This is a genomic window from Lachnoclostridium phocaeense (assembly GCF_959599685.1).
Taxonomy (GTDB): Bacteria; Bacillota; Clostridia; order Lachnospirales; family Lachnospiraceae; genus Claveliimonas; species Claveliimonas monacensis.
On record NZ_CAUGIN010000001.1, the window covers coordinates 115,343 to 173,013 of the forward strand.

Here is a 57,671-nt window from a genome sequence, read left to right on the forward strand (position 1 = left end):
GTAGATCTTCGTCCCCTCTCCCTCAAAACACTGGATCACATCTTCAGACACGATCATCTTTCCTGTATCCAGATCATATGTATCTTCCGCGATCTGGTACTGACTGTTGATCAGCATAATACGGCCACTATAAATGCTGGACAGCTGCTCCAGCTCGCCCTCCAGGGCTTCTGTGAGACCTGTGTCCAGATGGCCTCCGGCGCCGATCTGATCGCCAAGGATCGTGCACTGGTTCTGTAGCTGGGCGGTCAGCACATCCACCGCCCTGCTCTCATAACTTTCCAGGATAACAGCTTTCAAGACAATGCAGGGAATGATCCCCACAGCCACAAAAAGAAATATAATGCGAAACTTCAGACTTTTAAAAAAATGATTTCTGAAATATAACCTAACCCCTGAAATAGTAACCAACTCCCCACTTCGTGTACACGTATTTCGGATCACTTGGATGCGTCTCGATCTTCTCCCTGAGCCTCCGGATATGTACATCCACTGTGCGCACATCGCCGGGATACTCATAGCCCCACACAAGGTTCAGGAGATTTTCCCTGCTGTACACTTTATTCGGATGGGTAGCCAAAAGCTCCAGCAGGTCAAACTCTTTGGCAGTCAGATTGATCTCCTTATCCCCGATCACAACCCGGCGGCTCTCGCAGTCGATCCGCATCTCTCCCTTTACGACAACATTCCTGTCTTCCTTCTGCTCTCTCTTCTTTCCTGTGCGCCGAATAATGGCCTTGATCCTTGCCTTAACTTCCAGGATATTAAATGGCTTGGTGATATAGTCGTCTGCCCCGTACTCAAGTCCCAGGATCTTGTCCATGTCCTCTCCCTTGGCGGTCAGCATGATGATAGGGACATCCGAATACTCGCGGATCTGTCTGCACACTTCAAACCCGTCATGCTTGGGCAGCATGACATCCAGAAGGATGATATCGTATGTATTCTCAGCGGCCAGCTTCAGAGCCTCCTCGCCATCGTAGGCACAGTCCACTTCCATGTCGTCCTGCTCCAGACTGAACCGTATCCCCTTTACGATCAGTTTTTCATCATCTACAACCAATACTTTCCAACCCATAATGTCTCCCTCAACTTTTCTAGTCTTCTGTCATCAAACGGTGATCTCATCTTTCAATTTCTCATAGATGCCTTCCTTGATGCCTTCCACATTCATAATGTCCTCCGGCGAGCGAAAGGCCCCCTCTTCCTCCCGGTAGGCAAGAATGGCCTCCGCCCGGGTCTGCCCGATCCCGGTGAGTGTCATCAGCTCTTCCAGGCCAGCCGTGTTCAGGTTCACCTTACCTGCCTCCTGGTCCGAAGCCGTATCCTGCGCCCCTCCCATCGTATCCTGAAGAGCCGCGCCGGTCTGTGCCTCCTCCTCTGTGGGGACATAGATCTTCTGTCCATCCTCCGCCTGCTGCGCCAGATTCAGACTCTCCGGGCTGGCCCCCTCAAGAGTGCCGCCGGCCATCTCGATGGCCTGGTACACCCGGGCGTCTCCGGGCAGTTCGTAGACACCCGGAGCTGCCACCTGGCCGCACACATAGACGAATATAGAGCCGGGCTCCTCCCCGCTCTCCTCCGTATCTTCTTCCTGCGTCTCCCCGGAAAGGTCCTCCTCTTCTGTCTCCCCGGACTCTGCTGTCTCTTCCAAAAAGATCTCCTCTATTCCTGAGGCTTCTTTCTCTTTTTCACATCCACTCAAAAACAATGTCAAAGTTACAATGATCACAACGACCATAACTGGTCTTCTACGCATAATTTTCTCCTTTACAGCCGTGTTCCAGCTGCGGACACCCCTCTTATGCCTAGATAAAGTCATTTTACTATTTCCACTGAAAAATTGCAACTCCAATCAGGGCCAGCGCCATGCCTCCCACCTTCCGCCACTCCAGGGGTTCCTTCTCCACGCCGAAAAGCCCTGCCAGCTCAATGAGATAAGCCACAATAAGCTGTGCCATGACAATAAGGAGCGCCGCCTTGGCAGGACCCAGCTGCTCCATGCTGCGGATCACCGTCCAGGTGATCCCCGCTCCGATGACGCCGCCAAGAAGCATATACTTAGGCTCCACCCGGGCAATGGCGCCAAAGCTGTCTCTGCCCGCAAAAAACCAGACTCCCAGGCAGACAGCGAGGGCCGAGAACTGCACCCAGGCATTGCTCACATACTCTCCTGTTGTCTTGGTCACCTGGGTGTTGAATACACCCTGCACGCTCATAAGGGCGCCTGATAATAGCGCGATAAAAAAACCGGCCATAGAAAATCACTTCCTTCCTTTTGATCAGAAGTTAGTATTTCCCACAGCCGGCCCTTATATTCCGCCAGACTTTTTAAAGTACTTTTTCCAGCTTTTCGATCATCTCATCCACATGCTCTTCTGTGATGATAAGAGGCGGCACCATGCGGAGTACATTTCCACCCGCCGTGATGACTAAAAGTCCCTCTTTCTGGGCCTTCACAACGACCTCTCCCACCGGCACGTTCAGCACCAGGCCCTGCATCAGGCCTTTCCCTCTGCGCATCTCCACAGACTCTTTGCGCTCTGCCAGGGCATCCAGCTGTGCCTCCAGGTAGGCGCCCACCTTCTTCACGTGGTCGCAGATCTTTTCCTTCTCGAAAATGTCCAGCACCGCGCTGACCGCCGCGCACACGAAGGGATTCCCTCCGTAGGTGGTGCCGTGGTCTCCCGGAGCCAGGGATTTTTCAGCCACTTTCTCAGTCATGGCAAAAGCCCCTACCGGGACACCGCCGCCGATGGCTTTGGCCATGGCCATGATGTCCGGCTTTACGCCGTAATCCTGCCAGGCAAACATGGTGCCGGTGCGCCCCATACCGCACTGGATCTCGTCCAGGATGAGGAGCACGTGATTCTCATCACAGAGCTTTCTCACCCCCTGCAGGAATGCCGGGTCAATAGGATAGATGCCTCCCTCTCCCTGGAGAGTCTCCATGATCACCGCGCAGGTATGCTCGTTCATCTGCTCCTTCACGCTGTCCAGATCATTGTAACGGGCAAATTTCACGCCCCCTATCAACGGTTCAAAAGGCGTCCGGTAGGCCTCGTTTCCTGTCACAGCCACTGCGCCCATCGTGCGCCCGTGGAAGGAGTGTTCCATGGCGATAAACTCATAGCGGTCAAAGCCCTCTGTGAAGGCGTACTTTCTTGCCGCCTTCAGGGCACCCTCAATGGCCTCTGTTCCACTGTTTGTAAAGAAGACACGGTCCATCTGAGCCGCCCTGGTCAGCTTCTCGGCTGCCTCCGCCGCCGGCTTGCTGTAGTACAGGTTGGAGGTGTGGAGCAGGGTGTCCACCTGGTTTTTCAGCGCCTCCGTGTACTCTTTATGTCCGTATCCAAGGCCGCACACAGCGATGCCTGCGGCAAAATCCAGGTATTTTTTCCCTTCTGTGTCATACAGGTATACACCCTCGCCTCTCTCCAGAACGATGGGATATCTGTTGTAGGTGTGCAGAAGCGACTGTTCCGCCTCATCGATCCATTTATTTGTCATCGTAAAATCTGCTCCCTTCATCATCTAAGATGGCGGTTCCGATACCTCTGTTGGTGAAGATCTCCAGCAGGAGGCAGTGGGGGATCCTGCCGTCCAGGATATGCACTCTGGAAACGCCGTTTTCAATTGCATCGATACAGTTGTTCAGCTTCGGAAGCATACCGCCTCCGATATAGCCCTCCTCCATCAGCTGTCTGGCCTCGGACACTTTCAGCTCTGAGATCAGCGTCTCCGGATCCCTGGGATCCTTGTACACGCCCTCTATATCTGTCAAAAATGCCAGCTTCTCCGCGTGCATGGCCCTGGCGATGGCGCAGGCCGCGTCGTCCGCGTTGATGTTGTAGGTGTTGTTCTTGTCGTCCAGCCCTACGGGACACACAATGGGAAGGAAATCCTTCTCCAGCAGGTCCCAGAGGATATCCGCGTTCACTTCCTTCACATCTCCCACAAAGCCGATATCCTGCCCGTCAGAGAGCTTCTTTGTCACCCGCAGGAGGCCTCCGTCCTTGCCGCTGATGCCGATGGCCCGGACACCCAGTCCCTCCACGAACTGGACCAGCTCCTTATTGACCTTTCCAAGGACCATCTCCGCCAGCTCCATGGTGGCCTCGTCGGTCACCCGCAGACCGTTCACAAAGCGGGGCTCCATGCCCACCTTGCCCACCCAGCGGCTGATCTCCTTTCCGCCGCCGTGGACGATAATGGGCTTAAATCCCACCAGCTTCAGCAGGGTCACATCCTGGATCACTCTCTCTTTGAGGGTCTCGTCCACCATGGCACTGCCGCCGTACTTCACAACAATAACTTTACGGTTAAACCGCTGGATATAGGGGAGGGCCTCGATGAGCACCTCTGCCTTATCCAGATATTTCTGCATATTGTTATCCATTTTTCTTAACTCCTGTAATCTGCATTGATCTCAATGTACCCGTGAGTCAGGTCACAGCCCCAGGCAGAGGCGCTCTCCTGTCCCATCTTCACGTCCGCGATGGCAGTCACTTCCGGCTCGGAGAGAATTTTTGTGGCCTCCTCCTCGCTGTAGTCCACGGCAGTGCCGTTCTCTATGATCTGGATCTTTCCTGCCTGGCTCTCAAAGAACAGATCCACCTTCTCCGGATCAAACTGGGCGCCGGAGTATCCCATGGCGCAGAGGATCCTTCCCCAGTTTGCATCATGGCCCGCGATGGCTGTCTTGGTCAGGTTGGAGCAGACGATAGCCTTTGCCAGCACCCTGGCCTGCTCTTTGCTCTCGGCTCCGATGACCTTGGCCTCAAAAAGAGCGGTGGCTCCCTCCCCGTCCCCGGCGATCTTCTTTGCCAGGTACTCGTTGATCACGTGGAGAGCTGCCTTAAACTCCTCATATTCCGGCGTGCCGCAGGTGATCTCCTCGTTTTCTGCCATTCCGTTGGCCAAAAGAAGGACCGTGTCATTGGTGGAAGTGTCCCCGTCCACAGAGATCATATTGTATGTATCCGGCACATCCTCGCTCAGGGCGCTCTGGAGCGCTTCCTTTGTGATGACAGCGTCTGTGGTGATGAAAGAGAGCATGGTGCACATGTTGGGGTGGATCATGCCGGAGCCCTTTGCCATGCCGCCGATGGTGACGGTCGTGTCTTTTACCTGGATGGTGACGGCGATCTCCTTCTCCTTTGTATCTGTAGTCATAATGGCCTTTGCCGCCTCTGTCCCTGCTTCAAGGGTGGAAGCTTTCTTCGGGGCCAGCGCCTCGATGCCGGCTTTCAGCTTCTCGATGGGCATCTGTTTCCCAATGACGCCCGTAGAGCCGATGAGCACGCCTTCCGGGTCAATGCCAAGGACCTCCCCGGCCTTGTCCGCTGTGTCTTTGCAGTATCCAAAGCCTTCTGCGCCTGTGCAGGCGTTGGCAATTCCTGAGTTTACAATGACAGCCTGTGATTTCTTTCCACTCTTTACCACCTGCTGGTCCCACTTTACGGGAGCTGCCTTTACTACATTTGTGGTAAAGGTTCCTGCTGTTACGCAGGGCACCTGGCTGTAGATCAGGGCCATATCTGTGCGGTCCTTGTACTTCAGTCCGGCCGCCGCATGGGCTGCCTCAAATCCTTTTGCCGCGGTCACGCCGCCTTCTATTCTCTCCATGTTATCCACCTTCCCCTGAAAATATTTTTATTGCTTTACTGTTCATTGAACGCCGTAATATTGGCGTCATTCAGCACAAAATCATAATAGTTCAGATCTTCTCTCTCTGTCCACCCAATGGTGTTCCAGAAAGCATTTCCAATATCATTTTTTGTAAATGCAATGAGACAGACTTTGTTGATCTGCTCCGCCTTCAGTGCTTCCATGGCCTTCACCACCATGGCTTTCCCTATGCCGTGACGGCGGTAGGCCTCGTCCACACACACGTGATAGAGGCATCCCCGCCTGCCGTCGTGTCCGCACAGAATGCTGCCCACGATCTTTCCGTCCTTTTCCGCCACCACGCTGGTGGTGGGATTTCTCATAAGGAAGCGTTCTACCCCTTCTCTGGAGTCATCAATGCTCCGGATTCCAAATCCCTTGATCTGCTTCCAGAGATGGTACACCTCCTCGTAATCGTCAATGGTCATCTCACGGATTGTCATATCTGGTCACCTCTACGGGAACATGGGCACAAGATCCAGCCCCTCATCCTCCGGCAGTCCGAAGGCAAGGTTCATGTTCTGCACCGCCTGTCCGGCCGCTCCTTTCACAAGATTATCAATGGCTCCCATCATAATGATGCGGCCGGTCCTCTCATCGATCTTAAAGCCGATATCCACGTAATTGCTGCCCTCCACCCACTTAGTCTCGGGGTAGACGCCCTCATCGAGGAGGCGGATGAATTTCTCATCTTTATAATATTTCTCGTACACGGCCTTCACATCCGCATAGGTCACATTCTTTGTCAGCTTTGCGTACTCTGTGGCAAGGATTCCTCGGTTCATGGGCACGAGATGGGGCGTAAAATTCAGCACCACCTGGTGTCCGCAGGCATATCCCAGCTGCTCCTCTATCTCCGGGGTGTGCCTGTGGGAGGCCACGCCGTAAGCCTTCATATTTTCATTGACCTCGCAGAAGAGGTTCGGCACCTTGGCTCCTCTGCCGGCGCCGGATGTACCGGACTTGGCGTCAATGATCAGTGTGTCCATGTCAATGAGTCCTTCTTTTGCAAGAGGATAGGCTGTCAGGATGGAACAAGTGGTATAGCATCCCGGGTTGGCGATCAGCCGGGCATTCTTCACATCCTCCCTGTTGATCTCGCACAGGCCGTAAACGGCCTCTTTTATAAATTCCGGGCTCTTGTGCTCTATGCCGTACCACTTCTCATAGGTAGCCACGTCCTTGATGCGGAAATCCGCGCTCAGGTCGATGATCTTCACCTTGCTTAAGATATCCTCATTTACAAGGGAAGCGCACAGGCCCTGTGGAGTTGCCGTGAATATCACGTCCGCCGCTGCGGCCAGCTCATCCATATTGTCATCCATGCAGACTGCATCCACGATCTGGAACATATTCTGGTACACACTTGCGTACTTCTTATCTATATAACTTCTGGAGCCGTACCACACGATCTCGGCATCCTTATGCCCCATCAGAATGCGGACCAGCTCTGCCCCCGCGTATCCGGTGGAACCGATAATTCCTGCTTTTATCATCTCACGCATATCCTTTCTTATTAAAATAGAATAACACTTGTTAAAGTTTATACCACTTTTCATTCCGTGTAAAGTAGATTGCCGGAACTTTTTACCTGTCACATTTCGGTACTGCATGATTATACATCTCTTATGAATATTATGCAAGTTTTTTCTCCATCCATTTCTATTTTTCTTCGTGCGCCCTTCCTCTGCGCCCCATATATCCGCCTTCATTTCCCTTCTGTTTTCCCCTATTTTTATGCGGTTTTTCTCCGCATTTCAGGATTGCCCGGAAGGACTTTGTATAATATACACTAAAATCAGTTTTTTTGACATTATGCTTGCATAATTATAAAATATAGTGTATAGTAAACTTTGCGATCAAGATTGTTTTAAGTGCCGCCCGGGGCGGCGCAGAAAAAATGAAAATATAGTTCAGGAGGAAGATACAATGAAAGAAAAAGTGGTACTTGCCTATTCAGGCGGACTTGACACAACAGCCGTTATCCCGTGGCTGAAGGAGACATTCGGATACGACGTCATCTGCTGCTGCGTAAACTGCGGACAGGGAGAAGAGCTGGACGGTCTCGAGGAGAGGGCAAAAATGTCCGGCGCTTCCAAATTATATATAGAAGATATCGTGGATGATTTCTGCGACAATTACATCGTTCCCTGCGTGCAGGCTCACGCAGTATATGAGAACAAATACCTGATCGGTACAGCTATGGCCCGCCCGGCCATCACAAAGCGTCTCGTTGAGATCGCAAGGAAAGAGGGAGCTGTCGCAATCTGCCACGGCGCAACAGGTAAGGGCAATGACCAGATCCGCTTTGAGCTTGCCATCAAAGCGCTGGCTCCGGATATCAAGATCATCGCTCCATGGCGTATGACAGACCTGTGGACCATGCAGTCCAGGGAAGACGAGATCGAGTACTGCCGCCAGCACGGCATTGATCTTCCTTTTGATGCAAAGCACAGCTACAGCCGTGACCGCAACCTGTGGCACATCAGCCACGAGGGTCTGGAGCTGGAGGATCCAGCCAATGAGCCCAACTATGACGATCTTCTGGTCCTCACCGTGACTCCCGAGCAGGCACCGGACGAGCCGGAGTATGTGACCATGACATTCGAAAAAGGTATTCCCAAGAGCATCAACGGCGTGGAGATGAAAGTCTCTGACATCATCCGTAAGCTGAATGAACTGGGCGGCAAGCACGGCATCGGCATCATTGACATCGTAGAGAACCGTGTCGTAGGCATGAAATCCAGGGGCGTCTATGAGACTCCTGGCGGAACCATCCTCTACGAGGCTCACCAGCAGCTGGAGGAGCTGGTTCTGGACCGCGCCACATCTGAGGTGAAAAAGGAGATGGCCGACAAGCTTTCCCAGGTTGTGTACGAGGGCAAATGGTTCACACCTCTGCGGGAGGCCATCCAGGCATTTGTGGAGAGCACTCAGGAGTATGTGACCGGCGAAGTGAAATTCAAGCTCTACAAGGGCAATATCATCAAGGCCGGCACCACCTCTCCCTACTCACTGTACAGCGAGTCACTGGCAAGCTTCACAACAGGCGACATGTATGACCACCATGACGCCGACGGCTTCATCACCCTGTTCGGACTGCCACTGAAGGTCCGCGCTATGAAGATGCAGGAGATGAAAAAAGAGAACGAGAGCAAATAGTAAAAGGTAAAAGGGGACGTAATACTCCTCAAAAGTATTACGTCCCAAATTCATTTAACTGGTGTGTAATTGTGTCAATCCGAAATCAACTTATTTCACAAATTACAGTCATATCATATTTTATCTGTCAAAAAAAGCAAGAGCTTTTCCTCATAATAGTGGAGAAGCTCTTGCTTTTCAATTCTCATATCTGTAATGGCCGACAACTTCGCCAAGCGCATGTGACACAATTACACACCAGTTGGTTCAAATCCGGACGTAACACTTTTGAAAGATATTACGTCCCCACTTTCTTGTTTTTCAACCCGGACCGTTTCCAGAGCCAAAGGCCTGACAGCACAACAAACAGCGCCCCGCCGATCAACTCAATTTCATAAATGATGTTCTCACTTGTAGTTCCCATCACTGGCAGCGCAGAGCACACGATAGCCACTCCACAGATCACCAGCTCTGAGTATCCGAGAAAACAGCCCCACTTTTTATTTCTTGTCATCTGGTAAAGTTCCGGCTTATCTTCTTTCTCTCTCTTGATCTTAATGTACGCCGCAAACAAGAGCACGTACGGGAACAGGGAGGTCAGTGCTGTCATAGTGACAAGCACATTGTAGATCGTCTCCACCGCTGAGAAAAGGTTGACTCCTGCCAGGAGCACCGTGATCAGGACGGCCTGGAACAGGATGGCTTTCTCCGGAATATCATACTGATTTTTCTTCATGAATTTTTCCGAGAAGATCCCAGGCTCCGAATAGCCAAACAGCATCTTCACCGGCTGTACAATGTACAGGACAAGAGCTCCCAGGACAGAAAGCGCGATCCCGAACGCCAGTACCTGCACAAGGATCTGCGGAACTCCCAGGAGTTCACTGGCCTTGGCCAGCGCGTCCAGCGTGCCTGTGTACGCAAAGATTTCCGATGTGGGCAAAAGCATGGTCATGCAGACAGCTCCCACAACATAGAGCACGCAGATCAGTCCCGCCGCTATCATGATGGCACGGGGATAGTCCTTCTGTGGATTTTTCATGTCAGACACAAAGTTGGCCGTGAATTCCGCACCTGTGTAGGCAAAAGTAATTCCCGAGATGGCAACAAGCGAATTCATGTTCATCTTGGGTGTCATCGTGGCCACCGTGTACTCGGAAGCACTGGGAGCCACCTTCAGGACCACTATGGCCAGGATCGCCATGCCGATCAGAAATATGGTCGGTATCACAGACCCGAAGGCACCCACACTGGTAAAATATTTTCCAAGCTTCATGCCCCTCATGCTGACAAAGGACAAGCCCCATATTACCACCAGCGACATGATCAGCACAAAGGCTTTATTGTCCGCCAGCTCCGGCCTTCCGATCATATAGCTGAAGTTGATGGCAAGGAAGGTCAGAAATGAGGCATACCAGAATATCAGCGCTGTCCAGTGCATCCAGGATACAAGGAAGCCGTATTTTGTTCCAAAGGCAATCTTCACCCAGTCGTTCAGCCCTCCGTCCGTGGGATAAGCCGAGGCCAGCTCCGCACACATCAGCGCCTGCGGGATAAAGAAGACCAGCATGAAAATGACCCACATGGGGATTGCCCCCAACCCCAGGCCAAAACTGTCTGAGGTTGATTTGGCAATCCATCTGATCCCGTAGAGTGCAGAGACATTCATCAACACAAGTTCCCGAAAACTGATTTTTTTATACTTGATGGTCCTCACCCCTTTCGGTCCTGTCTTCTGTTTTTAGAGACCGTTTCTCTTTACTTTATAGTCGTAGTCTCTGTGGAACACATGCTCCCCGTTGATGGAGGCATCCATATAGCCGGTGATATAAAAGTTTTCCAGGTCTGATGTCTGAGTCACCACGATATCGCAGTCTGTAAGCCAGCCTTCCCGGCCGTTCTTCATTTTCTGATAGATCGTGTACTTTGCTGACAGAGGATCCTTGTTGCTCATGGTCAGTTCTCTCTTCAGATTGTGCTCCACAACCGTTCCGATATCGTCAAAGCGGTACACGCCCTCGCCGAACACGCCTCCCACACCATCTGTGATAGAGGTCCATGTATCTGTGATCAGATCGTATGTGATCTGTCTGTCCACATGCCCCGGCGAAAGTGTAGTCATCGGTGTGAGCGGTGCACATCTTGCCTCCATATCCGGTCCCTTTGCGTCCTTCCCCTTAAACAAAGGCAGGGCAAATTTTGCAGTGGACAGATCCAGCCTCAGTGTAGCCAGCTCCGGCGACGGCCAGATCATAGGCCAGAAGGAATTGGCTATCGCAAGTCTGATCCTGTGTCCGGCAGGGAAGTTGTGTCCGCACACGTCCAGCTGTACCTTTGCCTTGTACTTCTTTCCAGTCTCCAGATAAACCACCTTCTCGTGCCCCTCCAGATGGGTCAGGTTCATCAGTCCGTAGGACACTCTTGTGGCTGCTCCGTCAGGATGAATGTCACAGAGTTCCGCATAGAGGAACGCATTTGGCTTGTCGCTGGTAAATTCCACCTCAAATTCAGGATATCCCAGGATCTCCATCTCCTCTTCCAAAATATCAGAGTCAAACACCATAGCCATGCCATCGTCTACCCGCATATCCGCCGGGCTCTCTCCCGGGACGCCAGCCCCCATCCACTCGTTGGCCAGAAGGCCATGGTTGGGCAGCGTGCACAGGTCTACCATTTCTGCTTTCTTGTTCTCTTCCTCCTGGAGATGTCCGTAAGTCATGGACAGCGTCTTCATCTCCACGTCATCTGAGGGCCACTGATCCAGGGCCACCCAGCGGCCGTCACTGACAGGATGCACGGTCTCCGGCTTCATGCTGTCCTCAAGCCAAACCTGTACCATAGGGCAGTCCAGCGTATCATTATCAATTCCTTTGAGCCATTTATCCCACCATTTTGTCGCTTCTCCCAGGAAATCCATGGCTGGCTGGGGTGCGCCGTCGTGGGCAAACACATGTGCCCAGGGCCCGATCAAAGCCTTTCTTGGAACGCTCAGCCCCTCCATCAGGGTAAGCACACTGTTGGTGTAGGAGTCAGCCCAGCCGTCCAGTGCAAAGACCGGCACCTTGATATCATCGTAGTTCACGCTTACTGAGCCATGCTTCCAGTAATCGTCCCTTGTCTGATGCTCCAGCCAGTTTGCCGGCCACAGAGGCATCTCCTCCAGGCGGCGGATAGACTCCTCCTTCCATGTGTCTGGTTTGATCTCTGAGTCAACGGCACGGCACATATAGGCCAACATAATATTTCCCCACCAGAAATTGTCATTCAGAAGGCAGCCGCCTTTATAATGGATGTCCTGCGTGTATCTGTCGTCCACAAATCCCACGCATATAATGGCCTTTAGCCCTTTAGGCTGCCTTGCAGCCACCTGCAGGGAATTAAAACCGCTCCAGGATTTTCCCATCATACCCACATTGCCGTCACACCAGGGCTGTCTCGCAATCCACTCGATACACTCCACTGCATCATCCTGTTCCTGTTTCAGGTACTCGTCATAGAAGCACTGGTCAGACTCTCCTGCTCCCCGCATATCTACGCGGACTACATTGTACCCCATACCAGCGAAAAATCCGTACATGGGCTCATCCCGCCCTCTCATGCCGTCCCGCTTACGGTAGGGCTGCGTCTCGAATACAGTCGGGACCGGCTTGTCCGTTTTCGGATGCCAGATACGGGCAGAGAGCCTGCACCCGTCCGACATGGTGATCCATTCGTTCTCGATCACATCCCACTCATATGGGAATTCCTCTCTCCCCATTACCCGCTTTGCTTTTGGTTCTACTTTAGCCATATTCTCAGACCTCCTTTTATAAAATAAATTTCATTTATGACTCTGCGGTTTTCTTTTTAGCATATTTTTTGGTCCAGATGATTGCCACGATCAGCCCGATAATGCCCATTGCTATCATATACATGTGGTTCAGATGATATCCCTGATATCCCGGGTAGGTATCCAGCAGTTTCCCTGCAATAGTGTAACTCAGAACTTCCGGAAGATAGCCGAAGGTAGATGCCATACCAATGGCCACTCCCCCCAGTTCCACCGGGATGCCTGCTTCTGAGATAAAGGAAAAATACAGTCCAAAGTTGGAGAACATACCTGCATACACCAGCACACACGCCACAACAACAAGGATCATCCTGGAGTCAGAACTCATTCTTCCCGTCATATCCATGATGATCACTCCTGCCACCATGAGTATATATCCCACGATCATGGTCTTGCTTTTTCCCACTTTGTCTCCTGCAAAACCGCCGATGGTGGCAGCAAAGGGACGGATATACTGGGACATGACTGTCAGTATGGCCGCGATCACGGCTGTAACCCCGATTATATTGCTGGCATAGGGCGTAAAGTAGTAGGAAGACATATTAAATGTATAGCTGGTGTAGATCATGATGATGATCAGCCACATGACAGGCATTTTCAAAACACTCAGGATCTGCTTGAGAGAAACCTGCTGTGAAGCTGTCTCTCCCACTGTATCTGGCTCTTTCAGGATAAAGATAAAAATAATCCCCACGATCAGAGGAGCCAGCGAATAGAACCATATGATCGCATCAATCCCCATGTATGGCATGGTTCTTGCCTCAAACACGCCAAAAATAGCTGTCGCCACAGCCAGATGGGCTGCATTGAACACGCCTCTGCCCCCCTCAAAAATTCCATATGCCCTGCTCTGCTCCTCGTCCGTTGCCTGTATCCGGACAATCTTCATAAGAGCAGGCCAGAACGTCAGAAGAGAGGTCACGCCCCACAGTCCGTAAATGGCTGCCAAAGCGTAGAAGTCGCTCACCACCAGATGCAGAAGTCCACCAAAGCCGGTGGCGATCATGGAAAAGATCAACAGTTTTTTCGCCTTGATCTTGTCCGCCAGGACCCCGCCTATAACGTAGGAGAATACACCGAGAAGGCCGTATGCACTTCCCAGAAGTCCCATCTGTGTGTTCGTCAGATTATACATACTCTGATAGGTGTCATAATAATAAGAACGAAAATACGGGAGTCCGTAGATGATCGAGCCGGCAAACGCCAGCAGAAGGATCGTTCCCAGATTTTTTTTGTAACCTTGTTTGGCCTCTTTAGCCATCCATACCGCCTCCATTCCATACTCTCATTTTCATGTGCGCCGCACTTTTCTTTGTAGAAATTATACCCGCATTGATAAGGGATTCACAAATTTCCCACTTTTCTTCTTACGATAATTTTTCTTTTCATAATTCAATTAAAATGATAATTCTTCGTTTTTTTATTCCCATTTCTCAAATTTTTTATTTATTTTTTATCTTTTTCATAACTTTTTCTCAATATATGATATTAGGCAGTAATTTTTAGTTAAATTCTCGCTTTTCAAATTTATTTTCCCAAAAATAGGTGTCCAAATTGCTGTTTATATGGTAAAATCTGTATTAAAATGTAATCTAAATCTAAACGCCGGGAGGGATGATCACATGAATTCAGGTTCCTTTTACGTGACTTTGGGCCAGAAACTCCGGGCCAGACGCCGGTCAAAGCATCTGACTTTAAGCGATCTGGCCGAAAAATTGAACAAAAGTGCAGCCACTATATCTAAATACGAAAAAGGTGAGATCTTTATCAGTATTGACACACTGGTGGATATCTGCAGAATTCTCAATATTGAAGTCTCCTCGCTTCTTCCTGACACCTGCATGACAGAAGACCCAAACGATGTAACAAGATACCAGAAATATTTTTCAGAATGTCTCTATCTCTACTGGTTTAATGGAGAAAAAAATAAACTGCAGAAAGCAGTTCTCATCAATCAGAAAATGTCTTTTAAAACTACCATGTATTATGATGTAGCTGATACAGCCAACTACTATGAGGCCAACTATGTATACGAGGGGAAGGTCTCCTACACAGACTCCTGCATTGATTTTATCCTGAGCTGTACAGAGCCTCCCTTTGACACGCTCACGTTCCGGCTGTCTTCCTTAAACCGCAACAATTCCTACAAGGTGGGCCTTCTGTCAACGATCAGCTATTTCTATCAGAATATTGCCATGAAAGTTATTGTCTCAGAGACTCCTCTGCCAGAAGATGAGCAGCTGGTCTCCTCTCTCCGCCTGACTACAGAAGAATTGAAAAATATCAAGCGCACCAATTTTTTCTACGCACAGTAAAAAGGCTGGCCTTTTCATCCAGCTCTCTCTCAGCTTCTTCCGCAGTTGGCACCCTGCATACTGTCTCCTGGGGAATCTCGTGCTGGAGTACGACCATGTCATATTTTTCCAGTTCTTTGTTGATACTGTCCACACAAGCTCGGTCCACCCTTCCGTTTGCCCCCGGGACAACCACAATGGTATTATCATTTTCTGACACAGTGATCATCGCCAGTCCTGTGACTATTCCTTTCATGTTCCGAACATGTCCGGTGCTGACGCCTGCCCCCTGCAAGGTAAGCTTCATCTTTCGTCCTCCCCTTTCTTTTCATCAGACCTGCATCTTTCCACGAGACAGATCTCAGCTATGTTTCACAAAACATGTACTATCTCGCACTCCAGAGACGCAGGGCATTTTTATACCAGATCTTATCCAGCTGACCCTCTGTAAGCCCCTTTTTCTTGAGCGCTTCCCACAGTCTCCCCATACGTCCGATATCAGGAATATCCATCTTTTGCATCCCGTCAAAACCGTCAAAGTCCGTCCCTATAGCGGGAAGGTCCATGCCTCCCACCTTGATCATATGCAGAACGTGGGCTGTCATCTCCTCCAGACGGGACGCATCCGGCGTTCCAAGAAAAGGACCGTAGAAGTTAAGCCCTGCCACGCCGCCGTTTTCTCCCAGCGCTTTAAGCATCTCATCTGTCAGATTCCTCGGGTGGTCTGCCAGGGCCCGACAGTTGGAGTGGGTAGCGGCCACCGGCTTTCTGCTATGCCGCAGGACATCCCAGAATACACCGTCAGACGCGTGGGAGATATCTACGATCATTCCCAGCCCATTCATCTTCTCTACCACCTGGATGCCAAAAGGCGTCAACCCTTTCTCCATAAGCAGACGGTCCCGGCTGTTAGGGGCACCTATGCAGTTCTCATAGTTCCAGAGAAGTGTCATAAGCCGCACGCCTCTTTCATACAGCTCCTCCAGCCGCGCCAGCCTGCCATTCAATACGCCGCCTTCCTCCACTGTGAGAACAGCCGCTATTTTCCCCTTTTTATGAATTATTTCTATATCTGCCGGCTCTTTTGCCATCTCCAGCCGGCCGCTGCAGCGCTCTGTCTGTGCCGCCATGTAGTCGATCATATCAAGCACATGCCAGTACCCTGCCTCATACTGTTCTTCGGGCGTGTTCCCATCCATGGCATCCCGGTAGACAAAACAGGCAAAAAACTGAGCCATTGCCCCTTCACTCTCCAGTTTCCGAATACTGACAGAGCCGTCATTGTCGAGAAGATCCCCCTCACCTTCCAGATCCATCAGTCTCCAGAGTGTATCGCAGTGCAGATCGATCAAATTCATGTCTTATGACCTCCTTTTGTACATATACTATACTACACTATTTTCTAGGAGGAAAGAGTATGACTCCTGTTATCGGGATTGTCACCTGCGGCTTTGAGGGGAACCGCCAGTTCGTCACCGACAGCTACATCTCTGCCGTCTGCCGGGCGGGCGGCTGCCCCGTGCTCCTGCCCTGCGTGGAGGACGAAGAGCAGAAACTGATGGAGGTCATGGCTGCCTGCTGCCACGGTTTTCTCTTCTGCGGCGGCGGGGACATTACACCGTTTCTTCTGGATCGCCCTCCCCTATCCCCCTCCGGGGAGACCGACATAAAAACAGACATATTTCAGATCCTTTTCCTGAAATATGTCCTTACTATGACAAAGCCTGTCCTTGCCATCTGCCGGGGCATGCAGGTCATGAATGCCGCCTGCGGCGGGGAACTTCTGCAGGATCTGTCCCTCCGGGAAGAGCCTGTCCTCAACCATATGCAAAGATCCCGTCTCCGCAGCGATTTCTGTCACACAGTCTCCTTCAAAAAAGATAGCATGCTATATAAGATTTTCGGGGAAAATACAGCTGTCAACAGTTTTCACCACCAGGCAGTCCTGACACCGGGAGGGCGCCTCCAGGTCACTGCACAGGCTCCTGACGGCATCCCCGAGGCACTGGAGATGGAAGGACACCCCTTTGCCTTGGGTGTCCAGTGGCATCCCGAGTGTATGACTCGCTCCCTCAATATGCGGCGTCTCTTTCTTGCCTTTGTTGAGGCGGCCAAAAAACTGGATCCCGCAGAAATCAGCTGACAGCTGCCGGCCTGCTTTACAGTTTTCTTTTGATCTTGCTCCAGATTACAGTCGAGAGGATCACCGCAATATAATCCGTGATAGCCTGTCCGTAGATCACACCATCCAGTCCGGCTACTGCCTCCAGCAGATAGAGCAGGGGGATCAGCAGCACACCCTGTCTCATAACGGACAGGATGGTTGCCGGCAAAGCATGCTCCACTGACTGCATACAGTTCATATTTACAAAAAGAATGCCTATAAAGGGACCGGAGACCATATAGGCCACCAGCATCTCCACACCATAGCGGACCACATCATTGTCACTAATGAACAGACGGATGATAGGCTCTCTCGCAACAAAGAAAAGGACTGTCGCCGCCACACCCACAATGACACAGCATTTTTTCGTGAAGCGCTCCACTTCCTGGAACCTTTTCATACTTCCTGCCCCATAGCTGTAGCCCAGGAGGGGCTGTATGCCATTTGCCAACCCCATCTGCAGGAAGGTGATAAACATGTTGGCCTTGAACACAATGCCGATGGCTGCCACCGGATCATTTCCGTAAGCCACAAGGATCTGGTTCAGGACAATCGTGGACACACTCATAAGCGCGGAAAATATAGCTGTGGGAAGGCCTGTTGAGCAGACTCCTTTCAGGATACCCTCCCTGCAGGTGAAATCCTTCGGACGCAAAGACATAACCTTGGATCTTCTCAGGAAATACCAGAGATAATAGGCGCTGGCCATGAGATTTCCAATGGTGGTGGCAATAGCTGCACCGGCCGCTCCCATGCCAAAGCCGGATATAAAAATAGGATCCAGCACAATGTTCGCAATGGTCCCGATCATGCTTCCGATCATGGCCTCCCGGCTGTCCCCTTCCGCCCGGACCACGAAGCTGGCCGCTGCGGACCAGATAATAAAAGGCGCCCCCACAGCCACATAGACCGTATATCCTCTCGCGTATTCATAGGTCTGGGCATCCGCCCCAAACAGAGACAAAATGGGGCCTGTGAACACAAGGAGGATCACTGCAAAAAGCACGCCTACAATGAGAGAAGCGTAGGTGACAAAGGCAGATACCTGCCGCACCCTCTTCTCATTTTTCTGCCCCAGAGCCATGGATGCGGCGGCGCTGCCGCCCATGCCGAACATATTGGCAAATGCCATGAAGAGAATAAAAATGGGATTTGTCAGACTCACAGCTGCCACCTGAAGAGCATCGCCAGTCTGTCCCACAAAAAAAGTATCTGCCATGTTGTAGACTACTGTCACAAGACTGCTGATCACGCTGGGGATGGCCATCTTGGCCACAGCCTTCGACACCTTCATGGTGCCCATCCAATCTTTTTCCAGTTCCGTTTCTTTCATTTTCCGTCTCTTCTCCTTCCAGTTTCATTCAGAATACCGCAGGGCCGCTGTACTCCTAATCAAGATTTTCCAACATTTTCCCTGCGATCCGCAGGAATGTCTCCTGTTCCTCACTGGATATGCCCTGCAGGAGGAGGGCTTCCGACTCCTCTATCTCCCTTCTGAGCGCATCGTGGATCTTCTCCGCTTTCTTGGTAAAGACAATCCGTTTCCAGCGACCATCCTCCTCGTCCGGTATACGGCAGATCAGTTCCTGCTTTTCCAGCGATTTCAGCACTTCAGACGCTGTGGGCGGCCGCAGTCCAAACTCCCTCTCGATATCCTTCTGGTACACTTTGCGCTTCATGCTCTCCACCAGTATATAATCCAGTATATTTCCCTGGGATCCGCTGATCCCCACCGACTCCTGTACTGCCATGGACCGTCTTCTGAGTCGGTTGGAAATCCGGTTGATCATCTTTCCCGTTTCCACACACAACACCTCCTTTTCACACAACCACTCCGAAACCTGCATAAATTCTGCAGATTTGGCTTTTTCATTTATTTAGGTTCCTAAGTATTATGGTGTCAATTGAATCTATTGTCAAGAAAATATACAACCCACTCTGCCAATACAGACACAATTACACACCAATACATGTAGATCCGGACGTAACACTTTTAAAAAGTGTTACGTCCGGATCTACAGTTTACTCAAACGGATACTTCACACCCCAGTCCTCCCGCAGGGCATCCATCCACTCCATGATCCGCAGGGTCTTTGCGTGCGGCATCTCCTGGCACTCCAGCTCTCCCGCGGCGATGGCGCGTCTGCAGGCAAGCACTTCGTACTCATAGCCGGTGATCTGTTCGGGCACTTTCACTTCCCTCACAAGGTGACGGTCCGGCGCATAGATCTGAATTGTATCAATATTGTTTATATTGCAGGCGATCATGTATCCTTTTGTACCGTAAATAATTCCATACTGCTCTGTGTCCGCCCACATGCTCGTGTGGAGCACGGCCATCTTTCCATCTCTGTATGTAAGGATGATCGCGTCCTGGCCGTCCACGCCAGTGTCTGTCTTCACACACTCGGAGGTCATTTTCACAATGTCATCCCCCAGCACCATGCTGGCAAAGTTCAGCGTGTAGACACCCACATCCAGAAGGGCGCCGCCGGCCAGCTCCGGCCTGAGCATCCGCTCCTTGTCTGTCAGCTCGTACCCCAGATTGGCGCTGATCATTTTGATCTCCCCCAGTTCCCCGGAAGCGATAATGTCGTCGATCATCTTCCGGGAGGGCATATACCTTGTCCAGATCGCCTCTGTGATGAACACTTTTTTCTCAGCTGCATAGTCCAGAAGCTCCCTGGCCTGGGCTGCATTGGCTGTAAAGGACTTTTCGCAGAGCACCGGTTTTCCGTAGGAAATACAAAGTTTTCCGTGCTCCAGGTGATGGGAGTGGGGCGTGGCGATGTAGACAAGATCCACATTCTCATCGGAAAGCATTTCCTCGTACGAACCATAAGCCTTCTCCACATGATTTTTCTGTGCAAACGCCTCCGCTTTCTCCAGACTCCTAGAAGCTACAGCGTAGCACTGCGCCTCTTTCATCCCATTCAGCGTCTTCGCCATGGTGGCGGCTATCCTGCCTGCCCCTAAAATGCCTACTTTCATATTCTGTCTCTACCTCCTGTTTCTGACTGCCGGCCAGGCTTTTGACCTGCTTTTCCCGGCAGTCCTTTCTTTAAGCTTTTACCTGTCTGTAATATAGCATTTCCAGCCCCGGAAGTAAAGCAGCGAGCCGCTATCCCGCTTCCATGTACAGCGCACATGTACGCCGCCCGGGCAGGCCGGAAGCAGAAATTTTTCACATTTTGTATATTTTCTCATATTTTTCCAAACACTATCATCGGAATACATGAAAAGGAGGTAAAGGATATGTCTGAAATATCTGTTCTCGACCTGCAGAACCTGCGTCATCTCATCGGCGGTTATGAGACCAGCTGCCAGAAAATGACAGAGTACGCCAATATGGCCCAGGATGCAGAGGTGAAAAAGCTGTTCCAGGACGCAGCAGACTGTGCCATGCAGAACAAGCAGGAACTGATGCGCTTTCTGTAAGCCCCACAGGCTGAAAGCCAAGACTGAAAAATGAAAACCAGCAGCAAGGAGGAAAAACGATGCTGAACGAAAAGACTATGGTGGCAGATGCCCTTGCAGGTGTAAACGGAGAACTCACCCGCTTTGGCGAGATGATCCCCCAGACGGAAAACAAAGAACTGAAACAGTGTTTAAAACAGATGCGTAATGCTTGCGAGATGTCCCAGGAGAAGCTCTATGACCTTGCCCGCGAGCGCAGCTACTATGTGCCGGCCGCCAAGGCAAGCCAGCAGGAGATCGAGCATGTCCGCTCTATCCTGTCCCAGCCGTCCATGAAATAGGCGGCCCACTCTTTGCGGCGTGCAGCTGGCGCAGATGCATTCTGTCACGCCGCTTACATAGCATCATCTTCTGCACTCTTTGTTCCACTCTATCCCCCTCACAAAATGAATGAAAAATAATTTGAAATTTCATTTTTATTGATATTTCTTACGAATTTCCTTATTTAATAGATATTTTTTGCAGGAAACAATTGACGGGCGTTCAGTTTCCCGCTACAATGGTGACATTGAGTGAAAAAATGAGTAAAACTATGATGGAGGATGCAAGGATGGCAGCATATGAAGAATTATCAAAAGAAGAACTGTTGAAAATCAAATCCGAACTGGAAGCAGAGTTTGAGCAGGTAAAATCCCAGGGACTGAAGCTGGATATGTCCCGCGGAAAACCGTCCACAGAACAGTTGAATCTGTCCATGGGCATGATGGATGTTCTGAACAGCAGCTCTGACCTTGTGTGCGAGGAGGGCGTGGACTGCCGCAACTACGGCGTTCTGGACGGCATCAGAGAGGCAAAGCAGCTTCTTGCCGACATGATGGAAGTTCCAAAAGAAAATATCGTGATCTTCGGCAACTCCAGTCTGAACATCATGTACGACACCATCGCCCGCTCCATGACCCACGGCGTTATGGGCAGCACCCCCTGGTGCAAGCTGGACAAGGTAAAATTCTTATGTCCGGTCCCGGGCTATGACCGCCACTTCAAGATCACAGAGTACTTCGGCATTGAGATGGTCAATGTACCCATGACTCCCACAGGCCCGGATATGGATATCGTTGAGGAGCTGGTAAGCACAGACCCGGCCATCAAGGGAATCTGGTGCGTACCCAAATACTCCAACCCCCAGGGCATCACATACTCTGACGAGACTGTGCACCGTTTTGCCAAGCTGAACCCGGCTGCGGAAGATTTCCGTATCTTCTGGGACAACGCCTACGGCATCCACCATTTATATGAAGATAAGCAGGATTACCTGATCGAGATCCTTATGGAGTGTAAAAAAGAGGGACATCCGGACATGGTGTACAAATTCTCCTCCACATCCAAGATCAGCTTCCCCGGCTCCGGCATCGCTGCCATTGCAGCTTCCACTGCCAACCTGAAGGCAATCCGGGAGCAGATGCAGATCCAGACCATCGGACATGACAAGGTAAACCAGCTCCGCCACGCAAGATATTTCAAGGATATCCACGGCATGGTGCAGCACATGAAAAAACATGCGGACATTATGCGTCCGAAATTTGAAGCTGTTATTTCCACTCTGGAAAAAGAGATCGGCGGCCTTGGCATCGGTTCCTGGCTGTCTCCCAGAGGCGGTTACTTCATCTCCTTTGACGCCCTTCCGGGATGCGCAAAGAAGATCGTTGCAAAAGCAAAAGAGGCAGGCCTTATCATGACAGACGCTGGCGCCACCTTCCCCTACGGCAAGGATCCCCAGGATAGCAATATCCGTATTGCCCCCTCCTACCCAACCGCTGAGGAGCTGAAAGTGGCCACAGAGATCTTCGTTCTCAGCGTCAAGCTGGTAAGCATTGACAAGATCCTGGAAAGTAAATAGAACACAGAACTTAATCATAAAAGACGTGCGCAGAGAAGAAAATCAGACTCCTCTGCGCACGTCTTTTTTATATCTGTTTTCCCTCCAGGGTCTGCCGGATAATGCTCTCCATGTTTTCACGGCTCAGCGCACCGCTTACATACCCGTACACCTTTCCCTCCCGGTCGATCATATAGGTGGTGGGGTAGGCGCTGATGCCGAACATGGCGCTCACCTCTCCTGTCTCATCCATGAGCACAGGGTATGTGTAACCATTTTCCTCCATGAAGCGGATCACCTCTTCCTTTGTCCCCTCGCCGCCGATGCCCGGCGTAGCAACGCTCAGGAAAACGACTTCCGCATCGTCTCCCGCGGCTGCATATTCCTGGTAAAGAGACTGGATATCCGGCATCTCCATCCTGCAGGGCGAACACCAGGTGGCCCAGAAATTAAGAAAGATCACTTTTCCCCTGTAGTCAGAAATACTGTGCGGCGCGCCGTACTGATCTGTCAGCGTAAATTCCACGCTCCCGGCCTGCCCGGCATCCTCTTCCGCATCGTCTCCTGCATCCTCAGCTGTCTCTTTCTCTCCTTCCGCCGGCGCCGCCGCGCTGCCGCTGTCCCCGGCCGCACTCTCCTGTCCGGCCCCCACACCGGAGAGATATCCTGTAATATCGTTCATTTTCCCGGTAAACATCATAAAGCCCATAAAGATCATCAGCACTGCCCCGATCTTTACTGTGTACTTCACGATATTTCTGTATTTCTGAAAATTTTTCAAAAGAGTAGTCGTGAAAATCCCTGCTGCCAGGAAGGGCAGAACGAATCCAAGGGTGTACACGCCGATCATAAGAAATCCCTTTGCCCTTGTCCCGGCAGAAGCCGTCATGAGGAGAACGCTGGAAAGAGCCGGCCCCACGCAGGGTGTCCAGGCAAAGCTGAAGGAGAATCCCATCAGCAGAGCCGTCACCGGGGACATGGCCATCCGGTCCAGATGAAAAGGCAGCCTGTGCTCATTGCCAAGAAGCCTGGAAGAGCCGAACACCCCCAGCTGATAAAGCCCCAGGGCAATGACAAGGATCCCTCCTGCTTTTGCAAATATATTCTGATAATCCCTGAAAAAACTTCCCGCCGCCGAGAAGCCAAGTCCCAGAAGGAAAAAAGTAAAACTGATACCCAGCACAAAAAACACTGTATTGACCAGAACTTTCCTCCTGGGATAATGCCACGCCCCCGTCTCATCCTTCACTCCCGTCCCGCCGGACAGATAGCTGACATAGAGCGGAATAAGGGGAAACACGCAGGGCGACAGAAAGCTCAGAATCCCCTGTATAAATACGGTTAAAACCGGAATACTCACATCCAGATCAAATCCCATAAAACCCTCCCTCAAGCGGCCCTGGCCGCCGTGATTTTCTCTATCATATCGGGTTTCCCCTGCGGCGTCAACTCTTTTATCCCTCTATCATCCGCCCCTGCCAGGCAATTGACACAGGCTGCAGCGCTTTCTATAATAAGAAGAGATATTTTAGAAACAGCCGGAGGAAAATCTATGCAGGAAAGTAAACTTCTGTCAGGCAGCATCACCAAAAGCCTACTGATCTTCGCACTGCCCATGATCGCGGGAAACTTGTTGCAGCAGTGCTATAATATTGCAGACACGATCATCGTGGGACGCTTTCTGGGGGCAGATGCCCTGGCAGCTGTGGGATCTTCCTACACACTGATGACCTTTCTCACATCCATTATCCTGGGGCTCTGCATGGGCAGCGGCGCCTCTTTTTCCATCAGTTTCGGCCAGCAGGACTTTGACCGCATGAAATCAGGCATCTTCCAGTCTTTCGTCTTTATCGGAGCAGTGACCGTGGTGCTGAATGCAGCTGTCTTTATCGGCATTGACGGGATCATCTGGTTCCTTCGGGTTCCAGGTTCCATCACAGGACTGATGAAGGACTATCTGCTCATTATATTTGCCGGAATTATAGGCACATTTCTCTACAATTATTTTTCCTGCCTGCTTCGCTCTGTGGGAAACTCCCGGGCTCCCCTCCTTTTTCTGGCTGTCTCTGCCGTAATGAATATTGTGCTGGACCTTGTGTTCGTCGTGATCTTCCGCTGGGGCGTCGGGGGTGCTGCCTTTGCCACCATCCTCTCCCAGTACGTATCCGGCGCCGGGCTGGCCTTCTACACAAAAGTCCGCTTTCCGGAGCTGATGCCGGGGCGGCAGCACAGAAAATGGGATCAAAGCATTTTCCACGAGATCACCAGCTTCTCCTTTCTCACCTGCCTTCAGCAGTCTGTCATGAATTTTGGCATCCTCATGGTCCAGGGGCTTGTCAACAGCTTTGGGCCTGTCATCATGGCTGCTTTTGCGGCAGCGGTGAAGATCGACTCCTTTGCCTACATGCCTGTACAGGACTTTGGAAATGCATTTTCCACCTTTATCGCCCAGAATTATGGCGCAAAAAAAGAAGACCGGATCCGGCAGGGTATGAAGAGCGCTTTTTTGTGCGCCTTCGTCTTCTGCCTTCTCATCAGCCTTCTTGTGTGTCTCTTTGCAGAACCTCTGATGAAGATATTCGTGTCCTCGGAGGAGACGGAGATCATTGCCGCCGGCGTTCATTATCTGCATATTGAAGGAGCCTTCTACTTTGGGATCGGCCTTCTGTTCCTTCTCTACGGGCTCTACCGGGCCATCGCCCGCCCCAGCATGTCCGTAGTACTGACAGTCATCTCCCTGGGCACCCGGGTGGCCCTGGCCTACCTCCTGTCCGCCATCCCCCAGCTGGGAGTCACAGGCATCTGGATGTCTGTTCCCATTGGATGGGCTCTGGCAGATCTGACAGGCGTTGTGTACTATATGCACCTCACAAGAAAAGGGAAGTGAGCCTTCACTTCCCTTGACATCTCCATTTTCATTGTCTATCGATCTCCCTTTTCCGTAAATCTGTCAAGGATCTTTGTCATCGTCTCCTCCATCTGGTCTATCTCCTCCTGGGAGATCCCGTCCAGAAACGCTTCATTGATCTTTTCTATCTCGCTTTTCATCCTCACCACCAGAGGCTGCGCCCTCTCTGTCAGATAGATCCTCTGGATCCTCCGGTCACGCTCATCCTGCCTGCAATCCACAAGGCCTTTTTCCGCCAGCGCTTCCACGCTGCGGCTCACCAGTCCTTTAGAGACCCCCAGGATCACTTTCAGCTGGCTGGCCGTGTTGATGGTTTTATTGTTAGAGAGGAGGATCAGCACAGACATCTCGTTTGGGGAGAATTTTTCCTGCGCCACTTTTTTATTCAGTTCATTCGCATATACCTGCCTGATCTGGTTAAAATAGCCAAGCATGGCCTCCACTGTTCTTTGCATGTCCTCTCCTTTATCTGTTTTATAGTTTACTTGTAAACAAGATGTAGTCTATAGCAAAAGGCGGCTTCTGTCAATGCCGCCGCTGCACTGTATTTCAGATTATACAGTCACATCCCAAATTCTTCTGCGTAAATTATCTGTCCGCCAAGAGGCCGCGCGTCTTCCCGCAGGCGTACTGCCATAAAATTGGCAGAAGGGATCCCATCCGGCACTTCCACGCCAAAATGTACAGCCTCTCTGTAACCTGTCCTTGGATAATAGCTGTCACTCCCCAGCACAATGGAGTAGGCATATCCCATCTTTCTGGCGATCCGGTGGCCCTCCTCGATCAGAGCTGTCCCCACACCCTGTCTCTGAAAAGCAGGACGCACTGACAGTGGCGCCAGGGCCAGCACCTCTGCCTCCCCCACCTGTGCCTTTGTAAAAAGAATATGCCCTGCCAGCCGGCCGTCTTCTTCCGCCACAAGGGAAAGCTCCGGTATAAAGGCATCTCCTTTTCTAAGCGCCTCCACCAGATCCTGCTCGTTTCCATCCGCATGTTCAGCGGATGCAAACGCCTCCCTGATCAGTTCATATACTTCTTCGTAATCTTTTGGTGTTTCCTGTCTGATCTTCATCTTACTCTTCTCTCTCCTCAATTTTAATGTGTATTCTGTCACCAGCGCCCTTTCCCGAACACCTCTCTGATATCCCAGGGAAAGATCACGTACGCACCGCCTTTGTCCGGCACTTCGTGAATGATCTCATCGTACTCAAATATCTGCTTCATATCTGTCCTCCTTCCAGGATTTTACCACAAAAATCTGCCCAAAGCCACTGTTGCCATCAGACCGGGTTTCCGATATAATAGACAGATAATCGAAACTATATACACCTCTTATCAGAAAGGAGCTCCGACATGAGGCTTTGTATTGCTCATGCTCCGTGCAGAGTCTGATCCCGGGCGGGACTGACACGGAGCTTGCTTCAAATAGGATAACTTCCGTCCGGAAAGAAAGGCTTTGCACTTTTGATCTGTTTTATCATAAGGAAAAGGAGCAAAGTCATGATACAAAAACTGAATACATTATTTAACGGATTACACACCTTTATCATTCTCTGGGCAACCCAGGGCTTCTCTGCCCTTGGCAGCTCCATGACAAGCTATGCACTTGTCATATGGGCCTACCAGCAGGAGGGATCGGCCCTTGCCTCCTCCCTTATGACTGTGTGTTCCTATGCCCCCTATGTGCTTCTGAGCATTTTCGCGGGGGCCTTAAGCGACCGGTGGAACAAAAAGCGCACCATGCTGGTGTGCGACAGCTTTGCGGCTCTGTGCACTCTGTCTGTCCTGGTCCTTCTTGTGACTGGACAGCTGAAGCTCTGGCATCTGTATGTGATCAATGCCCTGAACGGCCTCGGAAATACGCTGCAGCAGCCTGCTTCAGACGTGGCCGTGAGCCTTTTAACTCCCAGAGAACAATACCAGAAAGCAGCGGGGATGCGGGCCTTTTCCAACTCCCTTGTGACCATACTGTCACCGGTTTTCGCCACAGCTCTTCTATCGGCTTTTGGCATTTACACAGTGATCGCCTTTGATCTTCTCACCTTCACGGCAGCTTTCCTCTCCCTGGCCTTCTTTGTGAAGCTCCCGGAGCAGGACCTGTCCAAGCGGAACACTGAACAGGCGTCTGTGCTGCAGACCGCCGGCCAGGGGCTCCGCTACCTGAGAGAGAACCGGGGCATCCTGGATCTTATCCTCTTTCTGGCCTGCATCAATCTGGTGGCTTCTGTGTACAACGCCGCCCTCCCCGCTATGCTACTCTCCAGAGACGGAGGAAGCCAGGCTGCACTGGCACTGGTGTCCACCTGTACGGGCCTGGCAAATGTAACCGGCAGTGTCATCGCCACCTTCCTGCCAGCCCCAAAGAGCCGGGTCGGAGCCATCTGCCTCTCCCTCCTCTTTTCCATGAGCACGGAAAACTTTCTGCTGGCTCTTGGCCGGGGCACTCCTGTATGGTGTCTGGGAGCCATCCTTGGCTGGCTATTTATCCCGGTCATGAACACCAACATGGACGCCCTCTTCCGCACCCACATTCCTGTGGAGATGCAGGGGCGGGTCTACTCCGCAAGAAATACTCTGCAGTTTTTCACCATACCCGTGGGCTATCTGCTGGGCGGCGTTCTCGTAGACCAGGTCTTTGAGCCCTTTATGGCAGACCAGGATAAGGGCAGCATCCCGTCTCTCCTGTTTGGCACAGGAAAGGGGTCAGGCGCAGCCTTTCTGTTCTTTGTGATCGCATTTGCGGGCATCCTGGTATGCCTGTATTTCCAGAGAGATGGACATATCTGGAAGCTGGAGGGCAAAAGAAACGATTAAATTTACATCAATAAAATGTGCAGGTGCAGACTTCTCGGTCTGCGCCTGTAACATTTTCAGGAGGAAAGAAAATGAACGGATTTATACTGCTGCTTCCCTTTTTCTTTATCAGATTTGCCGTCCTGGCAGTTCTCGACAGGACCTCCCTGCAGAGGGCAGCCATGTTTGCGCCCCTGAAGGGAAACGAAAAAACAGCTTATTACATATATCAGTTGACAAACGCAGGGGTTATCCTCTATCCCTTCTTTCTCACGGTAAAACCGAAGCTGTCTCCACTCTTTCTTGTCGGGCTCATCTGCTACCTTCTGGGGCTGCTCCTCTGTCTGTTCACAGTAAAGGCCTTCTCCTCGCCGGATAAAAGCGGACTCAACACTGACGGCATTTGCCGCTTTTCCCGCAACCCCATGTATGTCTCCTACTTTGTCTGCTTTCTTGGGATAGCGCTGCTGACCAGCTCCCCTCTCACTCCCCCTTATATTCCGTCAGGGAATACCTCTCTCCTTCCGCTTCAAACACCTCTTCAAAGGGCAGCCCATCCCGGTAGATCCATCTCTTGATGAAGACCGGGCTCATGACAAACAACCTCTCATTTTTCAGGCCGGAATACCGCTCAAAGGAACCGGGAAAATGTTTTCCGTACAGCCCGGCAAATCTCTCATTTTCCATGGGATGCCCCAGCTCCCTGCAGATGCCCTCGATCTGTATGTTGTCCATGCAAAGAGCTGCGTTCTTATTCTCTGCAAGCTGTCTGTATTTGAGGAAGGCCCTGTCTGTCTGAAAATACAGAAGCCCCTCCATCTGGATAACGCTCATCATCCTGGAGGAAACTCTGTCCCCCGCAGCAGTGGAGAGCACCATTTTCTTCGCTTCGCCAAAGACTTCCCAGAAAGAGCGCTGCTGCCTTTGGAACTCATTTTCGTGGTCCCTGGCATACTGCCAAAACTCCGGCGTCCCGGACCAGTACCGGACGCCCCAGTGTTCAAAATCCCATTCCTCCATATAGTCGTTGCACTCGTAATCAATATAATATAAGACTCCCTCCCGCAAGATAAAGTTGGTGGGAAAATAATCGATGTTGAGTCCTGCCGGGCCGAGGCAGCGGCACATGTCCCTGACCTGCTCCGCGCAGGTTTCCGGCAGTCTGTCTCTTAACACGAGGTCATACACGGTCTCTCCCTCTATGAACTCCTTGACGATCCGCTCCTTCCCCCGGTCCACATCCAGCAGCTCTGGCATGGGGATTCCCACATTTCTCAGTCTTTCATAGTCCCGCAGCTCCGCCTCCAGCTTATCCCCGAACTGGTAGTAATCGCAGGGCTCATGGTGTATCTGCTTTAATACCACGTATCTTCCTCCCGCAAGGGCCAGGTAAGAATAGCCGCCCTTCCCTTTTCCCAGGAGCTTAAGGATGGTGTACTCTGTTCCGTTTACAGCAACTGTCTGTTCCACGTTTTCTCTCCTCTTCAATCGTATTTCTCAATCTTCACCGTCCCGATGGCCGACAGATCCGGCTCCCCGGTGACAAGGTCCTGGGGCGAGGGCACAAGCATCATAAAGCCCTCCTTCCCGTATCTTTTCGCATAGCCCTGGGCATAGTCCTCCTCCACGGACATGTGCTGTACCTCTCCGATGACCATGGCGGCCATGCCGGCGCCGCTTAAGTCCTGGACGTCCCGCAGAGTGCACTCCATAGTCAAAAACGCCTCCCGGATCACCGGGGCATGGATGGTCCTGGCCTCCTCCAGAATGAAATCTCCTGTCTGAAACTCATCGCTGTCGTAGTCGTTATGGAAAATGGTCTCTGTCAGCCTGCCGTAGCAGCTGATGGGCAGGAAATTGACGCAGAAGCATTTCTCCCGCAGGATGTTGGCGTAGGTGTGAGTATGCTGGTACAGATTGCCCATGACCGCAAAAAAGGCGGTCTTGTCCCCGTGAAAGCAGCTCCAGCTATGGAGGCACACATTAGGCTTCCCGTTCTCCTTCCACGTAGTGATGGCAAAGAGTGCGCCGGGGACGGCGGCGGTCGTCTCAAAGTGGGAAAAAAGCTGGAACTCCTCCGGGTAAAGGGATTTGAAATATCCGGGGAACTCTTTTCCTATCTCAATCTTCATGTTCTGTATCCTCCTATCTCTTGTGGTCACTCCTGACAAAGGGTTCCTCAATGTCTCTTCCCGTCAGAAGACCGTACTTCTCCGGGCGCCGGTAGGCGTTCCCGTGGACCTCACTCTCTCTGTATCTGCGGAGCATGGACAGGTCTATGTCAGCCAGGAAGACGCCTTCCTCCGCCCCGGCCTGCAGGATGCACATGTCTCTGGAGCCCGGAAGATCCGGCAGATAGGCCACTCCGTCAAAGACATTGGAGCCGCCATTGCAATCCGGCACCGTGCCCGGGTAATTGCAGGTACAGATGGCTGTCATATTCTCAAAAGCTCTGGCCCGAAGCTGGGAGAGCCGGTTGATCTCCATGGGACAGGCATTGGGCACGAGAATGATCTCCGCACCCTTCAGCATCAGGTCCGCCTCTTCCCCGAACTCACAGGTATGCACTTTTGCATAGGTAAGTACTCTTTTCCCCTTCCAGTCACATAAAACCAGTGTGTTTCGACATCCCTCCCCACACTTTTCAAGGAAGGTAATGCCGATTGCCATGGAAAGCTCTCTGGCCAGCCCCCCCCCAAACGTCCGAACAAAGGAGCTGTCCGCCGGGACCCCCTCCTTCTTCCACTCTTCAAAAGGTCTTCTGCATATATCATAGCCGCAGCTCCACATCTCCGGAAGCAGAGCAATGTGGGCTCCCATCTCTTTTGCTTTTTTACAGTATTCCACTCCCTTTTTCAGATTCCCCTCCAGAGAACCGCAGGGGGCAATCTGAAGAAGGGCTATCCTCAAAAGATCCATAACCTTTTTCCTTTCGTTTCCCTGCTCATTTTCCTCTATTTCCTCTGTTCCAGCAAAGCCAGATACGCCTCCGCATCCTCTCTTTTCCTGAAAACAAAGAGTTCTCTGTTGTCGCTGTACTTTTCCAGCATCCGGTAGATCCGGGGAAGCTGCTCCTTCGGAAAATCAACGATCCACCGGCGGAACTCTTGGTCAAACTCCGTCTCGATCCAGGGCAGGTCTTCCCGCTTTTCTCCAATACGCTCTTTGGCTCCGGCCAGACACAGTTCCAGGGGATAGTCCAGAAGAAATACTGTGTCGCACTCCTGAAGCCTCATTTCCAGGGAATTCAAATAGTTGCCGTCTATGATCCACTGTTCTCTGCCTACAATCTCACTTACCTGCCTGACAAACGCTTCCCTGGAAATGTTGGTGCCGTCAGCCCTGTGCCAGATCATATCCAGGTAATACAAAGGCAGCGATGTCCTGTCCCGCAGCTTCCGGGCAAAGGTACTTTTCCCCGCGCCGGGGCATCCAATCACAAGCACTTTTTCCATCTTCTCACCTGCTCACCGGGTCCCACAGGTCCCCGTATCCATAATAATCCACAATATACTGCAGCCCGTCCATCACCTCATCCTGGGTAAAGCCGTGCTCTTCCAGAAACTCCTCGCCCTTGCATCCCAGCTTCTCATAGAAGAGCAAAGCCATCTCAAAGTAGGACTGACTGTCCGGGTCCAGCTCGTCCAGGAGCTGGTTTTCCGCCTCGTTGATCTGACCGTCGTCTATCATGACGGTCAGCTTTTTAAACTGCTGCAGCCTCTCCAGAGAAACAGGGGTCTCATCCTCTTTGTCAATGTCCCTGTTAAAGATCAGTTTGATCAGTGTGCGCGCAATTTCATGCGTCAGCCGCATAATATAGTCTTTGTCTTCAATCATCTGCCCATCCTCCTTACAGTCTGTTGATCCACCCCTGCGCCCACAGAAGCAGCCTGTCCGACATCTCTTCAAACTCTGTCTTTCCGCCTGCCTTCAGCTCCAGAAATGTTTTGACAATATTCTGTTCTTCTTCCCCGGCTATGTCAAGGAGATTCTTCTGTTTTCTGATATATCTCCCTGTCTCCATAAAACAGATGGCCTGCACCACAAATGATGCCGACTTGTACAGTCCTTTCAGGATCTCCTCCTGCCTGTCGTACAGCATGTTGTGTATGCAGCCGTGGTAAATATTGCACACTCCCAGCCTGACTGCCCGGCGCACCGCTTCTTCGTCAATCCGCTCCAGCAGCTCATCCAGACTCCCCACAATCGGCCTTGTGTCATAATAGAACTGGAAAAGATCTGACGGTTCCCATTTAAAAAGTTCTGCTTTCCCGGAGAGAAATCCACAGACAAGCTCTCTGTCCGGCAGCCCATCCAGCATCTTATCATAAGTCCGTATGTCGCCGGTTGTGAGTTCATCCAGGATTACCACCAGGTCAATATCGCTTCCTTCAGACTCCTCTCCCCGCCCCCGGCTTCCCTGAAGGCCCGCAAACCAGATCCGCTCTCCAAAAGTTTCCCTTAATACCTGTATAAAATGTTCTGTCCAGCTCTCTATCTCAAGCATGTTTTCCTCCTCACTTTCCTTCTATATCTCTCATCCACAGGAAAATTAGATCTGCCCTCGCTTACTGTTCTTTTTCTTCTCTCTCCTCCACATCCGCCAGCTTCAGCAGCTCCTCATACCGGAAGCAGTCTCTCTGGTGATCATTAATCATCCCGCATGCCTGCAAGTGGGAATACACGGTGATAGATCCCATGTATTTCAGCCCTCTCCTTTTCAAATCCCGGCTGATCCGATCCGACAAGTCATTGCTGGCCGGCATCCCCTCTGTCTGGTGCGCCGGATAGACATAGGTTTTTCCTCCTGTGAAACTCCACAGGTAGTCGCTGAAAGAGCCCGCCTCCTCCCGGATCTTCTGGAAGCACCGGGCATTGTGTATGACAGCACGGATCTTTCTCTCTGAGCGGATCATCCCCTCCGTCTCCATGATCCGGCTCACATCCTCCTCTCCGTAGGCTGACACTTTATCAAAGTCAAACCCGTCAAAGCACTGCTGAAAAATCTCCCGTTTCTGTATCATCATATTCCAGTTCAGGCCGCACTGCATGACCTCCATCATCAGGAACTCAAACTGTTTCCGGTCATCATACAGGGGAACACCCCACTCCTCATCGTGATACCGGATCATCTTTTCGTTGCACATGCACCACTTACATCTCTCCAATGATCCAACCTCCTTATCGGCTATCTTGTGTAATAGAACATCTTTCCATCATATTTTTCATCCAAAGTCTGTCGGCTTGTGAACACACACTGCACCCCGTCCTCAAAAGCTCCAAATACGTCCTTTTGTTTTACGATCTCCTCCACTTCTCTTTTCACACTGCCGCACACGCCATCCCGGCGGTGCAGGGCCTCCTGCTCATCTGTCACGAAAAAAATATGCACCCTGTCAAAGATAATCTCCACCCGCCATATATCAGGGATCTCCAGCGCTTTCAGTTCCCCGGCGCATTGCCGAAGCACTCTCTTTTGCATCTCATCTTTTAATGTATCATAACAAACAAAAACATCCTGCGGTCTGTGGTAATCTGGGTGCACGTCATATTTTCTGCACAGATTGGCAAATTCCCCGGCTATGCGCCTCTGTTTTTTCTCATCAAACTCTGCTCCCCTCTTCATCTTCCCGGCGCAGCCCCGATCCCAGAGGAGCAGACGAACCCGGGGAAGGCCCCCATTGGTGCAGTCACAGTAATAGTCGTAGAGCTGCAGTCTGAACGCATTTTTAAACCACTGCTCCACCTCGGCAAAAAAGGGCGTTTTCTCCACTTTGCCGGACAGGACAGCAACTGCATGCCCGTATTCCTTTTCGCTCAAAAACATCCTGTCAACCTCCCTCTATCTTACTCCTATTATAATACACATGGCTGCTTTTTTCTCTCTTTTTCCGCAGATACAGTCTCTTCTCTAAAAGGCGCAAAAAGACAGCCGCCCTGCCCGCTCCCTTAAGAGCCCGCCGGCGGCTGCCTCTGACTAAATTTCTATCGTCTATGTCACTATTTTACTACAATATTGATGATCCTGCCCGGCACATAGATCTCTTTCACAATGTTTCCGGTCAGTTTATCCTGGACAGCTTCCTTTCCTTTTGCAATAGCGTCCTCTTTGGATACATCAGCAGGAAGAGCCACAACTGCCCTTGTCTTGCCGTTGACCTGGACAGCGATCTCTACCTCGTCGTCCTTCATGGCTTCCTCGTCATAGCTCGGCCATCCTGCGTGGAAGACAGTCTCTGTGTGGCCCAGCTCCTCCCACATCTCCTCTGCCATGTGAGGTGCGAAGGGCGCCAGAAGCACTGCCATAGTCTCCAGGGTCTCCTTGTCCACGCCGCCCTCTTTCTTGGCGATGGCGGCCAGGCTGTTGGTGTGCTCCATAAATGCGGAGATGACCGTGTTCAGGCTGAAGTTCTCCAGACGTGTGGTCACGTCGTAAACCAGTCTGTGGCGCTCCTTGAGCATATCTTTTGTGGCCTTGATGTCTTTCTCCTTGCTGTCCTGAAGCAGGTTCCAGACTTTCTTGAGGAAACGGTACACACCGTCAATCCCTCTGTCATCCCACTCTGCATCCAGCTCCGGCGGCCCCACGAAGAGCTCGTACATACGCAGGGAGTCGCAACCGTAGTCGCGGACAAGGTCGTCCGGGGAGACGACATTTCCCTTGGATTTGCTCATCTTGATGCCGTTCTTTCCAGTGATCATACCCTGGTTGAACAGCTTGGTAAAGGGCTCGTCAAAGTCGATCACTCCGATGTCACAGAGGAATTTTGTATAAAATCTGGAGTACAGAAGGTGAAGCACCGCGTGCTCCACGCCGCCGATATACATATCCACCGGCAGGAGGGCGTCTGCCTTCTCCCTGGAAACCAGCTCCTTGTCATTGTGGTTGTCCACATAGCGGAGGAAATACCAGGAAGATCCTGCCCACTGGGGCATGGTGTTTGTCTCTCTCTTGGCCGGTTTTCCGCAGACCGGACACTTGCAGTTCACCCACTCGTCGATGGCTGCCAGCGGTGACTCGCCTGTTCCTGTGGGCTCATAGGACTCCACATCCGGCAGCTGCAACGGAAGCTCTTCCTCCGGTACAGGCACAGCGCCGCAGTCCGGGCAGTGTACGATAGGGATGGGCTCACCCCAGTAGCGCTGGCGGGAGAATACCCAGTCGCGCAGCTTGTAGTTCACTGTGGCACGTCCGATACCTTTTTCTTCTATAATGTGGGGACCTTCCTTCTTCAGCACGGAGGACTCCATGCCGTTCCACTCGCCGGAGTTGATCATGACTCCGGACGCTTCTGTGTAGGCCTCTGTCATATTCTCAATCTCTTTTCCATCCTTTGAGATAACCTGGATGATCGGAATATCAAATTTCTTCGCAAACTCAAAGTCACGGTCATCGTGTGCAGGCACACACATGATGGCTCCGGTACCGTAATCTGCCAGTACATAGTCAGAGAGCCAGATCGGCACTTTCGCACCGTTCAGCGGATTGATGGCATAGGTTCCTGTGAACACACCTGTCTTTTCCTTGTCCTGCATACGGTCCACATTGGATTTCATGGAAGCCTCGTAGATATATCTTTCCACAGCCTCTTTATTCTCCGGTGTAGCCAGAGAGGCCGCCAGCTCATGCTCCGGCGCCAGCACCATGAAGGTGGCGCCGTGCAGCGTGTCGGGACGGGTGGTGTAGACTGTGATCTTCTCCTCTCTGCCTTCTACCGGGAAGTCCACCTCAGCGCCGTAGGATTTGCCGATCCAGTCTGTCTGCATCTTCTTTACTTTCTCCGGCCAGTCCAGTTTGTCCAGATCATTTAAGAGACGCTCTGCGTAGGCTGTGATCTTCAGCATCCACTGGCGGAGGTTCTTCTTGGTCACCTCTGTACCGCAGCGCTCACATTTTCCGTTGACAACTTCCTCGTTTGCAAGTCCTGTCTTACAGGATGGGCACCAGTTGATGGGAAATTCCTTTTCATATGCCAGGCCTGCTTTGAACATTTTCACAAAGATCCACTGTGTCCACTTGTAATAGTTCGGGTCTGTCGTATTGACCTCCAGATCCCAGTCGTAGAGAGCCGCAATCTGGTTGATCTGCTCCTTGATGCGCCTGATGTTCTCAGCTGTGGACTTTGCCGGGTGCACCCCCATCTTGATGGCATAGTTCTCAGCCGGAAGACCAAAAGCATCCCATCCCATGGGATGGATGATATAGTATCCCTGCAGCAGTTTGTATCTGCTCCACACGTCAGAGATCACATATCCTCTCCAATGTCCTACATGGAGCCCGTTTCCGGAAGGATACGGGAACATGTCCAGACAGTAATATTTTTCACGCTTATTGCCGTTCTTATCTTCTTTGGTATTCACCGGGTTCTTTTCCCAGTTTTCCCGCCACTTCTTCTCGATCGCCTTATGATTATAAGGTACTGCCATTGTTCATTCCTCCTAATAATTTGCGTAAATGTACACTATTTCTAATTTTACCATAGGAAGCCCGTCTGTCAAGTTTTCAGCCCGGATTTTCCAGATTTCACTCTGTATTTTCTTAGTACAGAAACATATAAGTTGCATTTCATACTATTTTTATCTGGACAAACTATAGGGAATTGCGATATGATATAGTGGTCTGCCGTCAGATCTGCATTCGTCTGTATTCCAGGCTATTCCGGCAGATATCCGACTTTATTTTCACCACATAAATATAAAAAAATAAAACAAAAGAAAGAGAGGGGCAAACATGTTTGCACAGATTATCAACACCTTGAGCGACCTGTTATACTCCTACATTCTGATCGTGCTGCTTCTTGGGACAGGCATCTATTTTACAATCAGAACAAAAGGTGTACAGTTTCGCATGCTGCGCGAATCCATTCGCGTTGTTATGGAGCCAAAGGACAATGACGACGGACTTTCCTCCTTCCAGGCTCTGATGGTTTCTACCGCTTCACGAGTAGGTACGGGAAATATTGCAGGTATCTCCACCGCCATCTGCATCGGCGGCCCGGGCGCAGTATTCTGGATGTGGCTGACAGCCATCCTGGGGAGTGCATCTGCATTCATCGAGAGTACTCTGGCACAGATCTACAAAAGAAAAGCACAGGACGGCACCTGCTACGGAGGACCCGCCTACTACATCCAGGCTGCTCTGAAAAAGCGTTGGCTGGGCGGAGTATTTGCTGTGTTCCTGATCCTCACCTACATGGTTGGTTTCAACATGGTGGCATCTTTCAACATTACTGACTCCTTCAGAACGTACAGCTTCTTTAACGAGTCCAGCACACCGGTGATCATCGGCGTCATCCTGGCAGTCATCTTCTGTATCTGTATCTTCGGCGGAAGCACACAGATCTCAAAGATCACAGGCGTTCTGGTTCCGGTAATGGGAATTTTCTACCTGGCAGTTGCGCTGTTTATCGTAATAACCCATTTTAATCTGATCCCGCAGATGTTCATTTCCATCTTCAGCAGCGCATTTGACTTTCAGGCCATCTTCGGCGGATTTACCGGATCCTGTATCATGCAGGGTATCAAGAGGGGACTGTTCTCCAACGAGGCCGGTGTTGGTTCTGCTCCCAACGCGGCAGCCAGCGCCTCTGTATCTCACCCTGTAAAGCAGGGACTTGTGCAGATGCTGTCCGTATTTATTGATACAATCCTCATCTGTTCCGCCACATCCTTCATGCTTCTTTGCTCCGGTGTTGCGCCCAGCGATGCTCTGAAAGGTATGCCCTGGGTACAGGCCGCGGCTGCAGAGTCTATGGGAAGTTTTGGCACAGTCTTCGTCACGGTGGCTCTGTTCCTGTTTGCCTTTACTACACTGATCGGGAACTACTTCTATGCAGAGATGGGACTTGGCTATCTGTGTGACAAGAAACCAGGCAAAAAACTGCTGACTGTTTTCCGCCTTTTTGCTACTGTCGTTGTATTTGGCGGCGCCCTCATGGAGTTCTCCGTTGCATGGGCCACGGCAGACGTAATCATGGGCTTCCTTGCACTTATCAACCTGCCTGTCATCATCATACTTGGCAAGCCAGCCATCCGCTGTCTCAGAGATTATGCCAAGCAGAAAAAAGAAGGAAAAAATCCTGTCTTTAAGGCTGCTGACATTCAGCTGAAGGACAAGACAGATTTCTGGAACTAAAGACAAAACCCCGGATTTTACAGCCGTGTGAAATCCGGGGTTTTTTTCTCTGTCATCTATACAAATATTTATATTGTGTATCTGATTAAATTCATGTATAATAAATGTTAAGAAAAATACGTATGTCAAATACATAAAAAAAGGAGTGTTTCCCATGGTAAATTTATTGACAGGACCAAAAGGCAGCGGCAAGACCCAGCAGATGATCGAGCTTGCAAATCAGCAGGCAAAGGCATGTAACGGCAACGTAGTTTTTATCAAAAACAGCCACCGTGACACAAGCAGCGTGACATTCGACATTCGCGTTGTATGTATGGATGATTATGAGGCTATCAAGAACATTGACGAGTACATAGGTTTCCTGTACGGCATGTACAGCGCCAACCACGATGTAGAGTGCATCTTCATTGACGGCATTCTCAAGAGAGACCACATCAAGGCCGAGGATATGCCTAAATTTATAGAGCGTCTGAAAGGGATCTCCGCACAGTGCGGCATCGACTTCTATGTGAGCATCAGCGCAGACAAGAGCGAGCTTTCAGATGTAGATCTTACCGACTGCAAAGTATTAAACTAAAAGGCCGGGGAATTTATTCTGAACAAACCACTAAAAAAGCTTCGGAACAGTTGTGAAACTGAACCGAAGCTTTTTTCTGTTTTTATATCTTTACTGTTATGCTATCTCATTGTATTTCTGCGCGATATTCAGGGCATGGTCGCCGATACGCTCGAAGTCTGTCAGAATCTCGGAGTAGATGATGCCTGTATCTGCCTGGCAGGTGCCCTTCTGCATACGCGCCACCTGCTTCTCTCTGTAATCATCTCTCATATCATCGATCTTCTGCTCATTTTTCGCTGTCTTTTCCAGGATTTTATCTTTTCTGCCCTGTGTAAAATCACGGATATCATCAATGGTCTTCAGACACATATCCCGCATTCTGCCGATCTCACCGAGAGCCTCCTCTGAAAACGTCTGTTTCCACTTTTTCAGATTTGCTGCATATCCGGCGATATTCATGGCATGATCCCCGATACGCTCAAGGTTGCTGACCACTGTATAGTAGCCGCTGATATTTACCAGATCCTGGCTGCCTGTCTCCGAGGACATAACATGCACAATATATCTTGATATCTCCACATTGAGATAATCGATATACTCTTCTCTGTCATCGATCTCTTCACTTTTACCGATATCAGATGAAAGAAGCGCCTCAAAACTGTCCTCAATATTTTTTCTTACCATATCTGTCATACGGTCTACTTCCTGCTCTACCTGGGCCTGCATGATAGCAGTCTGACCTACCTGGTAGCTGGTCTCAAAAGGAGTAATGTACTTGAGATGCTTGACTTCTTCTTTTTCTTTCTCGCTCTCCGGCAGGATCTTTGTCGCCAGCTTTGCCATGTATGTACCAAACGGCAGAAGCAGAATCGTTGTCACAATGTTAAAGGTTGTATGCACATTTGCAATCTGGGCCGCCGGGTTCCCTGGTGCTGTTGTCGCCATAATATCCACAAACGGTGTGGCGATCGAAATGATCGTAAACAGAACAGATCCAATAATATTGAACATCAGGTGAATGATCGTGGTGCGCTTTGCGTTTGTCTTTGTACCAATAGATGCCAGCACAGCTGTGATACATGTACCGATATTCTGTCCAAACAGGATAAAGACTGCACTGTGAAGCGGCACCAGTCCTGCCATAGCCAGCGCCTGCAGAATACCCACGGACGCAGAAGAGGACTGGATAATCGCCGTAAAGATCGCTCCAATAGCAATACCGGCCAGCGGATTGGACAGGCTGGTCATGAAGTTGATAAATACCTCGGAGCTCTGCAGGGGCACCATGGCGCTTCCCATCATATCCATACCGATGAAGAGCACACCGAAACCTGCAATGACCTCGCTGATATGCTTTACTTTCTCCTTCTTTACGAACATGATGCAGGCTACACCTATAAACGCAAGCAACGGTGCAAGGACTCCAATGTCAAGAGCGATAAGCTGTCCTGTGATGGTGGTACCGATGTTGGCTCCCATGATCACCCAGACTGCCTGCTGAAGTGTCATAAGTCCTGAATTAACAAATCCCACCACCATGACTGTAGTGGCTGAGGAGGACTGGATCACTGCTGTGATCACAGCTCCGGCAATGACTCCCATAATACGGTTGGATGTCAGCTTCTCCAGGATCGTCTTCATTTTGTTTCCCGCCGCTGTCTCCAGTCCGGTACTCATCATCTGCATACCGTACAGAAACAGGGCAAGTCCCCCTAGTAACTGCAAAACCTCTGTAATTCCCATTTCTTTTTTCCATCCTTTGTTTTTTCACTTTTTATACTGAGCCTGTCAGATGACTGCTTCGTATAGAAGCACCATCAGAGGCATCGTAACAATACAGAAGATCACGGACATGACGTTGATCACGCTTGCGTATCTGGCGTCTCTTCCGTGGATCTGGGCAAGCTGGGTCACCATGACCGCCACCGGCGCGCTTGTAGCCAACAGCACCACCATCAGAATATATTCTGCATCTGGATGCAGGCGCTCTGCCCCGCTGAGGGCAAAGATAAGTATGGTGATCACCGGGAAGAGTACAAGCCGTATAAAGCAGATGAGATACGGTCTCTTCTGCCGGAACACCCATCCCAGGTTCACATTTCCGATGATCATACCAACCACCAGCATACTGGCCGGTCCGATCATATCCCCGAAACCGCTGATACACTGCCCCACAACCGAGGGCAGATGTATGCCTGTGGCAAAGAGGATAAACCCCACTGCAATAGCGATAATATTTGGATTGAGAAGTATTTTTCTGTAGTCTTTTTCCTGTCCCTGGCGGATCACAGACTGTCCGTGGGTCCAGATAAGAACTGTCTGCACGATAATATAGGCTGTTGTGTAAAAAACCCACTCTTCTCCCAGAACAGACGACACCAGGGGCACGATCAGGTTCCCGGCGTTACTGTACTCAACCGAAGCCTTCTCGATGCCGTTCAGATGCAGCGGACCCGAGAGAAGTTTTCCTCCGCCAATCAGTATAATGTGTACAAGGGCAGCGGCTCCTCCTGCCAGCAGGAGCCCCTTGAGCTTGTCCGGCGTAAATGTGATCTGAAACGCGTTTATAATGACACAAGGGGAACAGATATATACGACTGCGTTTGAAATGATCCTGCTGTCCTCTTCTTTAAATTTCCCTGCCTTTACTGCCAGAAAACCCACCAGTCCCATGAGAAAAAGAACGGTGATCTGCTCTGCCAGCAGTACACTTATCTCCATGGCATCTCTCTCATCTTACTTCTCCTTTATGCAAAAAACCTTTCTGCTACTTTATAGATGTGACTTTGTTAACCGCAGATCCCTCCTGATATTCCAGAGTGATACTCTGCCCCTCCTCATAGCGGATAATATCCAGGCAGTCCGCCACGGACACATCAAAGATCTCGTCGGAGCCCTCCACCAGCACATAGTAGTGGGAATTTCCCTCCACAACAGCCTCTGCCATCCTGGTGATCACGCCGGTGACTGTCATTTTCTCAGCCACCTCAGCCTCCGCCTCAGCTTTAATGCCATTGCTCACAAGAAGCTCCCGGTAATTTTCCTGGCACTGGCTGACGCTGTCGCCGACAGCTACGATCTGGTATTTCTGCACATTTACCATGGCGTATTTTTTCACAAGGCCAGCGTCATCCTTCAGCGCTATAAAGTAAGTGGGCTCGTCAGCAATATTCAGAAGCAGAGGAAATGTTGCCTGGTACTTCAGGTTCTGTACCTGCCCTTCCGCCGAGCCCATGGCCGCAGCCTCAGTGGCGCCCTCCACCTCGTAGTATTTGGTCTCCATCGTCCTCTGGTTGGCAAGGACAAATCCCACATTGGACTGATCGCCGTTGACAGATGTCACGCCTGTGTACATCCACACGTCGTCGTCCAGGGCAAGATAATTGTAGCCTTCTGTTGTCTGCAGGCAGTCTCTCTGGCTCAGTACACTGTTCAGGAAACCATGCTGCAGTGTACCATAATAATCAAAAAGTTCCACCAGAAGATCTGCCGAGTATACCCGGTCGATCCACTGGGGGGCGTCCTCCACATCGTAGGTGGTCGTCTCTCCCGTCACGGCATTGCAGAGAACCACTTTTCCCACAGTCTCTCCGCCGAACAGGCCAATATTAAATTTTTTCACCGGGGCGATCCAGTAGGGAACCCCATCCTCGTCAATCTCAAAACTCAATTCCCCATAGATATACGTAGGGTGGGCAAATCTGAGGTGCCGGTGGATATTCCGGTTGAAGTATTCACTTGTGGAATACTTTATGCCCTCGTCCAGCTTCACAAGCTCTGTGTTCTGGCTGGCCATGTCGATGAGAATGTAGGCCGGGATGCCTTCCGACTGGTTGGTCAGCCACTTGATGGGACTGGCGTACTTAAGGGGGGTAACTCTGACCGGACGATCCTGATAATTGATCTGACTGTAAATGTCATCCGCCTCAAACTGGGAGACCATATCCACCATACTTCCCATTTTCCTGTCGCCAAGGATCGCTGCCGAGTCCTTATCAAGAAGCGGGATCTGGTCAAAAGACAGTTCCTCTATATCTTCAGTGAAATCTCCTTCCTCCACTGTCATAAGCTTCTGGTATTTCTTTGCGTTAATGACAGGGGAAGAGAGAAGCGTACCGACAAGATACACGATGCCGACCCCAAGGATCAGCCCGAGGAAGATCTTCATAGGACGGGACTGTCTGATCTCCCCTCTTCCCAGCCGTTTTCTTGCACCGTAAACAACAGCAATGACAACAAGCAGGAAGAGAAGGAAAAACCAGGTGTCCGAAGAATGGATATTGAATGCCGGAAGCGCAATATAATAGTAGAGACATGCAAGAAGCACCAGCACAATACCCAAAATGATCTTTTTACTCTTTTTCATAATTCCTCCTTTTTGAGGGAGTTAGAATTTCTTTCTCCACATATATGAGAATAACATCAAAAAGGGGAATATTTCAAGCCTTCCGGCCAACATATCAATACAAAATACAAATTTTGAGAACATGGAGTAGTCCGCAAAGCTTCCCACCGGCCCTGTCAGGCCAAGTCCCGGTCCCACGTTGCCGATGGTTGTCAGCACAGAACCCACTGTGGTCTCAAAATCAAAATTGTCTATAGATACCAGCAGCACAGAAACAATGGCGAGGATTGCATAGGCCATCAGATAGATATACACATTGTGGATCGTGTCCTCACCCAGCTTTTTGCCGCTTAAGCGCACCACGTTGACGGACTTGGGATGGGCCATCTGTTTGACTTCCTTTCCAATGCTCTTCAGAGCGATCAGAAGGCGTGACACCTTGATCCCGCCGCCGGTGGAGGAGGCGCAGGCTCCCACGATCATAAGGGCCACCAGCACACATTTGGAAAATACCGGCCACAGGTTATAGTCCGCCGTAGCGTATCCTGTGGTGGTAATAATGGACGCCACCTGAAAGGCTGCGTAACGGAATGCCTCCAGCACAGATCCATATACATGGTAAATATTGGCTGTGATAGCAGCAATGGCCGCGCCGATGATGATCAGGTAGGCACGCAGCTCCTCATTAGTGATGGCCAGTTTAAATTCCCTGATAGCCAGGAAAAAATAAAGATTAAAGTTAATGCCAAAGAGGATCATAAACACGGTGATCACCCCATCCAGGTAGGCGCTGTCAAAATGGCCCACACTGGCTGCATAGTTTGAGAATCCGCCGGTTCCCGCAGTTCCGAAGGCGTGGACCAGAGAGTCGAACAGATTCATGCCTCCTGCCATCAGAAGCACGACAAGTATCACTGTCAGCACAAAATACATACCGTAGAGGATCTGGGCTGTCTCCCTTGCTTTGGGCACCAGCTTATCCTTCTCCGGTCCGGGCACTTCCGCACGCATCAGGTGGATGGAACTCTGCTTATCCAGATTAGTCAGCACCATGACAAAGACAAGCACGCCCATGCCTCCCACCCAGTGAGTAAAGCTTCTCCAAAATGCCATACAGTGGGGCAGGACTTCCACATCCTGTAGGATGGAAGAACCTGTCGTTGTAAATCCGGACACGGTCTCAAAAAAGGCATCCATGTAGTTCGGAATGGAGCCGGACAGGAAAAAGGGAAGGGCACCGAACAGAGACCAGAGGATCCATGCCGAGGAAACGATAAAAAGTCCGTCCTTTCCATAAAGTCCGGGAGTCCCCGGCTTCTTAAGGCCTGTCAGAAGGAAAAAAACAAAAAGGATGGCTGCCGTGACAACAAACCAGATGGCACAGCTCTCGCCGTAAATCCATCCCACAAAAGCCGGGAGCAGAAGCAGAAGCGCTTCCACCCCCATCATTTTTCCCAGTATATGTACAATCATTTTTTTATTCATGTCTGTCTACCTCTATCTGCGAAACATCTCTCGTAAGTCTTCTGTCCCGCGCTCAGTCGTGACGATCACGACACTGTCGCCCACCTGGATGCAGTCATCTCCGCCGGGAATGACGATGCTGCCTTTTCGTCCGATACAGGCGATCAGGTACTCCGGTTTTATGGGCAGATCCTTCAGCGGAATATCTGTGTATTCACACTCCTGGCGGATCAGGAACTCAAGGGCTTCCACCTTGCCCTCCACCAGTCGGTACAGTGTCTCTACATTGGCACTCTTGATGGATTTCCTTCTGGCACGCACGTAGCTCAGGATCGCGTCTGCCGTCACGCTCTTGGCTGACACAATGCTGTCAATGCCCAGTCCCTCCACCATCTGTGCTCTGGAATCCTCGTTGACCTTGGCAACGATCTTAGGCACATTCTGCGTCTTGGCAAACAGGGCCATGATGATATTCTCCTCATCCATGCCGGTGAGCGCAATGAGGGCGTCTGCACTCTCAATGCCTTCCTCGATCAGAAGGTCATGGTCCGTGGCATCCCCGTGAATGATGGTAGCCTCCGGCAAAAGCTCTGTCAGCTTCTCACATCTTGCGTAGTCCTTCTCTATGATCTTCACGTGCATCCTGCTGTGCTGAAGCTGGTGCGCCAGATAGTAGCTGACTCCGCCTCCTCCGCAGATCAGGACATTGCGGACTTTCCCAGTCCTCTTTCCCAGTGCATTAAAGAAATTTTCCAGCTCCCTGTGGGTAGCAGCGATATGGATCCTGTCTCCCTCCCGAAGGATCGTATCTCCGTTTGGAATAAAGACTTCCTTCCCACGTCTCACTGCACAGACAAGGATACGGATCTGAAACCTGCGATAAATCTCGGCAAGGGACAGGTCTTTCAGTCTGCTGTCCGGCCGGATACCAAACTCCACAAGCTCCACTCTGCCCTTTACAAATGTCTCCACTTTGCTTGTGTCCGGGAACAGGAGCACCCTGGCGATCTCGTGGGACACGGCCAGCTCCGGGTTGACTGCCATGCTCAGATGAAGATCGTCCTTTAACAGTCCGATCTGACGGTAATAGACAGGGTTTCTCACCCTGGCAATGGTATGTTTTGCACCCAGTCTTTTTGCCAGCAGGCAGCTCAGCATATTGAGCTCGTCTGTGGATGCGCAGGCGATAACCAGATCTGCGTGAGGAACGTCCGCTTCCTTCTGTACCTCCACGTTGGCCCCGTCACCGGTAATACAAAAAATATCCATCCGATTCAGCGCTTCTTTCAGCTTTCCCGCGTTCTGGTCGATCAATACGATATCATAATCCTCTTCTGACAACTGGGCACAAAGCTTATGCCCCACCTTTCCGTCGCCAATGATAACTATCTTCACCTTTTTATACCTCTTTTTCCATATTCTCTTTAGAACCTCTGTATCTTTTGATATACAGCAACAGGATTATAGCACTTTTATATCTGAACCGCAATACAGAAAAGGACATGAAAACGGCGGCATACATCACAAAAAAATGTATGCCGCCGCAGCCGATTTTTGTGCTATTTTCACACCCGCTTTTTTATCTATGAGTTTGCGGAAGAATGTCTATAGATCAGCAGGCTTTTCCTTCTAATCCTCTGCAGCTCTCTTGGCAATTTCTTCTTCCTGCACATCGTGAGGAGCCTGCTCATAGCGGGCAAAGGTATACTCATATGTTCCTCTTCCGCCTGTCATGGAGCGAAGTGTGGTGCAGTAGCCAAACATGCCTGTCATAGGCACATCCGCCTCGATGATCTGGCGTCCGCCGCTCACCGGGGTCATGCCAAGCACCCGTCCTCTTCTCTTGTTCAGGTCACCCATGATATCTCCTGTATAGTCGTCCGGCACGTTCACTTTCACAGAAGCGATGGGCTCAAGAAGGATCGGGTCTGCCTCCATAAAGCCTTTCTTGAATGCCTGGATGGTGGCTGTCTTGAATGCCATCTCAGAGGAGTCTACCGGATGGTAGGAGCCATCGTAGAGCACGGCCTTGACACCCACAACCGGGTATCCGGCCAGAGGTCCCTTTTGCACGGACTCCTGAAGTCCTTTCTCCACTGCCGGGAAGTAGTTCTTTGGCACAGCCCCTCCCACAACTTCCTCTGCGAATACATATGGCGTTTCCAGATCTCCTGACGGCTCAAAGCGCATCTTTACATGACCATACTGGCCGTGGCCGCCTGTCTGCTTCTTGTACTTGGAATCCACATCGGATTTCTTCCGGATCGTCTCGCGGAAGGCTACCTTCGGAGTCTCCAGAAGAATCTCACATTTGTATCTGGAAAGAAGCTTGCTGGCCGCGATCTCCAGATGCTGGTCGCCCATTCCGTAGAGGAGGCTTTGGCGGTTCTCACTGTCATTGACAGCCTTCAGTGTCACATCCTCGGCCATCATCCTCTGGAGAGCCTGGGATACTTTATCCTCATCCCCTTTATTCTTCACTACATATTTCATATATGTATAGGGTTTGGAGTAGTCTGTCTTGCTGTACACAACCTGTGTCGTCTTGGCAGACAGAGTGTCTCCTGTCTGGGTGTTCGGCAGCTTTGCGATGGCGCCGATATCACCTGCAAACATTTCGCTCACTTCCACAGGCTTGTTACCGTTCATCGTGTAGATCTTACCCAGCTTCACTTCTGTATCTGAAGCAGTGTTGTAGAGTGTGTCATCACCCTTCAGCACGCCGGAGCATACTTTGATGAAGGAATATTTTCCAATAAATGGATCTACCATGGTCTTGAACACGTAAGCGCTCTTTGCAGCGGAGAAATTGTAGTCTGCCTCAAAGATCTCGTTTGTCGTCCTGTTCAGACCGGCACATTTTCTGCAGTCCGGGCTGGGGAAGAAGCGGACGATGTCAGACAGAAGGTTGGCAACGCCCTGGGCCTGGATGTTGGAGCCCATAGCCACCGGAACGATATCTCCGTCCATAACCTCTGTACGCATGGCTGCGCGGATCTCCTCCACAGAGAACTCCTCTCCTGCAAAGTACCGCTCCATGAACTCCTCGCTTGTCTCTGCCACAGCCTCCAGAAGTTTTTCTCTGTAAATCTCCAGATTGGGCTTGCAGTAATCCGGGATCTCGCACTCTTCTCTCTGACCGATGCCTGTGTAGCGGCGTCCTGCATTCTTGATGACATTGACATAGCCTACCAGTTTCTCATTTTCACGGATGGGCTGGAAATGGGGCGCGATCACTTTGCCGTAGCGTTCTGTCAGCTGCTGCACAACCTCGCGGAAGCTGGCATCGTCCACGTCCATCTCTGTCACGTACACCATACGGGGCAGATTGTACTTGTCGCACAGTTCCCATGCCTTCTCTGTTCCCACTTCCACACCGGCTTTACCGGAAACCACGATGACGGCCGCGTCCGCCGCGCTGACGGCCTCCTCTACTTCGCCCACAAAATCAAAATATCCCGGCGTGTCCAGAACATTGATCTTGGCTTTCTCCCACTCGATGGGCACCAGTGTCGTACTGATCGAAAATTTACGTTTCTGCTCCTCTTTATCAAAATCGCTGATGGTGTTGCCATCCGCCACTTTTCCCATACGGCTGATAGCACCGGAGACGTAAGCCATAGCCTCCACAAGGCTTGTCTTTCCGCTTCCCCCATGTCCCAAAAGGACCACGTTTCTGATTTCGTCCGTTCTGTAAACCTTCATATAGCTGCCTCCTTGCGTTTGTAAAATCTCATGGGTATATTGTACTAAAAATTTTCTGATTTTACAACTATTTCATGCATATTTTACAAATTCAATACTATTTTGACAACTTCTGTCAATCGTAGTAAAATTTTCATCAAACAGTCGCATTTATATAAGGAATATGTTCTGCAAAACAGTGCGCCTGCAGCTTACAGAGAGGAACTTAACAAATCATGGATCAGAAAAAGAAAATCGGATTTATCGGGCTGGGACTCATCGGCGGCTCCATCGCAAAAGCCATCCGCCAGTACTATCCCGACTACACTATCACAGCTTTTGACAAGAATAAGGAAACACTGGCGCTGGCCACACAGGAGTCGGTCATCGATGTGGCGGCCACACACATTGACGACAGCTTCCGGGGCTGCAGCTACATTTTCCTGTGCGCCCCTGTGTCCTACAACAACGCCTATCTGAAACAGGTTTCCCAGTTTCTCGGCGAGGACTGCATCCTGACAGATGTGGGCAGCGTAAAGACGAGCATCCACAGGGAAGTGGAACGGATGGGACTTGGAAAATATTTCATCGGCGGCCACCCCATGGCCGGATCCGAGAAAAGCGGCTACTCCAACTCAAAGGCCATGCTCATTGAGAACGCCTACTATATTCTTACCCCCACGGAGGAAGTGGCCCCGGAAAAGGTGTCGGCTTTTGAGACATTTATCGAAAGTCTGCGGGCCCTCCCCGTTGTGCTGGACTACCGGCAGCATGATCAGATCACCGGCACCATCAGCCATCTGCCCCACATCATCGCCGCCAGCCTTGTATGCCTGGTGCGGGACACGGACACAAAGGATGAGCTGATGAAACAGCTGGCGGCGGGGGGATTCAAGGACATCACACGGATCGCCTCCTCCTCCCCCACCATGTGGCAGCATATCTGTCTGAACAACAAGGAGAATATTGCCCTTATTCTGGAGCGCTATATCCACATGCTCCAGGAGGCAGAGGAGGCCGTGTCAGAGGGGGATGCCCAGGCGCTGTACCAGCTTTTTGACAGCTCCAGAAATTACCGCAATTCCATTCCCGGCGGCTCCTCCGGCCCCATCAAGAAAGTGTTTGCCGTGTACTGTGACATTATCGATGAGGCGGGCGGGATTGCCACTATTGCCACTATCCTTGCCTCCAACAATATCAACATTAAAAATATAGGGATCGTGCACAACAGAGAATTTGAAGAAGGGGTTCTGCGGATCGAGTTCTACGACGATGCCTCCTCCAGGAAGGCGGCGCAGCTTCTGCAGAAATACAGGTATATCGTCTATGAAAGACAGTAGTAAGATCATCTATCCTGCCCGGCAGCCTCTCACCGGAGAAATCCAGGTTCCCGGGGACAAATCCATCTCCCACCGGGCAGTCATGCTGGGGGCCATTGCCAAGGGCACTACCCGGATCCAAAATTTCCTCATGGGAGGGGATTGCCTCTCCACCATTGACTGCTTCCGGCGTCTGGGCGTACAGATCGATGTAAACGCTGCCGAGGGCCAGGTGGCTGTCCACGGTAAGGGGATGCATGGGCTTGGCGTCTGTCCGGGCGCCGGCAATGCGCAAAAAACTGGCGGGCCGGACGGGGATCTGCAGGAAGCGGTGCTGGATACAGGCAACAGCGGCACCACCACAAGACTGATCTCCGGCATTCTGGCAGGCCAGGATTTCCCCTCTCTGCTCTCCGGCGATGTTTCTTTAAACACCCGCCCCATGAACCGGATCCTGGAGCCCCTGACCCAGATGGGCGCCCATATCCGCAGTGTCCACGGCAACGGCTGCGCACCTCTGTCCATCAGGCCGGGGCAGCTGCATGGCATCCATTACCGCACAAAGGTGGCCTCCGCCCAGGTGAAATCAGCTATCCTTCTGGCAGGTCTCTTTGCCGACTCCCCCACTTCCGTGACCGAGCCTTCCCTCTCCAGGGACCACACGGAGCTGATGCTAAGGGGATTTGGCGCAGATGTTTCTTCTATTATAAATGAGGACGGCACAGCTAATGCCTCCATCCGCCCCTGCCGGGAGCTGTACGCTCAGGACATTGTGGTGCCCGGGGACATCTCCTCTGCGGCCTACTTTATCGCCGCAGCGCTCATTGTGCCCGGCTCCAGCCTGCTTATCAGAAATGTGGGCATCAATCCCACCCGGGCCGGCTTCCTGTCCGTCTGCCGGGACATGGGCGGAGACATCACGCTTCTCAATGAAAGGACGACCGGCGGGGAGCCCTCCGCGGATCTGCTTGTGCGGCACAGCTCCCTGCACGGTGTCACCATAGAGGGCAGTCTCATCCCCACCCTCATAGATGAGCTCCCCATGGCTGCTGTCCTGGCTGCTTTTGCAGAGGGAACCACAGTGATCCGGGACGCAGCAGAGCTGAAAGTCAAAGAGAGCGACCGCATCGTCACAGTCACCGAAAATCTGCTGGCCATGGGCGGAGATGTCACTCCCACAGCCGACGGCATGATCATCCGGGGCGGTTCGCCCCTCCACGGCGCTGTGATCGATAGCCATCTGGACCACCGCATTGCCATGTCCTTCGCCGTGGCGGCTCTCGCCGCCGACGGCGAGAGCCGGATCAGGGGCGCCAATTGTGTAGACATTTCATTCCCAGGGTTCTATGATTATTTCAACTAACGCAATTGCGGACGTAATACTTTTAAAAAGTATTACGTCCGCAATTAACATTATTGGTGTACCATTGTTTCAATTGTCTAGTAATATTTGACTTTTACAGTCTTCCCCAGCTTCTCTGCGCAGTCCTTAAGCTGCTCCACCAGGTTCATCCTGACGCTTAGGTCAAAGGGAAGGTTGGAGTTCTGGTGCGCTGGGTTCAGGGCTTTTCCCACAAAGAGATTCAGGTCTGTGCACTCTTCGATGAGAAGCTTGGCCAGCTTGGAAGCCCCGTTGTCGGCATCCAGCTCGTTGAAAAACTCTTCGTCAAATTCATCCTGTTCATATTTTCTCAGAATGCCCAGTGCTTTCCCAAGAGTCAGCACGCCCTCTGTCACAAGGTCCAGCCCCTCGATAGAGGCTGTGGGCGGGACGGATGGATCGGCGTAGTTCACAGATGTGACGATCTCTTTTTTCAGCACGCGGGCCGCGATATTGGCGCTGGTTCCGCCGCAGACCACCTTTTTCCCCTCACACTTCATAAAGTCGCTGACCAGCTGCTCATCGTCCTCCTTGTCAGTGGGCGGCCCTGTAAATATATTTACCACCCTCCTCTCGATGACTCTGACTACTGCCACCGTAGTGTCATCCCCCGGCTTTTCCCCGTAGAGGTCATAGCAGGCCTGGGACAGCATGGCCGCAAGCCGGGAGGCGGAGAGCGTCTCCTTTGTGCATTTCAGAGTATACTGGGCCATGTCCTTCCATGTCCAGCCAAAATTAAGGAGCTCTCCCACCCCGGCGTAGATCACGCCGTCGCTCATAAGGACAAAACAGTCATTGATCTGTACCTGGAACCTGTATTCCCGTATCTTTTTACCCTCAATGAAACGCTCTTCATATGGATAATCCACAATCTGCCGGTCCCGCACAAACACGCAGGAGGGGTTGTCAAATTCCACAAGATAGGCGCTTCCGTCATGGGAGATCTGCAGGATGCTGAAGGTGGCGTAGGCCACTTTCCTCACCTGGCAGATAGGCAGCGTCCGGGCAATAGTCTCCACGCAGGACTCGATCTCCGCCCCATTTAAGAACATGGTCCCCAGGATCTTGGAAGTGAGCGTGGCCAGAATATTGGCCTTGACGCCGCTTCCCATGCCGTCTGCCAGGATCACAATGTCCGAGTCCTCTGTATGCAGCACCTCCACCTTGTCGCCGCACAGCTCTTCGTTATGCTTATTCAGGCTTTTCCATGCAATATCCACACAAACGCTCATATCAATCTTCCTCTTCAAACAAAATAGAGTCCCGCAGCTTTGACAGTGTCACCTTGGTCTCCGCCGTCGTCTCTCCCAGAAGCCCGGCGATCTCCTGCGCCACCATCATCTGTTTGTCAATGACCTTCTGGGCCATCTCCACCGTCTCCATTTTCAGGTGGTAATGCTGCTCCTTCGCCTTCTCTTCCTTTGACACATCCTGGTAGGTGACAAGGACAGACTCCAGACGGTCTATATAAATAATGCTCTCCACCACGGGCAGGCCATTGGGCTCCAGGCGGACCTTCTTCCGGATGATGGGCTCTCTTGTATCCAGCACCCTGTCGATATCCTCCGATTCGATAAACTCGAATATGTACCGCTCCAGAGCCTCCTCCCTGGAGACCTCCAGGAGCTTCAGCGCTTTTTTATTGCACTCTCTTATCCGCATCTGGCTGTCCACGATAAGGATCATGCTGGGCGTCACATCCATGACAACATTGGACATGGACTCAGCCTGGGCCACGGCATTGGGAAGGCACATGCCAATCTCCGCCTTCTTCTGAAAAACAGCGGTGGCCTTGGCGCGGCAGCTGGGGTAACCGCAGGCACCGCAGTTGAGCTCGTCTGACTTCGTGTATTTCCCCATCGCCCGGAGCACGTCCTCCATCTGCTCCTCCGTGGGCACCGGGTCCTCCACTCGCCGGTCCGCAAAGGTCTTATGCATATCCACATTTGCTCCGTCAATGTCCTCCGCCGGCCCTCTTTTTACCGCATGTCTCTCCACATCCATCTTGGCCCGCACAGCAGAACGGTTCCACTTATCCGAGGCAGGTCCCTTGATACAGCCGCCCTCACACACATTCACCTCAAAAAAGCAATCCTTTATCTCCCCTTTTTTCAATTCCTCGAAAAGCTCCATGCAGGCGGTCAGGCCGTCCACCGCCACCTTGTAGTAGCGTCCCTGGCCCTCGAGAGGCGCTCCCGGTCCTGCCAGCACAGAGTGGATGATACCCCCGCCGACCGGATAGAGCTGATTGACCATAGGACAGGGATTGGCCAGGGCCTCATCCTCACACTCGGAGACGTCGATGCCCTCCAGCTCCCACCATTTCACCACTTCCTCAAAGGTAAGGATAGCGTCAACAGCACCGCTCACACGCTCGTCTCCCACAGCCTCTGCCTTCTTGGCAATACAGGGGCCCAGGAAAACCACCTTTACGTCCTCCCCGTAGATCCGGCGGATCAGACGCCCGTGGGCGATCATGGGGGACACCACCGGAGCCATCAGGGACACGAGCTCCGGATAATATTTCTCGATCAGGTCGTTGACGCTGGGACAGCAGGTAGTGATGATATTGGGCATCTTCCCTGCCTGCAGCAGCTTCTGGTACTCAGCCGTCACAAGGGCCGCCCCTTCCGCCGTCTCCCTGACTGCATAAAATCCCAGCTTTTTGAGAGCCGCGACAACCTGCCCCGGCCGGTCATACTCCAGCACTCCCAGGTAGGAGGGGGCAAGGGAGATGATCACTTTCATTCCCTGGCGCAGGTATCCTCTCACCCTGTCTATGTCGCTGGCAAATTTTTTGGCGTTCTGGGGACAGACTTCCAGACAGTGGCCGCAGTTAATGCAGTGATCCTTCATAATGTGGGCCTGCTCATTCTGCACAGAAATCGCCTTCACCTCACAGTGCCGCACGCATTTATAACAATGTCGGCAGCTTGCATCTTTAAAATCTATAACTCTCACTTTTGCCCTCCTCCCGCATCGCTCTTTTTCATACTTATGCATATTATAGCATTCCCGGCACAGACAGAGCAACGAAAAGCCAGGAAAATGCTGAAATCCCCCTCTGTTCAGGGCTTGTTTTTATACAGGAGAGGACGTACAATATAAGTATTACATAAGAGGGAGGGGGAGCCGGTATGCCCGCAAAAAAAATACCGGTTCAAAAAGAGAAATGACTGAATTTGAGAACCATAGAAAAAGGGCCCGGGAAATGCAGCGGGCAGAGGAAGCGCGGGAACAGGCCGCAGCGGAAGTTCGGCGTTCCATAAAGCGTTCCTGTAAGAAAAACGACCAGAAATTCTTCCTTTTTGTCTTTGCCACGATCATTCTGGGCATCGCGGCCGCAGCCCTGCTGTCCGTCTTTTTCCCGGCAGAAGGACAGGAGAGTAAAAAAGAGAAAGCCCAGCCTGCCAGCGCCCAGGCACAGGCTTACACACCAGCAACTGCCACCTGGACAGCTGCCGGAGATATTGTTTTCCATCTTCCCTTTCTCGAGTCAGGCGTGTACCTGAACTCCTCGGATGGAAGCTACAACTATAACGCTATTTTTGACTACTGCCGTCCTCTCCTCGAGGAAGCAGATTTCTCCACTGTCACCATGGAAACCTCTCTTGCCGGGGAGGAGGCCGGATACAGCGGTTATCCCATGTTCAAAGCGCCAGATGCCCTGGCTGACGCCCTGGCCGGAGGCGGATTTGACATGGTCAATCTGGCCAGCAACCATGTGTACGACGGGCTGGACGATGGTTTCCAGCGCACCATGGATGTGCTGCAGCAGAGAAATCTACAGTACATAGGGACACGCAGGGATGAAAACCAGAAGAAATATAATGTGGTGGATGTAAACGGCATCAAGGTTGGCGTGCTCAGCTATGTATATGAAACCACAGCACAGAGCGGTTCCAAGTCCATCAACGGCATTCCCCTGTCAGACACGGCATCTGCTCTCATCAATTCCTTTGATCCCAGCAATCCGGATCCATTCTACAGTGAAGTAGAGACCTCCCTTTCCGCCATGAAGGAGGAGGGTGTCCAGTACACCATCGCCTACATGCACTGGGGCACAGAATACCAGACACAGCAGTCCGAAGAGCAGACACAGATCGCCCAGAAGCTCTGCGACATGGGCATTGACACCCTCATCGGCAGCCATCCCCACGTGATCCAGCCGGTAGATGTGCTGACCTCCGCAGACGGAGAGCACCAGATGCTCTGCGCTTACGCCATAGGAAATTTCCTCTCCAACCAGCGTGCTGAATACATGCAGGCGGAAATGCCCACCGGCGAGACCGAGGACAGCTACATGCTGACGCTGACCCTTTCCAGCGATGAGAAAGGAAAGGTTACCCTCACAGATGCCGCCTTCACCCCCATGTGGACATACCGCTACGAAACCGACGCCGGCGCCGCCTTTGCCGTCCTTCCGGTAAATGATACCTCCACCTTGGAAGAAACCACCGGCCTTTCCGGCATCAAAGAGGAAGCTGACGAGTCCGCCGCAAGAACCCAGGCCATCATCGGGGCAGGCGTGGAGAAGGTAAAAGCCGCGCTGCCGCTGAAATCCGCTATATAGTCACATAGAAAAAGATGCACCTTCCACAGTGAGTATACTCCCACATGCGGCCGTGCATCTTTTTTTCTGCCCTTTTATTTTACGATTTTTAGAATATCTTCCACTTTTTCCGCCAGATAGCAGGCGCCGGCCTGCTCCAGCTCCTCTCTACTTCCATATCCATAGAGGACACCCAGGCTGTCCACACCGTTTGCCCTGGCGCCCTCGATATCATGGCGACGGTCTCCCACCATGAGCACCTGCCCCGGATCTGTGATGCCGCAGGACTCCATGGCATAGGCGATAACCTCCTCTTTTTTCACCCTTGTCTCGTCCATGGTCGCTCCCGCCACATAGGTAAAATAAGAAGCCAGATGAAAATGCTCCAGTATTTCGCGGGCAAAGGGCTCCGGCTTGGAGGTCGCGAGCACCAGCGTCTTTCCTCTTTGTTTCAAAGTGCCCAGCATCTCTTCCATGCCGTTGTAGACTCTATTTTCAAAAATGCCCCGGTCCCTGTAATATTCCCGGTACAGATCGATCCCACGCTTAGCCTCCTCCCCGGTAAATCCATAGAACTCCTGGAAAGAGTCCGCAAGAGGCGGCCCGATAAACCGGTACAGCTTTGTCCGGTCTGTCTCCTCAATGCCAAAGCCTTTCAGGGCATACATGACAGAATTGGTGATGCCCAGCCCCGGGTCTGTCACTGTTCCGTCCAGATCAAAAAAAATGTACTTGTACTCTTTCACGCCTTCCTCCTTGTCCCTGCCCTCTGCCACGCCAGCCTGTCCCGCCAGGCATCACAGGCACCAGATATATTTATACTTCCACTTCTGCCAGCCTTTCAGTTCCCTGTACATCTCTGCTTCCGTCCGCCGGCAGATATCCATCGCTCTGCTGTATTCTTCCCGGGATGGGCACTTGTGGAAAAACATGCTCTCCAGCACAAGCTGATACAGCCACATCATCTCCTCCTCCCGGACACTTTCCCATAAGCCTGCCATGTGCCGGCAGGTCTCCTCCTCCAGGGGCCTGTATTCTTTCATTCCCTTCCGGAGACTTCTGTCATAGATGAAGTCATAGACAGCCTTCACCGCTTCCGCCCGGTCCCTGTCTCCCAGCAGACGGTATTTCTTCTTCCTTCTAACCGCGGCCTGTAGGAAAAATATGCCAACAGCACATGCCCCTGCTGCCAGCAAGGAAGCCAGCCATCCCTGGCCCGCCGCGTTGTCAGGCTCGGTCCCAGCCTGTTCTTCGCTGTCAGGCGCAGCCGAAGCTCCGGAGGCGGGGGTGTGCTCCCGCACGGTCCAGGCCCCATCCGCAAATGTCTCGCACCAGGCATGTCCCATCGTCCCGTCCGCCACAGCCAGATACGTCCCATCCTCCTGTCTGGAAAAGGCTGAGGCCGGAATGGCGTAGCCTTCTACATACCTGGCCGGATATCCCATCATCCGGTACATGAGCGCAGCTGTGGTTGCAAAATGCACACAGAAGCCTCTCTCACTCTCAAACAAAAAATACTCGGCAAAATCTTCCCCTGCCGGTGTCCTGCCCGGCGCTGTGTCATAGACTGCCTTTTGGGTCACTTCCCTGTCAATCTGCTCTTCTGCCTCCTCCACCGTATCCGCTGGCAGGGAGTCACACAGCTCTTCCAGCCGGTTCAGATTGTCCGGGCAGGAGAGAAAGATGCTGTCTTCCCCGTCCTCGCTGGATGTCTCTTCCCACGTCTGCCCTGTGTATGTGCCGCCCCGCCTGAGCGGATAGTAGACCGTATCTGCGGGCGCTTCCTCCAGCTCCACCGTGACAGTCGCTGTCTGATCCGGCACAAATTCTGCCACAGAGGAAAGCTCTGTCATCCCTTCCTGTCCTGTATCCCAGGGCAGAGCGCCATCTACTGTCTCCGGCGCCGGCGACTCCCTCTGCTCCTCCGGTTGAGGAGTATCCTCCTCTGTCTGCTCTTCCTCTGTCTCCTCCGGCTGCTGCACCTCTTCCCTTCTGTTCTCTTCCTGATCCTGGCCTTCTATCTGCAGCCGGACCTGGTTTAAGTTATCCACGATCCCGGTCTGAATGGCCTCCCTGGCCTGCAGGTAAATCCCGTCTTCCTCCAGACGGATCACATCCACTGCCCTGCCTGCCAGAACAG

53 protein-coding genes (2 of these 53 running past the window's edge) are annotated in these 57,671 nt (G+C 51.6%); 14 read left to right on the forward strand and 39 right to left on the reverse strand.

What is annotated here, in order from left to right; genetic code table 11:
* The 9 genes from Q5911_RS00500 to argC form a co-directional block, all read right to left on the reverse strand.
* Positions 1-444, reverse strand: the beginning of a protein-coding gene (locus Q5911_RS00500; protein WP_303180110.1) for a sensor histidine kinase. 1,035 nt of this gene lie to the left of the window's left edge; 444 of the gene's 1,479 nt are visible here — the first part of the coding sequence; its start codon is at positions 442-444; its stop codon lies off the left edge, out of view.
* Positions 389-1,078, reverse strand: a complete 690-nt coding sequence (locus tag Q5911_RS00505; RefSeq protein ID WP_303180112.1) for a response regulator transcription factor — start codon at positions 1,076-1,078, stop codon at positions 389-391. The genes Q5911_RS00500 and Q5911_RS00505 overlap by 56 nt, the downstream gene beginning before the upstream one ends.
* Positions 1,079-1,111: 33 nt before the next feature.
* Positions 1,112-1,759, reverse strand: a complete 648-nt coding sequence (locus Q5911_RS00510) for a helix-hairpin-helix domain-containing protein (protein ID WP_303180114.1) — start codon at positions 1,757-1,759, stop codon at positions 1,112-1,114.
* Positions 1,760-1,826: 67 nt separating this feature from the next.
* Positions 1,827-2,258 carry a DMT family transporter gene (locus Q5911_RS00515; RefSeq protein WP_226394713.1) on the reverse strand — a complete coding sequence of 144 codons (432 nt, stop codon included), beginning with the start codon at positions 2,256-2,258 and terminating at the stop codon, positions 1,827-1,829.
* 73 nt (positions 2,259-2,331) lie between these two features.
* Complete coding sequence (locus Q5911_RS00520) at positions 2,332-3,510, reverse strand: aspartate aminotransferase family protein (protein WP_303180118.1); 1,179 nt, start codon at positions 3,508-3,510, stop codon at positions 2,332-2,334.
* Positions 3,500-4,399 (reverse strand): acetylglutamate kinase, encoded by a 900-nt coding sequence (gene argB, locus Q5911_RS00525; RefSeq protein WP_087173681.1) that lies wholly within the window; start codon positions 4,397-4,399, stop codon positions 3,500-3,502. Before argB ends, Q5911_RS00520 begins: the two co-directional genes overlap by 11 nt.
* A gap of 5 nt (positions 4,400-4,404) precedes the next feature.
* Entirely contained in the window at positions 4,405-5,628 is a 1,224-nt protein-coding gene (gene argJ / locus Q5911_RS00530) for a bifunctional glutamate N-acetyltransferase/amino-acid acetyltransferase ArgJ (protein ID WP_303180121.1), read from the reverse strand.
* 35 nt (positions 5,629-5,663) lie between these two features.
* Entirely contained in the window at positions 5,664-6,113 is a 450-nt protein-coding gene (locus Q5911_RS00535; RefSeq protein ID WP_076776556.1) for a GNAT family N-acetyltransferase, read from the reverse strand.
* A gap of 12 nt (positions 6,114-6,125) precedes the next feature.
* Positions 6,126-7,166: an N-acetyl-gamma-glutamyl-phosphate reductase gene (gene argC, locus Q5911_RS00540; RefSeq protein WP_303180123.1), complete on the reverse strand. Its 1,041-nt coding sequence runs from the start codon at positions 7,164-7,166 to the stop codon at positions 6,126-6,128.
* Between the two features lie 433 nt (positions 7,167-7,599).
* Between argC and Q5911_RS00545 the strand changes: the two genes are divergently transcribed.
* The gene (locus Q5911_RS00545) at positions 7,600-8,832 is read left to right on the forward strand and encodes an argininosuccinate synthase (RefSeq protein WP_226394716.1); all 1,233 of its coding nucleotides are present in this window, start codon (positions 7,600-7,602) and stop codon (positions 8,830-8,832) included.
* Positions 8,833-9,109: 277 nt separating this feature from the next.
* On the opposite strand, the gene Q5911_RS00550 is transcribed toward Q5911_RS00545, so the two are convergent.
* The 3 genes from Q5911_RS00550 to Q5911_RS00560 are packed head-to-tail and all read right to left on the reverse strand — an operon-like array spanning position 9,110 to position 13,901.
* The gene (locus tag Q5911_RS00550; protein WP_331467134.1) at positions 9,110-10,528 is read right to left on the reverse strand and encodes an APC family permease; all 1,419 of its coding nucleotides are present in this window, start codon (positions 10,526-10,528) and stop codon (positions 9,110-9,112) included.
* Between the two features lie 24 nt (positions 10,529-10,552).
* On the reverse strand, positions 10,553-12,601 hold the full coding sequence (locus Q5911_RS00555) for a CocE/NonD family hydrolase (RefSeq protein WP_281724674.1): 2,049 nt from the start codon (positions 12,599-12,601) through the stop codon (positions 10,553-10,555).
* Between the two features lie 34 nt (positions 12,602-12,635).
* Positions 12,636-13,901 carry an MFS transporter gene (locus Q5911_RS00560; protein ID WP_303180127.1) on the reverse strand — a complete coding sequence of 422 codons (1,266 nt, stop codon included), beginning with the start codon at positions 13,899-13,901 and terminating at the stop codon, positions 12,636-12,638.
* 361 nt (positions 13,902-14,262) lie between these two features.
* Between Q5911_RS00560 and Q5911_RS00565 the strand changes: the two genes are divergently transcribed.
* The gene (locus Q5911_RS00565; protein WP_303180129.1) at positions 14,263-14,955 is read left to right on the forward strand and encodes a helix-turn-helix domain-containing protein; all 693 of its coding nucleotides are present in this window, start codon (positions 14,263-14,265) and stop codon (positions 14,953-14,955) included.
* Here the strand turns inward: Q5911_RS00565 and Q5911_RS00570 are convergent.
* The gene (locus Q5911_RS00570) at positions 14,924-15,241 is read right to left on the reverse strand and encodes a PfkB family carbohydrate kinase (RefSeq protein ID WP_303180131.1); all 318 of its coding nucleotides are present in this window, start codon (positions 15,239-15,241) and stop codon (positions 14,924-14,926) included. The two genes, Q5911_RS00565 and Q5911_RS00570, sit on opposite strands and share 32 nt — an antisense overlap.
* Positions 15,242-15,320: 79 nt before the next feature.
* A complete protein-coding gene (locus tag Q5911_RS00575; RefSeq protein WP_303180134.1) occupies positions 15,321-16,292 on the reverse strand; it encodes a dipeptidase in 972 nt (323 codons plus the stop codon).
* A 59-nt stretch (positions 16,293-16,351) separates the two neighbouring features.
* On the opposite strand from Q5911_RS00575, the gene Q5911_RS00580 reads away from it, so the two are divergent.
* The gene (locus Q5911_RS00580; protein ID WP_226394721.1) at positions 16,352-17,077 is read left to right on the forward strand and encodes a gamma-glutamyl-gamma-aminobutyrate hydrolase family protein; all 726 of its coding nucleotides are present in this window, start codon (positions 16,352-16,354) and stop codon (positions 17,075-17,077) included.
* A gap of 16 nt (positions 17,078-17,093) precedes the next feature.
* On the opposite strand, the gene Q5911_RS00585 is transcribed toward Q5911_RS00580, so the two are convergent.
* The 3 genes from Q5911_RS00585 to Q5911_RS00595 all read right to left on the reverse strand — a co-directional run bounded on the left by Q5911_RS00585 (position 17,094) and on the right by Q5911_RS00595 (position 20,089).
* A complete protein-coding gene (locus tag Q5911_RS00585) occupies positions 17,094-18,431 on the reverse strand; it encodes an MATE family efflux transporter (RefSeq protein ID WP_303180137.1) in 1,338 nt (445 codons plus the stop codon).
* A 55-nt stretch (positions 18,432-18,486) separates the two neighbouring features.
* Positions 18,487-18,903: a MarR family winged helix-turn-helix transcriptional regulator gene (locus Q5911_RS00590; protein ID WP_076776538.1), complete on the reverse strand. Its 417-nt coding sequence runs from the start codon at positions 18,901-18,903 to the stop codon at positions 18,487-18,489.
* Between the two features lie 217 nt (positions 18,904-19,120).
* Positions 19,121-20,089 (reverse strand): Gfo/Idh/MocA family protein, encoded by a 969-nt coding sequence (locus tag Q5911_RS00595; RefSeq protein ID WP_076776535.1) that lies wholly within the window; start codon positions 20,087-20,089, stop codon positions 19,121-19,123.
* A 264-nt stretch (positions 20,090-20,353) separates the two neighbouring features.
* Between Q5911_RS00595 and Q5911_RS00600 the strand changes: the two genes are divergently transcribed.
* The 3 genes from Q5911_RS00600 to Q5911_RS00610 all read left to right on the forward strand — a co-directional run bounded on the left by Q5911_RS00600 (position 20,354) and on the right by Q5911_RS00610 (position 22,412).
* On the forward strand, positions 20,354-20,536 hold the full coding sequence (locus Q5911_RS00600) for a hypothetical protein (RefSeq protein WP_076776534.1): 183 nt from the start codon (positions 20,354-20,356) through the stop codon (positions 20,534-20,536).
* A 62-nt stretch (positions 20,537-20,598) separates the two neighbouring features.
* Entirely contained in the window at positions 20,599-20,856 is a 258-nt protein-coding gene (locus tag Q5911_RS00605) for a spore coat protein (protein WP_076780725.1), read from the forward strand.
* A 269-nt stretch (positions 20,857-21,125) separates the two neighbouring features.
* The gene (locus Q5911_RS00610; RefSeq protein ID WP_076776532.1) at positions 21,126-22,412 is read left to right on the forward strand and encodes an aminotransferase class I/II-fold pyridoxal phosphate-dependent enzyme; all 1,287 of its coding nucleotides are present in this window, start codon (positions 21,126-21,128) and stop codon (positions 22,410-22,412) included.
* Between the two features lie 67 nt (positions 22,413-22,479).
* On the opposite strand, the gene Q5911_RS00615 is transcribed toward Q5911_RS00610, so the two are convergent.
* Positions 22,480-23,769, reverse strand: coding sequence for a redoxin domain-containing protein (locus tag Q5911_RS00615; RefSeq protein WP_303180145.1), 1,290 nt, complete (start codon positions 23,767-23,769; stop codon positions 22,480-22,482).
* Between the two features lie 174 nt (positions 23,770-23,943).
* On the opposite strand from Q5911_RS00615, the gene Q5911_RS00620 reads away from it, so the two are divergent.
* Complete coding sequence (locus tag Q5911_RS00620) at positions 23,944-25,278, forward strand: MATE family efflux transporter (RefSeq protein ID WP_303180148.1); 1,335 nt, start codon at positions 23,944-23,946, stop codon at positions 25,276-25,278.
* A gap of 35 nt (positions 25,279-25,313) precedes the next feature.
* On the opposite strand, the gene Q5911_RS00625 is transcribed toward Q5911_RS00620, so the two are convergent.
* Together Q5911_RS00625 and Q5911_RS00630 are read right to left on the reverse strand one after the other, a co-directional pair.
* Positions 25,314-25,754 carry a MarR family winged helix-turn-helix transcriptional regulator gene (locus tag Q5911_RS00625; RefSeq protein ID WP_076776527.1) on the reverse strand — a complete coding sequence of 147 codons (441 nt, stop codon included), beginning with the start codon at positions 25,752-25,754 and terminating at the stop codon, positions 25,314-25,316.
* Positions 25,755-25,861: 107 nt separating this feature from the next.
* Positions 25,862-26,371, reverse strand: a complete 510-nt coding sequence (locus tag Q5911_RS00630; RefSeq protein ID WP_303180151.1) for a GNAT family N-acetyltransferase — start codon at positions 26,369-26,371, stop codon at positions 25,862-25,864.
* Positions 26,372-26,799: 428 nt separating this feature from the next.
* Here Q5911_RS00630 and Q5911_RS00635 point away from each other — a divergent pair, with 428 nt between their 5' ends.
* A complete protein-coding gene (locus tag Q5911_RS00635) occupies positions 26,800-28,113 on the forward strand; it encodes an MFS transporter (RefSeq protein ID WP_303180153.1) in 1,314 nt (437 codons plus the stop codon).
* 71 nt (positions 28,114-28,184) lie between these two features.
* Complete coding sequence (locus tag Q5911_RS00640; RefSeq protein ID WP_303180155.1) at positions 28,185-28,670, forward strand: methyltransferase; 486 nt, start codon at positions 28,185-28,187, stop codon at positions 28,668-28,670.
* On the opposite strand, the gene Q5911_RS14765 is transcribed toward Q5911_RS00640, so the two are convergent.
* The 9 genes from Q5911_RS14765 to leuS all read right to left on the reverse strand — a co-directional run bounded on the left by Q5911_RS14765 (position 28,576) and on the right by leuS (position 36,519).
* Entirely contained in the window at positions 28,576-29,562 is a 987-nt protein-coding gene (locus Q5911_RS14765) for a pyridoxamine 5'-phosphate oxidase family protein (protein ID WP_331591268.1), read from the reverse strand. The genes Q5911_RS00640 and Q5911_RS14765 overlap by 95 nt on opposite strands.
* A 14-nt stretch (positions 29,563-29,576) precedes the next feature.
* Positions 29,577-30,224 (reverse strand): flavin reductase family protein, encoded by a 648-nt coding sequence (locus Q5911_RS00655; protein WP_303180157.1) that lies wholly within the window; start codon positions 30,222-30,224, stop codon positions 29,577-29,579.
* 13 nt (positions 30,225-30,237) lie between these two features.
* The gene (locus Q5911_RS00660; RefSeq protein ID WP_303180159.1) at positions 30,238-31,011 is read right to left on the reverse strand and encodes a carbon-nitrogen hydrolase family protein; all 774 of its coding nucleotides are present in this window, start codon (positions 31,009-31,011) and stop codon (positions 30,238-30,240) included.
* 35 nt (positions 31,012-31,046) lie between these two features.
* Positions 31,047-31,547 carry an adenylate kinase gene (locus Q5911_RS00665; protein ID WP_303180161.1) on the reverse strand — a complete coding sequence of 167 codons (501 nt, stop codon included), beginning with the start codon at positions 31,545-31,547 and terminating at the stop codon, positions 31,047-31,049.
* Positions 31,548-31,551: 4 nt separating this feature from the next.
* Positions 31,552-31,929, reverse strand: a complete 378-nt coding sequence (locus Q5911_RS00670; protein ID WP_303180163.1) for a DUF6483 family protein — start codon at positions 31,927-31,929, stop codon at positions 31,552-31,554.
* 13 nt (positions 31,930-31,942) lie between these two features.
* Positions 31,943-32,599, reverse strand: a complete 657-nt coding sequence (locus Q5911_RS00675) for a nucleotidyltransferase domain-containing protein (protein ID WP_303180165.1) — start codon at positions 32,597-32,599, stop codon at positions 31,943-31,945.
* A gap of 61 nt (positions 32,600-32,660) precedes the next feature.
* Complete coding sequence (locus Q5911_RS00680; protein ID WP_303180167.1) at positions 32,661-33,260, reverse strand: DNA-3-methyladenine glycosylase I; 600 nt, start codon at positions 33,258-33,260, stop codon at positions 32,661-32,663.
* A 20-nt stretch (positions 33,261-33,280) separates the two neighbouring features.
* Positions 33,281-33,919, reverse strand: coding sequence for a hypothetical protein (locus tag Q5911_RS00685; protein ID WP_303180169.1), 639 nt, complete (start codon positions 33,917-33,919; stop codon positions 33,281-33,283).
* Positions 33,920-34,092: 173 nt separating this feature from the next.
* Entirely contained in the window at positions 34,093-36,519 is a 2,427-nt protein-coding gene (gene leuS / locus Q5911_RS00690) for a leucine--tRNA ligase (protein ID WP_303180171.1), read from the reverse strand.
* Between the two features lie 304 nt (positions 36,520-36,823).
* Between leuS and Q5911_RS00695 the strand changes: the two genes are divergently transcribed.
* Positions 36,824-38,227: an alanine/glycine:cation symporter family protein gene (locus Q5911_RS00695; protein WP_303180172.1), complete on the forward strand. Its 1,404-nt coding sequence runs from the start codon at positions 36,824-36,826 to the stop codon at positions 38,225-38,227.
* Between the two features lie 154 nt (positions 38,228-38,381).
* Positions 38,382-38,804: a hypothetical protein gene (locus Q5911_RS00700; RefSeq protein WP_303180174.1), complete on the forward strand. Its 423-nt coding sequence runs from the start codon at positions 38,382-38,384 to the stop codon at positions 38,802-38,804.
* 96 nt (positions 38,805-38,900) lie between these two features.
* Here Q5911_RS00700 and Q5911_RS00705 read toward each other — a convergent pair whose 3' ends face one another.
* The 6 genes from Q5911_RS00705 to Q5911_RS00730 form a co-directional block, all read right to left on the reverse strand.
* Positions 38,901-40,529, reverse strand: a complete 1,629-nt coding sequence (locus Q5911_RS00705; RefSeq protein ID WP_226394740.1) for a Na/Pi cotransporter family protein — start codon at positions 40,527-40,529, stop codon at positions 38,901-38,903.
* Between the two features lie 45 nt (positions 40,530-40,574).
* Positions 40,575-41,507: an AEC family transporter gene (locus Q5911_RS00710; protein ID WP_303180176.1), complete on the reverse strand. Its 933-nt coding sequence runs from the start codon at positions 41,505-41,507 to the stop codon at positions 40,575-40,577.
* Positions 41,508-41,553: 46 nt separating this feature from the next.
* Positions 41,554-43,152 (reverse strand): signal peptidase II, encoded by a 1,599-nt coding sequence (locus Q5911_RS00715; RefSeq protein ID WP_076776480.1) that lies wholly within the window; start codon positions 43,150-43,152, stop codon positions 41,554-41,556.
* A 21-nt stretch (positions 43,153-43,173) separates the two neighbouring features.
* Complete coding sequence (locus Q5911_RS00720; protein ID WP_303180179.1) at positions 43,174-44,616, reverse strand: TrkH family potassium uptake protein; 1,443 nt, start codon at positions 44,614-44,616, stop codon at positions 43,174-43,176.
* A gap of 12 nt (positions 44,617-44,628) precedes the next feature.
* Positions 44,629-45,990 carry a Trk system potassium transporter TrkA gene (trkA, locus tag Q5911_RS00725; protein ID WP_303180180.1) on the reverse strand — a complete coding sequence of 454 codons (1,362 nt, stop codon included), beginning with the start codon at positions 45,988-45,990 and terminating at the stop codon, positions 44,629-44,631.
* Between the two features lie 234 nt (positions 45,991-46,224).
* Positions 46,225-48,300, reverse strand: coding sequence for an elongation factor G (locus tag Q5911_RS00730; protein ID WP_076776470.1), 2,076 nt, complete (start codon positions 48,298-48,300; stop codon positions 46,225-46,227).
* 215 nt (positions 48,301-48,515) lie between these two features.
* On the opposite strand from Q5911_RS00730, the gene Q5911_RS00735 reads away from it, so the two are divergent.
* A complete protein-coding gene (locus tag Q5911_RS00735) occupies positions 48,516-49,619 on the forward strand; it encodes a prephenate dehydrogenase (protein WP_226394745.1) in 1,104 nt (367 codons plus the stop codon).
* Positions 49,606-50,961 (forward strand): 3-phosphoshikimate 1-carboxyvinyltransferase, encoded by a 1,356-nt coding sequence (aroA, locus tag Q5911_RS00740; RefSeq protein ID WP_303180183.1) that lies wholly within the window; start codon positions 49,606-49,608, stop codon positions 50,959-50,961. Before Q5911_RS00735 ends, aroA begins: the two co-directional genes overlap by 14 nt.
* A 77-nt stretch (positions 50,962-51,038) precedes the next feature.
* Here the strand turns inward: aroA and Q5911_RS00745 are convergent, their stop codons facing one another.
* The gene (locus Q5911_RS00745) at positions 51,039-52,211 is read right to left on the reverse strand and encodes a SpoIIE family protein phosphatase (protein ID WP_303180185.1); all 1,173 of its coding nucleotides are present in this window, start codon (positions 52,209-52,211) and stop codon (positions 51,039-51,041) included.
* A 1-nt stretch (position 52,212) separates the two neighbouring features.
* Positions 52,213-53,940: a [Fe-Fe] hydrogenase large subunit C-terminal domain-containing protein gene (locus Q5911_RS00750; RefSeq protein WP_303180187.1), complete on the reverse strand. Its 1,728-nt coding sequence runs from the start codon at positions 53,938-53,940 to the stop codon at positions 52,213-52,215.
* A 211-nt stretch (positions 53,941-54,151) separates the two neighbouring features.
* Between Q5911_RS00750 and Q5911_RS00755 the strand changes: the two genes are divergently transcribed.
* Positions 54,152-55,552, forward strand: a complete 1,401-nt coding sequence (locus tag Q5911_RS00755; RefSeq protein WP_303180189.1) for a CapA family protein — start codon at positions 54,152-54,154, stop codon at positions 55,550-55,552.
* Between the two features lie 74 nt (positions 55,553-55,626).
* Here Q5911_RS00755 and Q5911_RS00760 read toward each other — a convergent pair whose 3' ends face one another.
* Positions 55,627-56,277: an HAD family hydrolase gene (locus tag Q5911_RS00760; protein WP_303180191.1), complete on the reverse strand. Its 651-nt coding sequence runs from the start codon at positions 56,275-56,277 to the stop codon at positions 55,627-55,629.
* Positions 56,278-56,328: 51 nt separating this feature from the next.
* Positions 56,329-57,671, reverse strand: partial view of a transglutaminase-like domain-containing protein gene (locus Q5911_RS00765; protein WP_303180192.1) — the 3' portion only. Its footprint extends 679 nt past the window's final position; the window shows 1,343 of its 2,022 coding nt (coding positions 680-2,022); its start codon lies off the right edge, out of view; its stop codon occupies positions 56,329-56,331.

Bases quoted from the DNA above. Each gene is read 5' to 3' on its own strand.
- Q5911_RS00505 (WP_303180112.1), bottom strand. From the start codon at position 1,078: ATGGGTTGGAAAGTATTGGTTGTAGATGATGAAAAACTGATCGTAAAG.
- Q5911_RS00510 (WP_303180114.1), bottom strand. From the start codon at position 1,759: ATGCGTAGAAGACCAGTTATGGTCGTTGTGATCATTGTAACTTTGACA.
- Q5911_RS00515 (WP_226394713.1), bottom strand. From the start codon at position 2,258: ATGGCCGGTTTTTTTATCGCGCTATTATCAGGCGCCCTTATGAGCGTG.
- Q5911_RS00520 (WP_303180118.1), bottom strand. From the start codon at position 3,510: ATGACAAATAAATGGATCGATGAGGCGGAACAGTCGCTTCTGCACACC.
- argB (WP_087173681.1), bottom strand. From the start codon at position 4,399: ATGGATAACAATATGCAGAAATATCTGGATAAGGCAGAGGTGCTCATC.
- argJ (WP_303180121.1), bottom strand. From the start codon at position 5,628: ATGGAGAGAATAGAAGGCGGCGTGACCGCGGCAAAAGGATTTGAGGCA.
- Q5911_RS00535 (WP_076776556.1), bottom strand. From the start codon at position 6,113: ATGACAATCCGTGAGATGACCATTGACGATTACGAGGAGGTGTACCAT.
- argC (WP_303180123.1), bottom strand. From the start codon at position 7,166: ATGATAAAAGCAGGAATTATCGGTTCCACCGGATACGCGGGGGCAGAG.
- Q5911_RS00545 (WP_226394716.1), top strand. From the start codon at position 7,600: ATGAAAGAAAAAGTGGTACTTGCCTATTCAGGCGGACTTGACACAACA.
- Q5911_RS00555 (WP_281724674.1), bottom strand. From the start codon at position 12,601: ATGGCTAAAGTAGAACCAAAAGCAAAGCGGGTAATGGGGAGAGAGGAA.
- Q5911_RS00560 (WP_303180127.1), bottom strand. From the start codon at position 13,901: ATGGCTAAAGAGGCCAAACAAGGTTACAAAAAAAATCTGGGAACGATC.
- Q5911_RS00565 (WP_303180129.1), top strand. From the start codon at position 14,263: ATGAATTCAGGTTCCTTTTACGTGACTTTGGGCCAGAAACTCCGGGCC.
- Q5911_RS00570 (WP_303180131.1), bottom strand. From the start codon at position 15,241: ATGAAGCTTACCTTGCAGGGGGCAGGCGTCAGCACCGGACATGTTCGG.
- Q5911_RS00575 (WP_303180134.1), bottom strand. From the start codon at position 16,292: ATGAATTTGATCGATCTGCACTGCGATACACTCTGGAGACTGATGGAT.
- Q5911_RS00580 (WP_226394721.1), top strand. From the start codon at position 16,352: ATGACTCCTGTTATCGGGATTGTCACCTGCGGCTTTGAGGGGAACCGC.
- Q5911_RS00585 (WP_303180137.1), bottom strand. From the start codon at position 18,431: ATGAAAGAAACGGAACTGGAAAAAGATTGGATGGGCACCATGAAGGTG.
- Q5911_RS00595 (WP_076776535.1), bottom strand. From the start codon at position 20,089: ATGAAAGTAGGCATTTTAGGGGCAGGCAGGATAGCCGCCACCATGGCG.
- Q5911_RS00600 (WP_076776534.1), top strand. From the start codon at position 20,354: ATGTCTGAAATATCTGTTCTCGACCTGCAGAACCTGCGTCATCTCATC.
- Q5911_RS00610 (WP_076776532.1), top strand. From the start codon at position 21,126: ATGGCAGCATATGAAGAATTATCAAAAGAAGAACTGTTGAAAATCAAA.
- Q5911_RS00615 (WP_303180145.1), bottom strand. From the start codon at position 23,769: ATGGGATTTGATCTGGATGTGAGTATTCCGGTTTTAACCGTATTTATA.
- Q5911_RS00620 (WP_303180148.1), top strand. From the start codon at position 23,944: ATGCAGGAAAGTAAACTTCTGTCAGGCAGCATCACCAAAAGCCTACTG.
- Q5911_RS00625 (WP_076776527.1), bottom strand. From the start codon at position 25,754: ATGCAAAGAACAGTGGAGGCCATGCTTGGCTATTTTAACCAGATCAGG.
- Q5911_RS00630 (WP_303180151.1), bottom strand. From the start codon at position 26,371: ATGAAGATCAGACAGGAAACACCAAAAGATTACGAAGAAGTATATGAA.
- Q5911_RS00635 (WP_303180153.1), top strand. From the start codon at position 26,800: ATGATACAAAAACTGAATACATTATTTAACGGATTACACACCTTTATC.
- Q5911_RS00640 (WP_303180155.1), top strand. From the start codon at position 28,185: ATGAACGGATTTATACTGCTGCTTCCCTTTTTCTTTATCAGATTTGCC.
- Q5911_RS00655 (WP_303180157.1), bottom strand. From the start codon at position 30,224: ATGAAGATTGAGATAGGAAAAGAGTTCCCCGGATATTTCAAATCCCTT.
- Q5911_RS00660 (WP_303180159.1), bottom strand. From the start codon at position 31,011: ATGGATCTTTTGAGGATAGCCCTTCTTCAGATTGCCCCCTGCGGTTCT.
- Q5911_RS00665 (WP_303180161.1), bottom strand. From the start codon at position 31,547: ATGGAAAAAGTGCTTGTGATTGGATGCCCCGGCGCGGGGAAAAGTACC.
- Q5911_RS00670 (WP_303180163.1), bottom strand. From the start codon at position 31,929: ATGATTGAAGACAAAGACTATATTATGCGGCTGACGCATGAAATTGCG.
- Q5911_RS00675 (WP_303180165.1), bottom strand. From the start codon at position 32,599: ATGCTTGAGATAGAGAGCTGGACAGAACATTTTATACAGGTATTAAGG.
- Q5911_RS00685 (WP_303180169.1), bottom strand. From the start codon at position 33,919: ATGTTTTTGAGCGAAAAGGAATACGGGCATGCAGTTGCTGTCCTGTCC.
- leuS (WP_303180171.1), bottom strand. From the start codon at position 36,519: ATGGCAGTACCTTATAATCATAAGGCGATCGAGAAGAAGTGGCGGGAA.
- Q5911_RS00695 (WP_303180172.1), top strand. From the start codon at position 36,824: ATGTTTGCACAGATTATCAACACCTTGAGCGACCTGTTATACTCCTAC.
- Q5911_RS00700 (WP_303180174.1), top strand. From the start codon at position 38,382: ATGGTAAATTTATTGACAGGACCAAAAGGCAGCGGCAAGACCCAGCAG.
- Q5911_RS00705 (WP_226394740.1), bottom strand. From the start codon at position 40,529: ATGGGAATTACAGAGGTTTTGCAGTTACTAGGGGGACTTGCCCTGTTT.
- Q5911_RS00710 (WP_303180176.1), bottom strand. From the start codon at position 41,507: ATGGAGATAAGTGTACTGCTGGCAGAGCAGATCACCGTTCTTTTTCTC.
- Q5911_RS00715 (WP_076776480.1), bottom strand. From the start codon at position 43,152: ATGAAAAAGAGTAAAAAGATCATTTTGGGTATTGTGCTGGTGCTTCTT.
- Q5911_RS00720 (WP_303180179.1), bottom strand. From the start codon at position 44,616: ATGAATAAAAAAATGATTGTACATATACTGGGAAAAATGATGGGGGTG.
- Q5911_RS00730 (WP_076776470.1), bottom strand. From the start codon at position 48,300: ATGAAGGTTTACAGAACGGACGAAATCAGAAACGTGGTCCTTTTGGGA.
- Q5911_RS00735 (WP_226394745.1), top strand. From the start codon at position 48,516: ATGGATCAGAAAAAGAAAATCGGATTTATCGGGCTGGGACTCATCGGC.
- aroA (WP_303180183.1), top strand. From the start codon at position 49,606: ATGAAAGACAGTAGTAAGATCATCTATCCTGCCCGGCAGCCTCTCACC.
- Q5911_RS00745 (WP_303180185.1), bottom strand. From the start codon at position 52,211: ATGAGCGTTTGTGTGGATATTGCATGGAAAAGCCTGAATAAGCATAAC.
- Q5911_RS00755 (WP_303180189.1), top strand. From the start codon at position 54,152: ATGACTGAATTTGAGAACCATAGAAAAAGGGCCCGGGAAATGCAGCGG.